At 72.7% G+C, this 57,671-nt stretch carries 34 protein-coding genes and 1 pseudogene (1 of these 35 running past the window's edge); 24 read left to right on the forward strand and 11 right to left on the reverse strand.

Going from position 1 to position 57,671, the window contains the following annotated elements:
• Window positions 1–267 precede the first annotated feature (267 nt).
• From ACF08N_RS21440 to zapE, 3 genes are all read right to left on the reverse strand, one after another.
• Complete coding sequence (locus ACF08N_RS21440) at window positions 268–1,626, reverse strand: alkaline phosphatase PhoX (RefSeq protein ID WP_392326225.1); 1,359 nt, start codon at window positions 1,624–1,626, stop codon at window positions 268–270.
• Between the two features lie 106 nt (window positions 1,627–1,732).
• On the reverse strand, window positions 1,733–2,161 hold the full coding sequence (locus ACF08N_RS21445) for an OsmC family peroxiredoxin (RefSeq protein ID WP_392326226.1): 429 nt from the start codon (window positions 2,159–2,161) through the stop codon (window positions 1,733–1,735).
• Window positions 2,162–2,196: 35 nt separating this feature from the next.
• Entirely contained in the window at window positions 2,197–3,273 is a 1,077-nt protein-coding gene (zapE, locus tag ACF08N_RS21450) for a cell division protein ZapE (RefSeq protein ID WP_392326227.1), read from the reverse strand.
• Window positions 3,274–3,309: 36 nt separating this feature from the next.
• Here zapE and ACF08N_RS21455 point away from each other — a divergent pair, with 36 nt between their 5' ends.
• From ACF08N_RS21455 to msrB, 4 genes are all read left to right on the forward strand, one after another.
• Window positions 3,310–4,092, forward strand: a complete 783-nt coding sequence (locus ACF08N_RS21455) for a pyrimidine reductase family protein (protein WP_392326228.1) — start codon at window positions 3,310–3,312, stop codon at window positions 4,090–4,092.
• 903 nt (window positions 4,093–4,995) lie between these two features.
• A complete protein-coding gene (locus tag ACF08N_RS21460; RefSeq protein ID WP_392326229.1) occupies window positions 4,996–5,466 on the forward strand; it encodes an indole-3-glycerol phosphate synthase in 471 nt (156 codons plus the stop codon).
• 83 nt (window positions 5,467–5,549) lie between these two features.
• A complete protein-coding gene (murC, locus tag ACF08N_RS21465) occupies window positions 5,550–6,959 on the forward strand; it encodes a UDP-N-acetylmuramate--L-alanine ligase (RefSeq protein WP_392326230.1) in 1,410 nt (469 codons plus the stop codon).
• Between the two features lie 11 nt (window positions 6,960–6,970).
• Complete coding sequence (gene msrB / locus ACF08N_RS21470) at window positions 6,971–7,378, forward strand: peptide-methionine (R)-S-oxide reductase MsrB (protein ID WP_392326231.1); 408 nt, start codon at window positions 6,971–6,973, stop codon at window positions 7,376–7,378.
• Between the two features lie 90 nt (window positions 7,379–7,468).
• Here msrB and ACF08N_RS21475 read toward each other — a convergent pair whose 3' ends face one another.
• Window positions 7,469–8,071, reverse strand: a complete 603-nt coding sequence (locus ACF08N_RS21475; protein ID WP_392326232.1) for an LmbU family transcriptional regulator — start codon at window positions 8,069–8,071, stop codon at window positions 7,469–7,471.
• 618 nt (window positions 8,072–8,689) lie between these two features.
• Here ACF08N_RS21475 and ACF08N_RS21480 point away from each other — a divergent pair.
• The 10 genes and pseudogenes from ACF08N_RS21480 to ACF08N_RS21525 all read left to right on the forward strand — a co-directional run bounded on the left by ACF08N_RS21480 (window position 8,690) and on the right by ACF08N_RS21525 (window position 28,292).
• A complete protein-coding gene (locus tag ACF08N_RS21480) occupies window positions 8,690–9,484 on the forward strand; it encodes a response regulator transcription factor (protein ID WP_392326233.1) in 795 nt (264 codons plus the stop codon).
• A 623-nt stretch (window positions 9,485–10,107) separates the two neighbouring features.
• Window positions 10,108–10,869, forward strand: a pseudogene (locus ACF08N_RS21485) (thioesterase II family protein); the annotation flags it as partial.
• A 1-nt stretch (window position 10,870) separates the two neighbouring features.
• The gene (locus tag ACF08N_RS21490; protein WP_392326234.1) at window positions 10,871–11,695 is read left to right on the forward strand and encodes a mycofactocin-coupled SDR family oxidoreductase; all 825 of its coding nucleotides are present in this window, start codon (window positions 10,871–10,873) and stop codon (window positions 11,693–11,695) included.
• Window positions 11,696–11,748: 53 nt separating this feature from the next.
• Complete coding sequence (locus ACF08N_RS21495) at window positions 11,749–14,661, forward strand: amino acid adenylation domain-containing protein (RefSeq protein ID WP_392326235.1); 2,913 nt, start codon at window positions 11,749–11,751, stop codon at window positions 14,659–14,661.
• Window positions 14,658–15,914, forward strand: coding sequence for an ATP-grasp domain-containing protein (locus ACF08N_RS21500; protein ID WP_392326236.1), 1,257 nt, complete (start codon window positions 14,658–14,660; stop codon window positions 15,912–15,914). Before ACF08N_RS21495 ends, ACF08N_RS21500 begins: the two co-directional genes overlap by 4 nt.
• A gap of 31 nt (window positions 15,915–15,945) precedes the next feature.
• Window positions 15,946–19,137: an amino acid adenylation domain-containing protein gene (locus tag ACF08N_RS21505; protein ID WP_392326237.1), complete on the forward strand. Its 3,192-nt coding sequence runs from the start codon at window positions 15,946–15,948 to the stop codon at window positions 19,135–19,137.
• A 25-nt stretch (window positions 19,138–19,162) separates the two neighbouring features.
• The gene (locus tag ACF08N_RS21510) at window positions 19,163–24,382 is read left to right on the forward strand and encodes an amino acid adenylation domain-containing protein (protein WP_392326238.1); all 5,220 of its coding nucleotides are present in this window, start codon (window positions 19,163–19,165) and stop codon (window positions 24,380–24,382) included.
• Window positions 24,372–25,649 carry a cytochrome P450 gene (locus tag ACF08N_RS21515; RefSeq protein WP_392326239.1) on the forward strand — a complete coding sequence of 426 codons (1,278 nt, stop codon included), beginning with the start codon at window positions 24,372–24,374 and terminating at the stop codon, window positions 25,647–25,649. The genes ACF08N_RS21510 and ACF08N_RS21515 overlap by 11 nt, the downstream gene beginning before the upstream one ends.
• A 79-nt stretch (window positions 25,650–25,728) precedes the next feature.
• The gene (locus ACF08N_RS21520) at window positions 25,729–26,988 is read left to right on the forward strand and encodes an ATP-grasp domain-containing protein (RefSeq protein WP_392326240.1); all 1,260 of its coding nucleotides are present in this window, start codon (window positions 25,729–25,731) and stop codon (window positions 26,986–26,988) included.
• A gap of 26 nt (window positions 26,989–27,014) precedes the next feature.
• On the forward strand, window positions 27,015–28,292 hold the full coding sequence (locus tag ACF08N_RS21525) for an MFS transporter (protein WP_392326241.1): 1,278 nt from the start codon (window positions 27,015–27,017) through the stop codon (window positions 28,290–28,292).
• Window positions 28,293–28,360: 68 nt separating this feature from the next.
• On the opposite strand, the gene ACF08N_RS21530 is transcribed toward ACF08N_RS21525, so the two are convergent.
• From ACF08N_RS21530 to ACF08N_RS21555, 6 genes are all read right to left on the reverse strand, one after another.
• A complete protein-coding gene (locus ACF08N_RS21530; protein ID WP_392326242.1) occupies window positions 28,361–29,380 on the reverse strand; it encodes an aspartate-semialdehyde dehydrogenase in 1,020 nt (339 codons plus the stop codon).
• Window positions 29,381–29,477: 97 nt separating this feature from the next.
• Window positions 29,478–30,446: a DMT family transporter gene (locus ACF08N_RS21535; RefSeq protein WP_392326243.1), complete on the reverse strand. Its 969-nt coding sequence runs from the start codon at window positions 30,444–30,446 to the stop codon at window positions 29,478–29,480.
• A 44-nt stretch (window positions 30,447–30,490) separates the two neighbouring features.
• Window positions 30,491–31,960 carry a pyridoxal phosphate-dependent decarboxylase family protein gene (locus ACF08N_RS21540; RefSeq protein WP_392326244.1) on the reverse strand — a complete coding sequence of 490 codons (1,470 nt, stop codon included), beginning with the start codon at window positions 31,958–31,960 and terminating at the stop codon, window positions 30,491–30,493.
• Window positions 31,961–31,993: 33 nt separating this feature from the next.
• Window positions 31,994–33,805, reverse strand: a complete 1,812-nt coding sequence (locus tag ACF08N_RS21545; protein WP_392326245.1) for an NAD(P)/FAD-dependent oxidoreductase — start codon at window positions 33,803–33,805, stop codon at window positions 31,994–31,996.
• Window positions 33,806–33,854: 49 nt separating this feature from the next.
• Window positions 33,855–34,529: a GNAT family N-acetyltransferase gene (locus tag ACF08N_RS21550; protein ID WP_392326246.1), complete on the reverse strand. Its 675-nt coding sequence runs from the start codon at window positions 34,527–34,529 to the stop codon at window positions 33,855–33,857.
• Complete coding sequence (locus ACF08N_RS21555) at window positions 34,529–35,368, reverse strand: gamma-glutamyl-gamma-aminobutyrate hydrolase family protein (protein WP_392326275.1); 840 nt, start codon at window positions 35,366–35,368, stop codon at window positions 34,529–34,531. The genes ACF08N_RS21550 and ACF08N_RS21555 overlap by 1 nt, the downstream gene beginning before the upstream one ends.
• Before the next feature lie 149 nt (window positions 35,369–35,517).
• Between ACF08N_RS21555 and ACF08N_RS21560 the strand changes: the two genes are divergently transcribed.
• From ACF08N_RS21560 to ACF08N_RS21575, 4 genes are all read left to right on the forward strand, one after another.
• Complete coding sequence (locus tag ACF08N_RS21560; RefSeq protein ID WP_392326276.1) at window positions 35,518–38,691, forward strand: amino acid adenylation domain-containing protein; 3,174 nt, start codon at window positions 35,518–35,520, stop codon at window positions 38,689–38,691.
• Entirely contained in the window at window positions 38,688–41,294 is a 2,607-nt protein-coding gene (locus ACF08N_RS21565) for a beta-ketoacyl synthase N-terminal-like domain-containing protein (RefSeq protein ID WP_392326247.1), read from the forward strand. Before ACF08N_RS21560 ends, ACF08N_RS21565 begins: the two co-directional genes overlap by 4 nt.
• Window positions 41,291–44,752 (forward strand): amino acid adenylation domain-containing protein, encoded by a 3,462-nt coding sequence (locus ACF08N_RS21570; protein WP_392326248.1) that lies wholly within the window; start codon window positions 41,291–41,293, stop codon window positions 44,750–44,752. Before ACF08N_RS21565 ends, ACF08N_RS21570 begins: the two co-directional genes overlap by 4 nt.
• A gap of 86 nt (window positions 44,753–44,838) precedes the next feature.
• Entirely contained in the window at window positions 44,839–52,098 is a 7,260-nt protein-coding gene (locus ACF08N_RS21575) for an amino acid adenylation domain-containing protein (RefSeq protein WP_392326249.1), read from the forward strand.
• 89 nt (window positions 52,099–52,187) lie between these two features.
• Here the strand turns inward: ACF08N_RS21575 and fabD are convergent, their stop codons facing one another.
• Complete coding sequence (fabD, locus tag ACF08N_RS21580; protein ID WP_392326250.1) at window positions 52,188–53,141, reverse strand: ACP S-malonyltransferase; 954 nt, start codon at window positions 53,139–53,141, stop codon at window positions 52,188–52,190.
• A gap of 84 nt (window positions 53,142–53,225) precedes the next feature.
• Between fabD and ACF08N_RS21585 the strand changes: the two genes are divergently transcribed.
• The 6 genes in view from ACF08N_RS21585 to ACF08N_RS21610 are tightly spaced (at most 23 nt apart) and all read left to right on the forward strand, a layout consistent with a single transcriptional unit that may run on beyond the window.
• Window positions 53,226–54,029: a thioesterase II family protein gene (locus tag ACF08N_RS21585; RefSeq protein ID WP_392326251.1), complete on the forward strand. Its 804-nt coding sequence runs from the start codon at window positions 53,226–53,228 to the stop codon at window positions 54,027–54,029.
• Entirely contained in the window at window positions 54,020–55,399 is a 1,380-nt protein-coding gene (locus tag ACF08N_RS21590; RefSeq protein ID WP_392326252.1) for an MATE family efflux transporter, read from the forward strand. The genes ACF08N_RS21585 and ACF08N_RS21590 overlap by 10 nt, the downstream gene beginning before the upstream one ends.
• 23 nt (window positions 55,400–55,422) lie before the next feature.
• Window positions 55,423–55,689, forward strand: coding sequence for an acyl carrier protein (locus ACF08N_RS21595; RefSeq protein WP_392326253.1), 267 nt, complete (start codon window positions 55,423–55,425; stop codon window positions 55,687–55,689).
• Window positions 55,686–56,012, forward strand: a complete 327-nt coding sequence (locus ACF08N_RS21600; protein WP_392326254.1) for a phosphopantetheine-binding protein — start codon at window positions 55,686–55,688, stop codon at window positions 56,010–56,012. Before ACF08N_RS21595 ends, ACF08N_RS21600 begins: the two co-directional genes overlap by 4 nt.
• Window positions 56,005–57,663, forward strand: a complete 1,659-nt coding sequence (locus tag ACF08N_RS21605; protein ID WP_392326255.1) for an amino acid adenylation domain-containing protein — start codon at window positions 56,005–56,007, stop codon at window positions 57,661–57,663. Before ACF08N_RS21600 ends, ACF08N_RS21605 begins: the two co-directional genes overlap by 8 nt.
• Window positions 57,660–57,671, forward strand: partial view of an amino acid adenylation domain-containing protein gene (locus ACF08N_RS21610; protein ID WP_392326256.1) — the 5' end (the start) only. Its footprint extends 2,907 nt past the window's final position; 12 of the gene's 2,919 nt are visible here — the first part of the coding sequence; it begins with the start codon at window positions 57,660–57,662; its stop codon lies off the right edge, out of view. The genes ACF08N_RS21605 and ACF08N_RS21610 overlap by 4 nt, the downstream gene beginning before the upstream one ends.

The following is a 57,671-nucleotide window of genomic DNA, read 5'->3' on the forward strand; positions in this document are numbered from 1 at the left end:
GATCGGGACGGCAACGGCGTGGCCGCCCACAACAGGACCGCGGGCGGGGGGGGGCGGGGGGGGGGGGGGGGCCCCCCCGGGGGGGGGGGGGGGGGGGCCGGGGGGGGCCCGGGGGGCGGGGCCCCCCCCGCGGCGGGCTCTTGGCGAGTGGGCGGCCGCGCCCGGGGGGGGGGGCCCCCCCGGGGGGGCCCCCCCCCCCCCCCCCGGGGGGGGGCCCCCGGGGGGGGGGGGCCCCGCGCCCGCGGGCGTCGGTGTCGGGGGGACCGGTCAGCGCCAGGGGCCCGTGACCGCGAACGTCGTGCCGGGTGTGTAGCAGTTCACGTACATCGTGCCGCCGTCCGGCGAGAACGCGACGCCCGCGAACTCGCCCCACTCCGGCGCCTGCGGAGTGCCGATGTTCTGCGCGTTCCGGGCCATCGGATACACCTCACCGTGCTTGGTGAGGCCGTACACGTGCTGCGCGCCGTCACCGTCCTCGCACACCATCAGGCCGCCGCTCGGGGCGAGGCAGATGTTGTCGGGGGACTCGCCCGGCAGCTGGATGTTCGTGTCCGGGCCGAAGACGATCACCAGGGTGAGGCGCCGCCGCCCCGGCTCGTACTTCCACACCTGGCCGAAGTGGTCCGCCGCCGATCCCTCCGCGCTGCGCGCGTAGCTGGACACGAAGTAGACCGACTTGCCGCCCCAGTAGCATCCCTCCAGCTTCTGGGCGTGGGTGATGCCCTTGGGGCCGAAGTCCTGGAGCCTGATGGGCGTCTGCTTCGCCTGGCTGTCCGGTACGGGCACCCACTCGATCCCGTCGAAACGCGCCCCTGTCTCCTGGATCTCCGACAGGTCGGGCACGCCCGGTACCCGCATCGCCTGGAGCTCCCCGCCCGCGCGCAGCGAACCGGTCCCGCCCATCGGCCTGTCGGGCAGGAAGCGGTAGAAGAGCCCGAACGGACGCTGGAAGGCGTCCTCCGTCTCGTACACGATCCCGCTCGACGGGTCGATGGCGATCGCCTCGTGCTGGAAGCGGCCCATCGCGGTGAGCGGCACGGCCCCGGTGCGGTGCGGATCGGCGCCGTCCACCTCGAAGATGAAGCCGTGGTCCTTGGTGTAGCCGTTGGTGCCGGCCTTGTCCTCGGTCTCCTCGCACGTCAGCCACGTGCCCCAAGGCGTGGGACCGCCCGCACAGTTGACCGCGGTACCGGCGATGGCGACCTGCTGCGACAGTACGTTGTTGCGGCTGTCCAGCTCCAGCGCCGTACAGCCTCCCTTGCCCATCGGGTCGTAGGTCAGGCCCTCGACGGTCGGCACGGGGATACGGGCGGTGCGCCGGTTCTCGTGGTTGCGGACGAGGTGGATCCGGCCGCGGCGGCCGGCGAAGGCGGCCATGCCGTCATGGTTGCTCGGCACTCTGCCCTGGTCCCGGCTCAGCTGATCGCCTTCCCGGGACAGGACCTTGTAGCGGAAGCCCTTCGGCAGATCGAGCAGGCCGTCCGGGTCGGGCACGAGCGGGCCGTACCCGCCGTGCCCGCGGGCGGCGGCCGTGCCCGCGAAGAGCTCGGAGAACGCACCGGCGAACGCGATACCCGCGCCCACCGCACCGGCCTGGGCCAGAACTTGACGTCGTGAAGCGGTCATTCGGCAACTCCCTGCTGGCGGACAGGAATGTGACCCGCATGTGTGTATCACGCAGACGGCCGCCGCGTAACCATGCGGGCCACTGATGCCTGTGGTGCCGACCCGCTCAGCCCAGCGTGGCGGTCAGCGTGATCGGCGTGGCCCTCAGCGCCTGGCTCACCGGGCAGTTCACCTTGGCGTCCTCGGCGGCCTTGGCGAAGGCGGCCTCGTCCAGGCCCGGGACCGTGCCCACGACGGTCAGGTGGATGCCGGTGATGCCCTCACCGGGCTGGAAGGTCACCTCGGCCTTGGTCTCCAGACGGGCCGGCGGGGTGCCGGCGCCCGCGAGAGCGTGCGAGAAGGCCATGTTGAAGCAGCTGGAGTGGGCGGCCGCGATCAGCTCCTCCGGGCTCGTCCGGCCGCTGGCGGGCGGCTCGGTCCGCGCAGCCCAGGACACGGGGTACTCGCCGATGCCGGAGGAGTCGAGAGAGACGACGCCCGCGCCTTCGAGCAGGCTGCCTTCCCAGACGTTGTGGGCCTGACGCGTGGTGGCCATGATGGTTCCCTTCAGATCGGGTATACCGCCCCAACCTACTGCGCCACCAAGGCTTTCGCGTCGCGCGCCAGCGCGGTGAGCCGGGAGATCGCCCGGAAGTACTTCTTGCGGTAGCCGCCGTTCAGCATTTCGTCACTGAACAGCCGGTCGAACGGCAGGCCGGAGGCGAGCACCGGCACCTCCCGGTCGTACAGCCGGTCGGCGAGGACCACGAGCCGCAGGGCGGTCGACTGGTCGGGCACCGGCTGCACGTCGGTGAGGCACACCGCCCGCAGCCCGTCGGTCAGCGCGCCGTAACGGCTCGGATGGACCCTGGCCAGGTGCTCCAGCAACTGAGGGAAGTCGTCGAGGGACGCGCCGTCGGTCGCGTACGCGGCCTTGGCGACCTGCTCGTCGGAGTACGGGGGAGGGGCCTCGGGCAGGCCGCGGTGGCGGTAGTCCTCGCCGTCGATACGCAGCGGGCGGAAGTGCGCGGACAGGCCCTGGATCTCGCGCAGGAAGTCGGCCGCGGCGAACCGGCCCTCGCCGAGCTTGCCGGGCAGCGTGTTCGAGGTGGCGGCGAGCGCCACGCCCGCGTCGACCAGCTTGCCGAGCAGGGTGGAGACGAGGACGGTGTCGCCCGGGTCGTCCAGCTCGAATTCGTCGATGCACAGCAGCCGGTGCCCGCTGAGCGTCCGGACGGTCTCCTGGAAACCGAGCGCGCCCACCAGGTTCGTCAGCTCCACGAACGTGCCGAAGGCCTTGAGTGCGGGCTCGGCGGGGGTGGCGTGCCAGAGCGAGGCCAGGAGGTGGGTCTTGCCCACGCCGTAGCCGCCGTCGAGGTAGACCCCGCGGGGCGCGGCCGGCGCCGCCTTCTTGGGCGTCCTCGCGAACCAGCGCCGCCTGCCGCCGCCCGACGCGTGCGCGCCGCCGAGGCCGGACGCGAAGTCGCTGAGCACCTTGACGGCCTCGATCTGGCTCGGCTGCTGGGGATCGGGGACGTACGTGTCGAAGCGCACCGCGTCGAAGCGCGGCGGCGGCACCATCTCGGCGACCAGACGGTCGGCGGGGACGTGCGGCTCGCGGGCGCACAGCGACAGGGGCGCGGCTTCGGTTATCGGGCTGGTCGGCACGGACTCAACTGTAAGGGCCGTGTAAGACTGCACAGCATGCGACGCCTGTTCCCTGTGACCGACCAGACACCGCCCGCCGACGTCCGGGAAGACCGGGAGTGGTCGCTGGACGAGCTGGCCGACGCCTACGCGTACCCCGCCGGAGCCGAGCGGGAGGGCGCCTGGCTGCGCGCCAACATGGTGTCCTCGCTCGACGGCGCGGCCCAGCACGACGGCCGTTCGCAGCCCATCTCCTCCGACGCGGACATGCGGATCTTCGGCACCTTGCGCGGTCTCGCCGACGCCGTGGTGGTCGGCGCCGAGACCGTACGGCTGGAGGGCTACCGGCCCGCCCGGGCCCGCGCGGCCTTCGCCGACCGCAGGGCCGCCGCCGGGCAGGGGCGCGCGCCCGCGATCGCCGTGGTCAGCGCGTCACTCGACCTCGACTTCTCGCTGCCGCTGTTCACCGAGCCGCTGGTGCCCACGCTCGTCCTGACCGGGGCCGCGGCGGCCCCGGACCGCGTCCGGGAGGCGGAGAAGGCGGGCGCCGTGGTGGTCGTCGCCGGTGACGGGCCGGGCGTGGAGCCCGCGCGGGCCGTACGGGCACTGGCCGAGCGCGGCCTCGTGCGGCTGCTGACCGAGGGCGGCCCCCGGATGCTGGGCCAGTTCGCGGCGGCCGGAGTCCTGGACGAGCTGTGCCTGACGGTGTCCCCGACGATGACGGTGGGCGACGCCCAGCGCATCGCGGGCGGCCCGTCCCTGGCGGACCCGGCGCGCTTCGCCCTGGCGTCGGTACTGGAGGAGGCGGGCTTCCTCTTCACCCGCTACCGCAGGGCCTGAGCCGGCGGTATCCGGCCGGGGCGTGTCGCTCGGGCCGCGGTGGAGGCCTGCGCCGGGCAGCGGGGTGTGCGCCGGTCCACCGGAGGCCGGGGCCGTGCCGGTACGGACAGCCCGGCCGTATTCATCGGGCACCGGAGTACAGACGCGCGGTCGGCCGGTCCGGTCCGTGCGACGCCGCGGTGGACAAGGCGGGTGCGCCCGGCACCGGGCACCGGAGGCCGCAGCCGTGGTCACCGGGCACGGGAGGAGTGACGCCGTGTCCGGCTGCCGACCAGACGTGTGTCGCCCCGACCTGACCGGGCGGGGGGTGCGCCGTGCGGACGGCGGGATGCGACGCCGTGGTCGGCCGTTACCTGGGCCGTGCCTGGTAGCCGGAGGCCGGTGGCCGTGCCGGTACGGGCAGCCCGGCCGTGTTCATCGGGCACCGGAGGCCGCAGCCGCAACCGTGGTCACCGGGCACGGGAGGAGTGACGCGGCGCAATGCCGCCTCCGGCGGGTGCCGGTACAGGCAGCGGCAGCCCGGTGGTGGGTTCATCCGGTGTGTGAGCGCGAGGTCGCGCCCGGCTCGGGACGGGGCCGTGCCTGGTGGCCGGAGGCCGGTGGCCGTGCCGGCGTGGGGGCCGCAGCCATGTGGTGTGCCCGGGTGGGATGCGGCGTGGGCGTGGCCCGCGGGGCCGCCCACCGAGCGGCCGGTTGCGACGGATGCGGGTCCGCCGGGTGTGAGCACGCGCCGCCGCGGGCATCCGCAGGGCGCGCGAAGGGCCACGGCCCCGCGCCACCGCGCACGCGCGCCGGTGACATCGCGGAATTTACCGTTCCGCTTAGCTCCGGAGGGGCACACTTGTCTCGCAGACCCCGTGCCGTCACGGGGGAAGGATGGTTTCCGCAGAAGGGCTCCTGAACGTGTTCACAAGCGTATTGATGATCGAGAAGCCCCTGACCTCCGAGGACGTGGAGTTCGTCACCACCCTGCACGGGGACGAGGCCGTCTCTTTCATCGTGCTGATGCAACCGCGCGGTGACCAGGCCGACGTACTGCTGCGCGCCATCGACGACGTCGCGCTCGGAGAGCTGAAGGAGGCCGTCCGGGAGGGCGAGGAGCCCCAGGGGGCGGAGGCCGTGGGCCCCGCCCGGCGCGGACTCGAGCACTCCCTGGCCGACCTGCGTGCCCGGGGCTGCGAAGCCGTGGGCGAGGTCGTCGAGGACCACCCGCTGGACAAGCTGCAGGCCGTCGTCGACGAGGCCGGCGCCGACGAGGTGATCGTGCTGACCGAGCCGCACTACGTGGAGGAGTTCTTCCACCGCGACTGGGCGTCCCGCGCCCGGCACAAGGTCGGCGTACCGGTGCTCAAGCTCTTCGCGCACAGCGAGTAGCCGACCCGGGGGCGCGCCCGCGGGAACGAGCAGGCAATAGGGTGGGCCCCTGCACGTGTACGCACACCCCGGGAGACACACACATGGCACCCGCCGTCCCCAGCGCCATGGAGCGCCCGCACTTCATCGGCATCGGCGGAGCCGGCATGTCGGGGATCGCGAAGATCCTCGCCCAGCGCGGCGCGAAGGTCGCGGGCAGCGACGCCAAGGAGTCCGCGACCGCCGAGTCCCTGCGGGCGCTGGGCGCGACCGTGCACATCGGCCACGCCGCCGAGCACCTGGCCTCCGACGCCAGCTGCGTCGTGGTCTCCAGCGCCATCCGCGCCGACAACCCGGAGCTGGCCCGCGCGGCGGAGCTGTCCGTTCCGGTCGTCCACCGCTCCGACGCGCTCGCCTCGCTGATGACCGGGCTGCGCTCGATCGCCGTCGCGGGCACGCACGGCAAGACCACGACCACCTCCATGCTGGCGGTGGCGCTGACCGAGCTGGGCCTCGACCCCTCGTACGCGATCGGCGGCGACCTCGAGGGCCCGGGCACCAACGCGCGGCACGGCGAGGGCGAGATCTTCGTCGCCGAGGCCGACGAGAGCGACCGCAGCTTCCAGAAGTACGACCCCGAGGTCGCGATCGTCCTCAACGTCGAGCTCGACCACCACGCCAACTACGCGTCGATGGACGAGATCTACGAGTCCTTCGAGACGTTCGTCGGCAAGGTCGTCCCGGGCGGCACCCTGGTCGTCGCGGCCGACCAGGCCGGCGCGGTCGAGCTGACCTCCCGCGTCCGCGAGCGGTCGTCCCTGAAGGTCGTCACCTACGGGGAGTCCGAGGGCGCGGACGTCCGCATCCACAAGGTCACCCCGCGCGGTCTGACCAGCGAGGTCACGGTCCTGCTCGACAGCCGCCTCCTCACCTTCACCGTCTCCGTCCCCGGACGCCACTACGCCCACAACGCGGTCGCCGCGCTCGCCGCCGGCGTCGCCCTCGGCATCCCGGCGCACAACCTGGCCTCCGCCCTCGGCGCCTACACCGGCGTCAAGCGCCGCCTCCAGCTCAAGGGCGAGGCCGCGGGCGTCCAGGTCATCGACTCCTACGCCCACCACCCGACCGAGATGACCGCCGACCTGGAGGCCATGCGGGGCGCGGCCGCCGACGCGCGGCTGCTCGTCGTCTTCCAGCCGCACCTCTTCTCCCGCACCCAGGAACTCGGCACGGAGATGGGCCAGGCTCTCGCGCTGGCCGACGCCTCGGTGGTCCTCGACATCTACCCGGCCCGTGAGGACCCGATCCCCGGCATCACCAGCGAGCTGATCATCGACGCGGCGCGCACCGCCGGTGCCGAGGTCACGGCCGTCCACGACAAGGCGTCCGTCCCGGACGTGATCGCGGGAATGGCCAGGCCCGGCGATCTCGTTCTCACGATGGGCGCGGGCGATGTGACGGACCTCGGTCCGCACATCTTGAAAAAGCTCAGCCCGGCCCGCCTGCCGAACTGAGGGAGCGGTTGATGTCGTACGAGATCGAGAAGCCGGACGAGCAGTGGCGGGCGGAGCTGAGCCCGGCGGAGTACGCGGTCCTGCGCCAGGCCGGGACCGAGCCCGCGTTCGTCGGTGAGTACACGGACACGAAGACGGCCGGCACCTACTCCTGCCGAGCGTGCGGGGCGGAGCTGTTCCGCTCGGACACGAAGTTCGAGTCCCACTGCGGCTGGCCCTCCTTCTACGACCCGAAGGACACGGACGCGGTCGAGCTGATCGAGGACCGCTCCCACGGCATGGTCCGCACCGAGGTCCGCTGCGCACGCTGCGGCTCGCACCTGGGCCACGTCTTCGAGGGCGAGGGCTACCCGACGCCGACGGACCAGCGGTACTGCATCAACTCGATCTCGCTGCGCCTGGAGCCGGAAGCGCCCTGAGACGCCGGGTGCCCGACGCAGCCCCCGCCGTGCCGGAGGGCAGCGGACGGCCTTCCCGCGGCGACGGCAGGTGCGCCCCGCCGCCGCGGGTCACCGTTGCCTCTGTGCGGCCCGGTCGAGCGTGATGATGATCCACTCGGCGAGATCCCGGCCGTCGCGTTCGGCCGCGTCCGCCCACACGCTCTCCCGCTCGGGAGTGGTGCGCAGCTGGAGGCGGACCTCGTCGCGCTTCGGCTCGTCGGCGGTGCCGGAGACCGCTTGCCGCAGGTGCTGGCGGAGGGCGTTCCTGGACCAGCCCTCCTGCGCGGCGCGTTCCAGCCACACCCTGCGCTCCGCGGGATCCAGCGACGCGACCTCGGCGTGGTGCTGGAAGCTGAGCTGCGGGTGCCGTTCGGGCGCGGGGAACCGCCGGGCGATCCAGGCGTAGTTCCGCAGGGTCTTGTAGTCGAGGCCGGTCTCCTCCATGGCCTGGCGGTACCGTCCGGGGTATTTGTCCTGGCCGAAGACGAGCCAGTCGCCGTGCCACCAGGACGAGGAGTCGGATATCAGGAAGAGCTTCCTGCCGAACCGTTTCCATTCCGTCAGGGAGAAGTTCGACGGCAGAGAGAGGCCCGTGCGCCGTGTGAGGGCCGCTCTGTCCAGGGAACGCGCGGACCCGTCGCGAACGGAGGGCGTGCTGAGGGAGTTCTCCATGCTGGTCACTTCTCGTCAAGGGGTGGGGGGTGGTGAAACACGACGTCGACGAAGGCGCGCTGCGCCGGTCCGCGGGCACACGACGGTCCGACGCCGGCGCTGTCCGCCGCGCCCCGGGGAGGAGGTGAGGTGTGGCCTCCGCCCCCCAGTGGCGCGAACGAGTCACCGACTCGATCGAGGACGGCCGATGGTCATGCCCTGTTCTGCGCCACAACCGGCCGACGTGCGAAGGCTCATGAAGCTGCCCCGTTCCCCTGGGCGGGAGCAAATGCTCTGGTCATGAGGGAGTTTGGCATCGGGTTCAGGGTGTGGTCCAGAACCTTCAACTGGCATAAATCAGCCTGGCAGCAGGGTGCCAGCTCCGGGGCGGCGAGCAGGCGGGCGGCATGGAGCGGTCGCAGTTCTTACGGTCGGACGGCGGCCCCGCGAGGGAACTTGCCGTGACCGCGGCGGCAATCTTGATAAGCTGCGCCAGCTTGTTCGGGGGCGATGATGGTGCGAGGCAAGGCGAATGACGTACGGCAGGCCGGAGGCGGCGCTTCGCAACTCGGGCGCCGACCGCGGGAGTCGGGCCCTGATGCGGGGGCCGAGGCGTCACCGGCCGGTCTGAGTGTGCCCATGGCGCTGGGTCACGAGGCCGCGATGCGCCGGATGATCGAGCAGACCGCCATGGTGCTGCGTGACATGGCCGAGGGGTTCGACAACCTCGGCGACTCCGTCGGCCGCCACTCGGCCCTGCCCGAGGCGGGGCATTCGCCCCGGATGTCCGCGTACACCGTGGAGTTCCTGACCGATCCGGTGGAGATCGCGGCGGCGCTGCTGGACGCTGCGGCCGTCGCCACGAACCTGATCATCAGCATGCACCCGGGCCCGGTCGCGAAGCGCGCTGAGCTCGACGAGGAACTGGAACGCACACGCCATGCACTCTCGCGGGGCGTGGCCGTGCGGAGCATCTACGCGGAATCCTTTCTCAAGTCCCCTATCGGCGCCAAGCACTTGCGCGCCCTGGCGGAGTCCGGCGTGAACATCCGGCTCCTCGGGTCGGTGCCCTTCCAGCTGATCGTGAGCGACACCCTGACCATGTTCTCGGGGGCGGGGCATGAGGACGCCCGCTCGCTGGCGGTCCTGCGTCCCGCGTTCGTGGCCAGAGCGGCGCAGCAGGCCCTGGAGCACTGGTGGACCACCGCCACTCCACTGGACGATCTCGCCCAGCATGTGAACGACAGCCCCACTCCTCAGGAGCAGGCGATTCTGCGGCTGATGTCGGCCGGTGTACGCGACGAGGCAATCGCGAGGGAAATCGGCGTCTCCATCCGCACGTTCCGCCGGAATCTCGCGAACCTTTTGAACAGGCTCGGGGCCGAGAACCGGTTCCAGGCGGGCGTCAAGGCGTCCGCAAAAGGCTGGTTGTAGCGCCGACGGGGCATGGGTGCCCGGTGCTCGGAACGCTTTCACGACGTGCCGTCTGGTGGACGGCCGGCATGTCCGTTCCCTGTGTCGGATGGCGGCAAGCCTGCGGACGGGAAAGTCCTTTGTCAAGGCTGTCTACGGAACGGTCGGGGAAGTCGCCGGAATTCCGTACGGGAAATGCGCATCGCGCCTGGACGGCGGGCCGTGGTGTCCCGCCAGCGGGACACCACGGCCCGCCGGCACGGGCCCGTCGGCAGCCTTCGGCGGCGGGTGTCGCGGGCCCTCGGGGGCATGCGGCGGCGAAGCGTTGGCCTGCGGAAGGCTTTCCTCCCGTGCGTCATTGAGATATAGGGCCAGCATTTCCTCGTGTACCAGAATCGCACTCGACAACCGTTGCGCCCTGTTGCATGATCCTTCCGTCGAGCGGCACGGGGGGCTGGCGCGATATCGCCGCTGTCTTCCTCTGTGTGAACGCATGAACGCGGGAACGCGTAAACGCGTGAAGTGAAGCGGAATTTGACACTCTGTTGAATTCTGTCCTGTGCGGTTCGGCTGCCTGCCTTGCCACGTCTTCAGCGCCGCCGGCGATTCTCGTCGGCAGGCCGGCGCACGATTCCTCGTGACGGGCCGACCCGTCCTCGTCGAACTTCCTTCACGGAGCCATGAGCCCCATGTCCCATGCCCTGCCCCTCTTGTGCCTGCCCTTTGCCGGAGCCGGTGCCAGCTTCTACATGCCCTGGCGGTCCCTCGGCGTCGAGGGCCTCGACGTCCGGCCCGTCCAACTGCCCGGCCGGGAGCGCCTGGTCGACCAGGCGCCGTACACCGACGTGCAGGCCGCGGCGGACGGACTGCTGCACTCCGCCCTCGAGGCCGCAGGGGAGGGACCGGTGCTCGTGTTCGGTCACAGCCTCGGCGCGATCCTCGCGTACGAGCTGGCGCACCGGATCGCCGACCACGGCGCGAACGAGGTGGTCCACCTGTTCGTGAGCGGTTCACAGGGGCCGTGGAACGGTCGGACGGAGCGGGCGACCGGACTGGACGACGACGCGTTCCTCGCACGGGTCCAGGAGTTCGCGGGCTACCGTCACCCGGCCTTCGACATCCCGGAGATGCGCGAACTGCTGCTCCCCACGCTCAGGGCGGACGTGGAGATGCACGAGGCCTACGTCCCCACCTCCGACCGCAGGCTCGCCGCCCCCATCACCTCGGTCCGCGGCGTCGACGACCACCTGGTCTCGGCCGAGGCGGCCGACCGCTGGCGCGACGCCACCAGCGAGACGTTCACCGCCGTGGACGTCCCGGGCGGCCACATGTACCTCGACACGGATGCCGTGTCCCTGCTCGAGCTGATCGCCTCGCGGGTCCGGTCCGGACGGACGGGGAACTGACGTGAGACTTTCCCGCAAGACCGTCCTCGTGACCGGCGCGGCCCGCGGTCTCGGCCGTGCCTGCGCCCTGCGGTTCGCCGAGGAAGGCGCCGACCTGGCGCTGCTCGACGTGGCCGCCGACATCGCCGACGTGCCGTACCCGCTCGGCACGGCCGACCAACTGGAGGCCACCGCACGGCTGTGCCGTGAACGCGGCGCCTCCGTGCTCGCCGCCCGGGCCGACGTGCGCGACCAGAAGGACATCGACACCGCCGTGGCCGCCGCCCTCGACCGGTTCGGCCGCATCGACGTCCTGGTCAACAACGCCGGAATCGCGGCGCCTTCCGGCAAGGCCAGCCACGAGATCACCGAGGACGAGTGGCGCGTCATGCTGGACGTCGACCTGTCCGGCGCCTGGCGCATGATCAAGGCCGTGGCGCCCTCCATGGCCCGGCAGCGCTCCGGCAGCATCGTGAACATCTCGTCCACGGCCGGGCTCGTGGGGTACCGCTACTTCGCCGGCTACGTGGCCGCCAAGCACGGCCTGATCGGACTGACCAAGGCGGCGGCGCTCGACTACGCGGCGCTGCAGATCCGCGTCAACGCCCTGTGCCCGGGACAGGTGCGCGAGGAGCCCGTACTCGAAGGGCGGATGCTCTCGGAGGTCGCCCGCTCCCTCGGTGTGGCGCCGGAGGACCAGGAGACCGCGTTCCTCGAGTCCCAGCCGATGAACGCCCTGGTCGACCCCGAGGACGTCTCCTCGGCCGCCCTGTGGCTCGCCAGTGACGACGCCCGCCAGGTGACCGGCAGCGTCGTCACCGTCGACGGCGGATTCAGTACGCGATGAGGGCCCCGCACCGCACGGCCGTGCCCTCGGCCGGCACCAGCCAGGAGAACAGCATGTCAACCCGGATCAGCCCGCCCACCCCGTCCGCACCCATGGGAAGCGCTGCCGGCTTCTTCGCCGGCGCGCTCTTCGACTCCCGGCCGGCGCGCGCGTGTCACAGCCTTGTGCGCCGACTGCCCGAGGGGCTCACGGCCGAGCGGGTCGCCGAGCGGCTGGCCGCCGCGCAGGCGTCGGGCGCCCTGCCCACGGACCTCCGGCTGTGGGTCGAGGACGTGATCACCGCGGCCGACGCCCCTGCCTCTCAGGCGCTGCTCGCCCGCGAACGCTCCCGCGCGCTCGGCCACGGCACGTGGCTGCGTACGGTCCTGCTGGCCTACGCCGAGGGCGGGGCGGACCTGGTCCTCGTGGCCCACCGCCGCGCCGTGGACAGCGCCGGGCTCGACCTCGTCGGCGACATCCTGTCCGGCACCGACGACGGCACGGCCCGGCTCGCCGGCCCCGGCGACCTGCCCCGGCACACCGCCGCGGACGCGGAGCCGCCGGCCTGGGGCCTCGGGAACGCCCGCCGCGCCGGGGCGACGGGCGTGGTGCCGATCGGCCCCGTGGAGATCGCTCCGGAACCCGCGACCCCCGTTCTGCTCGCCGCCACCGCCGTGGTCCTGTCCCGCTACGGGGACCAGGGGCAGCCGATCGGTCTGCTCACCGCCGACCGCACGGGCGGTGACCGGTTCGGCACGGTGACGGTGCCCGTCGACGACGGCACACCGGTCGCCGACCTGGTCCTCCACGCCGAGCGCGCCATGGCCTCGGCCGCGCCCGCCGGCGCCGACCGTCCGGTCCCGGCGGTGGGCGTCCTGGAGCGCCCTCGCCAGGACGACGCGTACCTGCCCTTCCTGGAGCTGCCGTTCCCGGTGACGTTCGTCTGGGAGCCGCGCCAGGACGGGACCTTCGCCGGCAGCCTCCACTACGACGAGTCGGCGGTGGACCCGGCGGTGGCCGCGCAACTGGCCCGGCACGTCGGCCGGCTGGTGGCACTGACCGGCTCCAAGCCGTCGGCCCAGAACCTGCCGAGCGCGGACATAGAGCTGACCGACGCGGAGGAGAACGCGCGTCTGCTGGCACTCGGACGCCCGCACCCCTCGCCCGCGCACACGCCGACCACCGTGCACGCCGCCTTCGCGCGGATCGCCGCGGCCCGGCCCGACGCGACGGCGCTCTCGGACGCCGAACGGGAGCTGACATACGCGCAGCTCGACGACGCGGCCACGCGGATGTCCGCCGGACTGAGCGAACGGGGCGTCGGCCCGGGATCCTTCGTGGGCGTCTGCCTCGACCGTGAGACCGACCTGGTGGTGACCCTCCTGGCGGTGCTCAAGACGGGGGCGGCGTATGTCCCGATGGACCCCCGCTACCCCGTCGAGCGACTGCGGTACACGACCGAGGACGCGGGACTCGCCCTCGTGGTCACCACCCTCGGCGACTTCCCCGTCGTGCAGGGCACCACCGTGCTCCACCCGCGCACGCTGGCCGGATCCTCCGCCGAGGCGCCCCGGCCGGCGGCCGACCCCGACGCGCCGGCCTACGTCATCTACACGTCCGGATCGACCGGCAGGCCCAAGGGCGTGGTCGTACCGCACCGCAACGTCGGTGCGCTGATCGCGGCGACGGCCGAGGACATGCGGCTGGGGCCGGACGACGTGTGGACGCTGTTCCACTCCAGCGCCTTCGACTTCTCGGTGTGGGAGATCTGGGGATGCCTGCTCACCGGCGGCCACCTCGTCGTGGTCCCGTACTGGGTGTCCCGTTCCCCCGAGGAGTTCCACGCGCTGCTCGTCCGGCGCGGCGTCACCGTGCTCAGCCAGACGCCCTCCGCCTTCGCCTCGCTGCGGGACGTGCATCTGGACCAGCAGCAGTCGCTCGCTCTGCGGCTGGTGGTCTTCGGCGGCGAGCCGCTGGACGTGCGGGCCCTGGAGCTGTGGTTCCGGCGCGTACCGCACGACCGGTGCCGGCTGGTGAACATGTTCGGCATCACCGAGACCACCGTGCACGTCACCACCCAGACGGTGACGCCGGTCGAGGTGGCCGCCGGCTCGTGCTCGGTGGGAACGGCGCTGCCCGGCTGGTCCCTCTCCGTGCGCGACACGCGGGGCCGTATCCAGCCCATCGGTGTCCCCGGCGAGATCTACGTGGGCGGCGCCGGTGTCGCCGACCGGTACCTGAACCGTCCGGAGCTCACCGCCGAGCGCTTCGTCGACGATCCGCCGACCGGTGAACGGGTCTACCGGAGCGGCGACCTGGGCCGCCTGCGTCCTGACGGGCGGCTCGACCACCTGGGCCGGATCGACGACCAGGTGAAGGTGCGGGGCTACCGCATCGAGCTCGGCGAGATCAGGTCCGTCCTGCTCGACGATCCCGCGGTCTCCGCGGTGGCCGTCGTGCTGAACAAGGGCGACGGCGACGCGGCCGACGTACGCCTGGACGCCTACGTGGTGCTGCGGCCCTCCGGCTCGGTGACCGAGGTCCGGCGCAGGCTGCGCGGTGTCCTCCCGGAGCACATGGTCCCGGCCACCCTCACCGCGGTGCCCGAGATCCCGCTCACCGTGAACGGCAAGACGGACACGGACAGGCTGCCGAAGCCGGAGCTGCCGTCCGCCGCGGACACCGACACCGACGCCGGCACCGCGCCCGCGGCCGACGTGGCCGTGGCCGAGGAGCAGGAGAGCCTCACCGACCTGATCCTCCGCGCCTGGCGGGCGACGCTCGGCCCCGAGGTCGGGCCGGACGACGACTTCTTCGAGCTGGGCGGCAACTCGCTGCTCGCGGTGCGTCTCTCCGCGGCGCTGCGCCGGGAGGGCCTGCCGCCCGTGCCTTTGCGCGATCTGTATCTGCATCCGACGGCGGCGCGTCTCGTGGAGCACCTGACGGCGCAGCAGCCGGCCGCCGGCACACGGGCGGAGGGCTCGTGACCGGCCACGCACGGCGTACGCCCCGCGTCGCGGTCCTCTACGACCTCGGCTCCGCCACACCGAACGACATCCTGGCCGGCGCCCACCGGCTCTGCGAGATCGTCTTCGTCGCGGACTTCGACCGGCCAGGGGCGGCCGCCGCCCGTGCGGCGATGCTCGACCTCGCAGAGGTCGTCGACGTGACCGGGCTGGACGCGCAGGAGCGGCTGAGGCTCCTCGTGGCCGCCGCGGTCGACGGCATCGTCACCTTCAGCGAGTACCGGCTCGCGGAGACCGCGTGGCTTGCGCAGGGTCTCGGACTGCCGTACCACGACGTCGAACTGGTCCCGGCGCTGGTGGACAAGCTGGTGCAGCGCCGGATCCTGGCCGAGGCCGGGGTCCAGGCCACGCGCTGCGCGGTGATCGGTGACGATCCGGCCGAGGCGCTCGACCGGGTCGGCGTTCCGGCGGTGATCAAGCCGCGGATCGGAGCCGGGAGCCTGCACACCACCCGGGTGGACTCCGCCGAGGAGTTCCTCGCCACGGCGGCCGCCCGCCCGGCCGGCATGGAGTTCGTCGCCGAGGAACTGCTGGAGGGCGATCCCCAGGTAGCCGGCGAGTTCTGGGGCGACTACGTCTCGGTGGAGTCCGTCCACACGCCGGCCGCTTCCCGGCAGGTCTGCGTGACCGGGAAGTTCGCCCTCGCGGAGCCCTTCCGGGAGACGGGGATGCTGCTGCCGGCCACGCTGCCGCCGGAGGCGACCGCCGAGGTGCTGACCCTGGAGGCCGCCGCCGTGCGGGCCCTGGACATCGCCCACGGCGTCACCCACACCGAGATCAAGCTGACCTCCGACGGCCCCCGCATCATCGAGGTCAACGGCCGCCTGGGCGGATACGTCCCGGAGATCCTCCGGCGGGCCACCGGGATCAACCTGGTGCGCGTGGCGCTGGAGGTCGCCCTCGGCCGGGAGCCCCGCATCCCGGCCCCGCGCCACCGGGGCGTCACCTACCAGTACTTCCTCACGCCGCCGGCCGTGGCGGGCACGCTCACCTCGGTCAGCGGGGTGCCCGAGCTCGCCGCGCTGCCCGGTGTGCGGAACGTCGAGACACACGCCGAACCGGGGCGGCTCGTGGACTGGCGCGAGGGCACCCAGAGCCACCTGGGCGTGGTCTACGGCTCCGCCCCGGACCACGACACCTTGCGGACGGTCGCGGAGTCGATCACCGCCACGTTCCGCCCTGCCTTCGCGTCGCCGGCCGGTGCGGGCGCATGAGGCACGAGCGCACGAAGAGATGGAACCGACGATGAAACCTGAGCTGTCCCGCCCGGACGAGCCCGGCGCCGAGCCCGCGCGCACCGCCACCGGAGCGTCACCGGGCTACCGGCGCGACGCCACGATCCACGACCTGTTCCTCCGGCGCGCCGCCGCGACGCCCGACGCGCCAGCCGTGGTCAGCGCCCGGGGCACCCTGACCTACCGCCGGCTGGCCGAGCGCTCGGCCCGGCTCGCCGCCCGCATCACCGCGTACGGAGTGCGCCCCGGCGAACTCGTGGCGGTGCGTGCCGAGCGGAGCCCCGAGTGGGTGATCGCCAACCTGGCCGTGCTGCGCGCCGGGGCCGGGTACCTGCCGATCAGCCCCTCCGAGCCGGAGCGGCGGGTCGCGTACCTGCTCGCCGACGGCGGGGTGCGGCTGCTGCTCGGCGACCGTGAGGGCGAACTGCCCGACGGCCGCGGGGCGCAGATGGCGATCGGCGAGGAACCCGCCGTCTGCGCCGGGGAGTTGGCGGCCGATGCGTCGGCCGATGTGGGAGCCGACGGCCTCGCCTACGTGATGTACACCTCGGGCAGCACCGGACGGCCCAAGGGTGTCATGGTGTGCCACCGCAATGTGGTGCGCCTGGTCACCGGTACGGACTTCGTCACGTTCTCCGACGGGATGCGGGTTCTGCAGACGGGTGCCGTCTCCTTCGACGCGAGCACGTTCGAGCTGTGGGGCCCGCTGCTGAACGGCGGCGCACTCGTCCTGCCCGAGGAGGACACCATCCTGGACGCGGGCCGGCTCGGCGCCGCGCTGCGCGAGCACGCCGTCACCACGCTGTGGCTCACCTCGCCCCTCTTCAGCCGGATCGCCCGGCAGGACCCGTCGGTCTTCGCCCCGCTGACCGATCTCGTCGTCGGCGGGGACGTGGTCGCCGGTGAGCACGTGGCCGCCGTCCTGGCCGCCTCCCCCGGGGTACGCGTGGTCAACGGCTACGGCCCCACGGAGAACACGACCTTCTCCACCACCCACGCCGTCGGCCCGGAGGAGACCGGCGGGCCGCTGCCCATCGGACGCCCCATCGCCCACTCCACCGCCTACGTGTTGGACACGACGGGCGTTCCCGTCCCCCCGGGCACCGAGGGCGAGCTGTACGTCGGCGGCGACGGGGTGGCGCTCGGCTACCTCAACCGCCCGGACATCACCGAGCAGGTCTTCCTGCCCGATCCCTTCCTGCCCGGCGGCCGCATGTACCGCACGGGCGACCGGGCACGGCAGCGCCCGGACGGCGTCATCGAGTTCCTCGGCCGGGCGGACGGTCAGGTGAAGATCCGGGGCTACCGCATCGAGCCGGGCGAGATCGAGGCGGCGCTGCGCGGCCACCCGTCCGTCGGCGAGGCCGTCGTCGTACCGCGGGTCCGCGACGGCGGGGACGCGACCGACCGCTACCTCGCCGCCTACATCACGGAGAGCGAACCGGTCGACGTGCGCGAGGTGCGGGAGCATCTGGCGGAGCGGCTGCCGCGTCATCTGATCCCCGGCCACCTCGTCGTGCTCGACTCCCTGCCGCTGACGGCCCACGGCAAGGTCGACCGGTCGGCGCTGCCCGATCCGGCCGGTCTGCACGACCTGCCGGTGGAGCACGTGCCGCCGCGCGACGGCGTCGAGGAGCGGCTGGTCGCGATCTGGGAGAGCGCCCTGCCGGGCGCCACCGTAGGCGTCCTCGACTCCGCCTTCGACCACGGTGTCGACTCGCTGATGGCCGCCGGCCTCGCGGCCGCCATCGGCGAGGAGTTCGGCCTGCCGGTGACCGTCGCGGACATCTTCCGCAACCCCACCGTCGAGGAGCTCGCCGCGCTGCTCGGCAGCCGGGCGCCCGAGCCGGAGCAGCCCGTCGCGCTGCCCGCCGCACCGCCGGCCGAGCACTACCCGCTCGCACCGCAGCAGTACCCGCTGTTCGTGGCACAGCGCAAGGACGAGACCTCGGTGCAGTACAACGTGCCGGTGCTGCTGGAGCTCCCGGCCGGGACCGACGAGGAACGGCTCGCGGCGGCCTGGCGGGGACTGATCCGCCGGCACGAGGTCCTGCGCACCTCCTTCGTGCTGAAGGACGAACCGGTGCAGGTGGTGCACGCCGACGCCGACGCGGACCTGCGTTTCGTCGACGGGGAGCCCCGTCTCGACGCACTGGTCCGGCCGTTCGACCTGGGGACTCCGCCGCTGGCGCGGGCCGTCCTCCACCGAACCGGCGACCGGTCCGTGCTGTTCGTGGACCTGCACCACCTGGTGGTCGACGGGCTGTCCCTCACGCACCTGTTCGGCGACCTCGACGCGCTGTACCACGGCAGGGAGCTGCCGCCGGTCGCGCACCCCTACCGCGACTACGCCCACTGGGCGGCGTCCGGGGACGGGAAGGGCATCACCGAGGAGCAGCGGGCGTACTGGACCTCCGTGTTCCGCGGCCGGCCCGCTCCGGCCGAGCTGCCCACCGACCGGCCCCGGCCCGCCGTCCGGAGCAACGCCGGTGATCTGCTGCCCTTCGGGCTCGGTACGCAGCGCACGGCCGCGCTGCGCACCTTCGCCGCGCAGCACTCCGTCACGCTCTTCGCACCGCTGGCGGCCGCGTACGCGGTCTTCCTGTCCGCGGTCACCGGGCAGGACGACGTCACCGTCGGGGTGCCGGCGTCCGGCCGGACCGCTCCGGGCCTCGACACGGCCGTGGGCATGTTCGTCAACACCGTGTGCCTGCGCCTGCGGCCCGCGGGGGACAAGGAGTTCGGCGCACTCGTCGACGAGGTCGCCGTCACCGCGCGCGAGGCGTTCGAGCACCAGGACTTCCCGTTCGGCGAACTCGTCCGCGAGGCCGCCGGGGATCCCGTGCCCGGCCGGAACCCGATCTTCGACACCATGCTCGCGCTGCAGGCGGCCGCACTGCAGTCCGTCGACTTCCTGGGGGAGCGGGTCCTGCTGCGGCCCCGCCACACCGGCCAGGGCATGTTCGACCTGAACATGCAGGTCTACGAGGAGCAGGACGACCTGCACATCGAGTGGGAGTACTCGACGGAGCTCTTCGACCGCGCCACGGTCGCCGCGTTCCGCGACACCCTCCTCGGCATCCTCGACCGGGCGCTCGCCCACCCCGGCACGACGGTCGCCGCCCTTGCAGGGCCGGCCGGCCCCGGCGGCACCGAGACCACGGCCGCGCCGGACCTTCCCGGCATCGCATTCGACTTCTGATCCACAGCCGAGGAGCACCTCCTTCATGAGTTCTCACCTGACCGTCGGGCAGCGGAAGATCGCTGCCGCACAGCGGCCCGCCTCGGCTGCGTTCTGGGCCGGCTTCCTGCAGGGCGCCCGCGCCACCGGGTTCCCCGCCGACCGCCCCGCCGCCGCCCGTACCGGACGCACCCGCCCGGCCGCGGTGCTCGACCTCGACACCGCGCTGGCCGAGCGGCTGGCAGCCGTCAGCCGCGACGACGACACCACCCTCCACACGCTGCTCACCGCGGCCGCTTTCGCCCTGCTGAACACGTACAGCGGCGTGAGCGACCTGGTCGTCGGGCAGCCTCCGACCGCGGCCGAGCCGCTGGCCGCTGTCCTTCCGACCCGTCTCGAACTGCGGGCGGACGACACCCTCAAGACCCTCCTGAGCCGGCTGCGCGAGGCCACCCTGGAGGTGCTCGCCCACCAGGACTACCCCGTCGAACTGACCGGCGCCGAGGTCGAGGTGGCCGTCGCGCTGGAGGGCCTGCACAGCGCCGAGGCGGTGGACGCGGTCGCCACCGACGTGCTGTTCCACGTCCGGCGCACCGGGACCGGGCTGGCCGTCGGCGTACGCGTCGAGGCGGAACGATTCTCCCCGGAGAGCGCCACCCGCCTCGCCACGCACTACGCGCGCCTGCTCGCAGCCGCCGTGGCGGCACCGGACGCCCCGCTCTCGGGCCTGGACCTCAGCGACGAGACGGACGCGGCCGTCGTCGCGGCGGCCAACGACACCGCCGTGCCGTTCCCCGACGACGTGACGCTCCCGGAGCTCTTCGCCCGCACGGTGGCGGCGACGCCCGACGCCGTCGCCGTCGTCTCCGGCGACGTCTCCCTCACCTTCGCCGAACTGGACCGCGCCACCACCCGGCTGGCCCGGACCCTGCGGGAGCAGGGGGTGGGCCGCGAGATCATCGTCGGTGTCCTGGCAGAGCGGTCGGTCGAGATGCTGGTCGGCATCCTCGCCGTCCTGAAGGCCGGCGGGGCCTACCTGCCGCTCGACGTCTCGCTGCCGACCGCCCGCATGTCCTACATGCTCGAGGACAGCAAGGCGGCGGTCGTCCTGGCCCAGCCCTCGCGCGCCGGGCAGTTGCCGCCGTCCGTCACCGTGCTGGAGCTGTCCCCGGACGCCGCCGGGGACACCGGCCCGTTCGAGCCCCTGGAACCGGGCTCCGCGACCGACGCCGCCTACGTCATCTACACGTCGGGTTCCACGGGCGCGCCCAAGGGCGTGGTGGTGGAGCACCGCAGCGTCGTCAACCGGCTCAACTGGATGCAGCGCGCCTACCCGATCGACGGCGCGGACACGATCCTGCAGAAGACGCCGGTCTCCTTCGACGTGTCGGTGTGGGAGCTGTTCTGGTGGCACATCGACGGTGCGCGCGTCGCCCTGCTGGAGCCGGGCGGCGAGCGTGAGCCGGAGGCCATCGTGGCCGCCGTCGAGCGCCACCGCGTCACCACCCTGCACTTCGTGCCCACCATGCTGGGCGCGTTCCTCGACTACGTGGCGGCCACCGGCGCCGCGGAGCGGCTCTCCTCGCTGCGTCAGGTCTTCGCCAGCGGCGAGGCGCTCGGTGTCCACCACGTCCGCCGCTTCGCCGACGTGCTGGGCCACGCCGAGCTGATCAACCTCTACGGGCCCACCGAGGCGACCGTGGACGTCAGCCACCACCGCACCGCCGCCGACGCCACCGTGGTGCCGATCGGCCTGCCCATCGACAACACCCGGCTCCACGTGCTCGACGAGCAGCGCCGCGAGCGGCCGGTGGGCCTGCCCGGCGAGCTGTACATCGCCGGTGACGGTCTCGCCCGCGGCTACCTCCACCGCGCGGAACTCACCGCGGAGCGGTTCGTGGCGGACCCCTTCGAGGGCGAGTCCCGCGCCTACCGCACCGGAGACCTGGTCCGGCGTCTGCCGGACGGCTCGCTGGAGTACCTGGGCCGCAACGACTCCCAGGTCAAGCTCCGCGGCTACCGCATCGAGCTCGGCGAGATCGAGCGGCAGCTCCTCGACCACCCGCGGGTCAACGACGCCGCGGTCGTGGTGCGCACCGGCGCGGACGGCCGGCAGCAGCTGCTCGGCTACGCCGTGGCCGCCGAAACGGCCGGGGAGCGGCCGACGGAGCGGCAACTGCGCGATCACCTCGCCGGGATGCTGCCCGAGTACATGGTGCCGGTCCGCGTCGTGGTGATGGACGCCTTCCCCCTCTCACCCAACGGAAAGCTCGACCGGGCCGCCCTGCCGGAGCCCGTCACCGAGGCCGCGGGCTATGTGGCGCCCCGCACCGAGAGCGAGAAGGCGCTGGCCGGCCTGATCTCCGAGGTGCTCGGCCGCGACCGGATCGGCGTGCACGACAGCTTCTTCGCGCTCGGCGGCACGTCGATCCACTTCGTCACCGTGCTCGCCAAGGCCCGCAAGCTGGGCCTGGCCTTCACCTTCCAGCAGCTCTTCGCCAACCCCACCGTCGCGGCCCTGGCGGCGCTGCTGGACGACGGCGGCACCGAGGAGGGGCTGCGTCACGAGTTCGCCCCGTTCGAGCTCATCAGCGAGGAGGACCGCAGCCGTCTGCCGGAGGACGTCGAGGACGCGTACCCGATGTCGATGCTGTCGGCGGGCACCATCTTCCAGAGCGAGATGACCCGGGGCAGCTCCCAGTACCACGACATCATCGGGTACCTCATCAACAGCAGCTTCGACGCCGAGGCCTTCACCGAGGCCGTACGCATCCTCGTCGACCAGAACCCCATCTTCCGCACCAGCTACCGGCTGACCGGCTTCAGCGACTACCTGCAGCTCGTCCACAAGTCCGTGGACCCGCCGCCGGTGTTCGTCGCCGACATCCGCCACCTCGACGAGGCGGCCCAGGAGAGCTGGTACGAGGAGTGGGAGCGACAGGAGAAGGCCCACGCCTTCGACTGGGAGTACCCCGGCCTCATCCGGCTCCACGTGCACATCCTGCGCGACGACCTTTACCGGTACAGCATCAGCCAGCACAACTCGGCGCTGGACGGCTGGAGCATCAACCTGGTGCACACCAAGCTGTTCGAGATCTACCACGCCCTGTGCACCGACGGCGTCTTCACCGGCGAGCCCGTCCCCAACCACCTGCGCAACTTCATCGGCCTGGAACAGCAGTCGATCAATTCGGAGACCGACCGGGCGTACTGGCTCGACCTCCTGGAGGACCGGCCGCAGACCGTCGTCCCCCGGCTGCGTCCGAGGGACGAGGAGGCCGCGTTCCACGTCGTTCTCCAGGACGTACCGCTCCCGCGCGGGCTGTCCGACCGGATCGTGGCACTGGCGGGGCGCCTCGGCGTGCCGGTGAAGTCCGCGCTGCTCGCCGCCCACATGAAGGTGCACGCCGTGGTGACCGGCGAGCGGGACGTGATGACGGGCTACGAGCACAGCGGCCGCCCGGAAGCCGCCGACGCCGAGAAGGCGTGCGGTCTCTTCCTCAACTCGGTGCCGCTGCGGGTGGAACTGGCCGACGGCAGCTGGGAAGGCCTGATCCGGCAGATCTACGACGCCGAGACCTCGTTCCTGCCCCACCGCCGCTACCCGATGGCCAAGATGAAGCAGGACCTGCAGACCCAGGCCCCGCTGTTCGAGACCGTCTTCAACTTCACGCACTTCTACTCCTTGAAGAAGCTGCGCGAGCTGCCCGAGTTCTCGCTGCTCGACGTGCGTGCCGTGGCCATCACGGAGTTCCCGCTCCGCTCGGAGTTCTCCCGGCACTTCTACACCGACGAGGTGCAGCTGAGCCTCCACTACCACGCGGACGCGTTCGACAACAGCCACATCGTCCGCATCGGCGGCTACTTCGTCGCCGCACTCGACCGGATGACAGCCGACCCGTCGGAACCCCACACGGCCCGGCCGCTGCTGGACGACGAAGAGCTGGCCGAGCTCGCGGAGTTCGGCTCCCGCCCGCAGCCTGCCGTCCCCGGCACGGAGGGCGCCGCCACCGTGGAGGTCCTCGACCCGGCGGGTCTGCCCGCGCCGATCGGCGCCCCGGGCGACGTCGTCCTGGTCCGCCCGGACGGCACCCGCTCCCCGGCCGGCCGGGGCCGCTGGCTGCCCACCGGCGTACTGGAGCCGGCCGGTGCCGGCGCCGACGCGCCGCAGGTGCCCGCGGCGGCCGGCGACGCCGAGGCGCCGGACGCCGCGGCGACCGACGGCGAGCTGTCCTCGGCCGCTCTGCGCGTGGCGGCCGTCTGGGGCGAGGTCCTCGGCATCGACCCGGCGTCGATCAAGCTCACCGACGACTTCTTCGAGCTCGGCGGCAACTCACTGGCGGCGATGCGCGCCGTCATGATGCTGAACGGCCTGGTGACGATCAAGGACGTGATGCGCAACTCCCGCCTGGGCGAGCAGGCCCGCCTCGCGGAGAAGCTCACGCAGGACGAGGGATCCGGCGTCCTGGTGCGACTCACACCCCCCGACGACCGGCCGACTGCGACCCTCGTCTGCTTCCCCTACGGTGCCGGTCACGCGGTGCACTTCCGCCCCGTCGCCGACGCGATGCGGCGCAAGGACCCCTCCTTCGCCGTGCTGGGCGTCGAACTGCCCGGCCACGACCCCAAGTCCGGTGCCGACGAGCTGATGCCGGTCACCGAAACCGCGGCCCTCGTGGTCGAGGAGCTGCTCCGCCAGGAGCGCGGCAGGATCGTCCTGTGGGGCCACTGCGTCGGCTCCGCGCTGGCCATCGAGGTGGCGCGACTGCTGCGGGCGCGGGACGTCGAGGTGGCGCACCTGTTCATCGGGGCCAAGCTGCTGTACGACGCCGACGCCCTGCACGAGTCCATCGACTACGTCTCCTCGATGACGTACGAGGACATCAGGCACTGGCTCACCGTGGAGACCGGCTTCACCGGCTTCGACGAGCTGGGAGCCTCCTACGCCGACCTGCTGGTGCGCACCTTCCGCCACGACTCGACCAGCGCCAACGCCTACTACCTGAACGCGGGCCGGGACGGCGGGACGGCGGCCGGGCCGGTGACCGTGCCGACGACGGCCGTGTACGCCGCCGACGATCCGGTCACCGACGGCTTCGTGGAGCGCTACCGGGACTGGGAGCCGCTCACCGGCGTCCCGAGGCTGCTGGAGATCCCCGGCGGCGGCCACTACTTCACGCGCACCCGGCCCGCCAAGGTCGTCGAGATCGTCCTCGAACTGCTGGAGTCCGCCACCGAGCCGGAGGACGAGACCGATGACCACTGACGCACCGGTCGGCACCGGCCTCAGCGACGCCGCGGAGGCCCCCGTGGACCTCGCCTCCGTCGACCTGTCCTCCCCGGCGCAGTTCGTCCCCGATCCGCCCTACCGGGCCTGGGCGGCGATGCGGGACCTGCCGGAGCTCTTCTGGCAGGACCGGCCCGACGCGCCCGGCTTCTACTCCGTGACCCGGCACGACCACACCCGGACCGTCCTGCGCGACGTCGCCACGTACAGCTCCGAGTGGGGCATGACGCTGGACAGCACGCTCGGTGTCCGCGACCCCGCGGCCGGGCTGATGATCGAGCTGACCGACAAGCCGCGCCACGCCCGTCTGCGCAAGCTGGTCACCGGGGCCATCACACCGCAGTTCGTCCACTCGCTCACCCCGGTCATCGAGGGGCACGCCCGGCGGCTGGCCGAAGCGGCCGTACGGGAGGGCACGGTGGACGCGGTCGCCGCGCTGACCGCCCCGATGCCGCGGCTGACCATCGGCTCCATCCTCGGCATCCCCGAGGAGGACCAGGAGAACGTCGCCTCCATGGCCAGCCGCGCCATCACCGGCACCGAGGCGGCCGGCGCGGCGGCGCCCACCCTGGCCGAGCGCCGCCGGTGCAGCGAGACCGGCAACAACGACCTGCTCATGTACTTCGTGGAGATCATCGAGGGCGAGCCGCACCGGCTCGATCCCAACGGCATGGTCCGCCGCCTGATGGACATCGAGCTGGAGGGTGCGCGCCTGACCTCAGACGAGGTGCTGCTCAACTGCCTGAACCTCGCCATCGGCGGCTACGAGACCACCAAGAACGCCGTGGCGGCGGGCCTGTTCCGGCTCGCCACCCGGCCGGGTGCCTGGCAGTGGCTGCGCGAGGACCACGAGCGCATCCCGGCGATGATCGAGGAGATGCTCCGCTTCGACACGCCCGCCATGCACCTCATCCGCACGGTCACCCGGCCGGCCGTGCTCGGCGGTACGGAGCTGAAGGAGGGGGACACGGTCTGCGTCTGGCTCTCGGCGGCCAACCGCGACCCGGAGGTGTTCGAGGCGCCGGACGAGTTCCGTATCGACCGGACGCCCAACAACCACCTGTCCTTCACCATCGGACCGCACTTCTGCCTGGGTGCCGTACTGGCCCGTCTGGAGATGCGCTCGCTCTTCACCGAGCTGCTCACGCGCGTGGAGTCGGTGGAGGCCCTGTCCGGTCTGATCCGCAGGCCGTCGAACTTCATCGCCGGAATCGACCGGTTCGACATCGCGCTGCGTCCGGCCTGAGCACCACGCCCCGGAGCGATCGCTCCGGGGCGTCGGGCCCGTCCCCCCCCGCCACCAACAGAGAGAAGAATCAATGGAAATGGAACTGCCCGCCGGCCGGGTGGTCATGGTCGGCTTCGGCAAGCTGCTGCTCCACCAGATGGACCGGTTCCTGCCGCAGGACAGCGTCGTGGTGGTGGAGGACCCGGACATCGTCCGCAAGCGCGCGGTCCACGATGCCGCGGCCGGTCTGCGCTGTGTCGGGTCCGTCGTCGCCGCCCCGTACCACCAGGACCTCGCGTTCGTGGCGGCCGTCGAGGAGCACCTGGCGGGCGAGCCCGTCGCGCTGGTCGTCGCCGGTCTGGAGTACGGCGTCCACGGCGCGGCCGTCCTGGCCGAGCGGTGGGGAAGGCCCGGTGCGGGCGCGGACGCCGCGGCCGCGCTGACGGACAAGCTCAGGCTGCGCGCCGCCGCGCGGGCGGCCGGGCTGCGCAATCCCGAGTGGACCGAGGTGCACGGGCCCAGGGACGTCGAGAAGTTCGCCGCCGGCGGGCCGGTCGTGCTCAAGCCCGCCAACCGGCACGCCTCCTTGGGGGTCCAGCTGCTGGAACCGGGCGACGACATCGACGCCGCGTGGGAGCTCACCGTCTCCGCCCGCGACGACCTGATGCTGCCCGACAGGGAACTCACCTGGCGCTACATGGCCGAACGGCGGCTGCACGGTCACGAGTACAGCGTCGAGGCCCTGGTGCGCGGCGGACGGATCGTGTTCCTGAACGTGACCGACAAGCTCACCGCCGGCGGCCGGTACCCGGTGGAGCTCGGCCACGTCGTGCCGGCCGCCCTGCCGGACGCGGTCCGGGAGGGCTTCGGCGAGGCGATGGCACGGCTGGTGGAGGCCACCGGGTACGACACCGGCATCCTGCACGCCGAGTGGATGCTCGGCGAGGACGGCCCGGTGCTCATCGAGTGCGCGGGACGGGTGCCCGGCGACTCGATCACCTTCCTCCTCGACGCGGCGTACGGCGGCAACGTGATCCGCACCCTGGTGGAGCTGCTGGCCGGCGGCGATCCGCGCCTGCCGGGCGACGCACCGATGGCCGCGGCGATCCGGTTCCTCACCGCGCCCGCGGGCACCGTCACCGAGGTGACGGGCGTCGATGAGGTGGCGCAGCGGCCCGGTGTGCTGCGTGCCTCCGTCACCGTGGCCCCGGGGGACCGCGTGGCCGAACTCCGCTCCTCGTGGGACCGGGTCGGCGAGGTCATGCTGCTCGCCGCCGATCCGGCGGCGGCCCGTGCCGCCGCCGAGGAAGCGGCCGCCGCCGTCCGGATCACTGCCGACCGCGAGGCCGCGCTGTGACGGCCGAGGGGACACAGGCGCGCGGGATGCGCCGCCTGCGGGAGTCACTGCTCGGCCCGGCGGCCGTGAAGGGCGGCGTCGCCTTCCTCGCGATCGGGCTGATCGACGCCGTGGGAACGGGCCTGTATCTGGCGGGCTCGGCGCTGTTCTTCACCACCGTCGTGGGACTGACCGCGGCCCAGGTGGGCATCGGCCTGTCGGTCGCCGGAGTCCTGGGGCTCGCCGCCCAGCCGGTGATCGGATGGCTGGCGGACCGCTGGACACCGCGCCGGCTTCTGGTGATCCTCAACCTCTACCGGGCCGTCGGCTTCACCGCGTACGTCTTCGCCGACGACTTCCTCGGCTTCCTGCTGATCGCTGCCTTCCTCGGCGTCGGCGAGCAGGCGGTCTTCCCGATCTACCAGGCCCTCGCCGAGCAGATGGCGGGTGCGGACGGGCGCGTCGCGATGATGGCGCGCATGCGCGTCGTCTTCAACGTGGGATTCACCCTCGGCGGCCTGCTCGCCAGTGTCGCCATCGCGGTGGGCACCCGCGCCGCGTTCAGCGTGATCGTGCTGGGCAACGCGGCGTCGTTCGTCGTCGCGGCACTGCTCCTGAGCAGGCTCCGGCTGCGCCACCCGGCAGCCCCCGCCGAGCAGAAGGCCAAGACCTCGCCGCTGCGGCTGGTCGCCCTGCGCGATCTGCGGTACGTCGCCGTGGCCGCGGTCAACGGCGTACTGGTCCTCCACATGGCGCTGCTCGGCATCGGCGTACCGCTGTGGGTGAGCGAGCACACCAGTGCGCCGAAGGCACTGGTCGGGCTGCTGCTGGTCGTCAACACCGTGCTCGCCGTCGTCTTCCAGGTGCGCGCCTCGGCCGGTACGGAGAACGTCACGGGCAGCGTCCGGGCGATGCGCAAGGCGGCGGTCGCCCTCGTGGGCGCCTGCGCGTTGTTCGCCGTGGCGGGCTTCGGGATGTCCGTCGTCCTCGTCGTCGCCTCGCTGGTCCTCGGGCTGGTGCTGCTGACCGCAGGTGAGCTGTACCAGTCCGCGGGTGGCTGGGGCCTGTCGTACGCGCTGGCACCGGACCTCTCGCGGGCCGAGTACCTGGCGACGTTCAATCTGGGAACGAGCGCCCAGTTCGTGCTCGGGCCCACCCTGGTCACGGTCGGTGTGATCGGCAACGGCACCGCGGGATGGGCGGTGCTCGGCGGCGTCTTCCTCGTCGCCGGCGCGGCGGTGGGCCCGCTGGCCAGGACGGCCGAGAAGCGGGCCGCGCTGCGCCCCGACGCGCAGGCGGCCCCGGTCGCGGCGAGCGGGGCCTGACCGCTCACGAGACGGCCAGGGGCGGAAGGCAAACCCCCGACCTTCCGCCCCTGGCGCACCCCGGCCTGTCACTCGGCGGCGACGAGCTCCGCCAGCTGGACCGCGTTGAGAGCGGCGCCCTTGCGCAGGTTGTCCGACGAGCAGAAGAACGCGATGCCGTGGTCGGCGGTCTCGTCACGGCGCAGCCTGCCGACGAAGGTCACGTCGTCGCCCGCGGCCTGCCGCGAGGTCGGCAGGTCGGTCAGCTCGACGCCGGGGGCGGCGGCGAGCAGCTCCCGTACCCGGCCGGGCTCCAGCGGCCGCCGGAACCGGGCGTTGACCTGAATCGAGTGTCCGGTGAAGACCGGCACCCGGACACATGTCCCGGAGACCTTCAGGTCCGGGATCCCCAGGATCTTGCGGCTCTCGTTGCGGAGCTTGTGTTCCTCCTCGGTCTCGCCGAGGCCGTCGTCGACCAGGGCACCGGCGAGCGGCAGGACGTTGAAGGCCATGGGACGCGGGAAGACGCCGGCGCCTGCGCGGGCGGTACCGCCCCCGGAACGGACCAGCGCGGGCACGTCGCCGAGGGCCTCGCGTGCCTGGTCCTCCAGCTCCGTGATGGCCGCGATCCCCGCACCGGACACGGCCTGATAGGTGGCGGCCACGAAGGAGACCAGCTCGGCCTCCTCGTGCAGCGGCCGCAGGACCGGCATGAGCGCCATGGTCGTGCAGTTGGGGTTGGCGATGATGCCCTTGGGCCGGTGGGCCAGTGCCCCCGGGTTGACCTCCGACACCACGAGCGGCACGTCCGGGTCGTGCCGCCAGGCGGAGGAGTTGTCGATGACCACGGCGCCCTGCGCGGCGACCTTCTCGGCGAGCGCCCGCGAGGTGGCACCTCCCGCGGAGAAGATCACTGTGTCGAGGCCCGTGAAGTCCGCGCTCCCCGCGTCCTCCACGACCACGTCACGGTCCTTCCAGCGCAGCGTACGGCCGGCCGAGCGGGCGGAGGCGAACAGCCTGATGTCATCGACGGCGACATCACGCTCGGCCAGGATGTCGAGCAGCACCGTGCCGACGTTGCCGGTGGCACCGACGATTCCCATTCTCATTGCGGTGATCTCCGATCCGGCGCGCCCGGCGCCGTGGCGTGCGGGCGCGCGCAGTGGTTGACGGCCCATCGGTGATGGGCGGGAAAGTGGTGCGGGCCTACTTCGCGGGGGCCGGCCGCGCCCTGTCGAAGACGACGACGCAGAGGAAGACGCCGCCGATCACCAGCAGTCCGCCCCAGAACTCCTGCGGAAGGGGCATGCGCCCCTCCCACAGCAGGTAGAACAGCGCCCCGAACACCGCTTCCATCCCGATGATCGGTCCCATGACCGTCGACGGCAGACGCTTCGACGCGATGTTCCAGAACCAGGTGGCGCACCAGGACCCCAGGACGGCCAGCGCCACGCACCAGGCCAGGAACGGCCACAGGGTGCCGGCATCGGCGAACGGGGACGTGCCCCCGGCGGACGTGGCCGCCGGAAGCAGGACCAGCGAGCCGCAGAACGCCCCGAACCCGATGCAGGCCGTCCATGTCGTGTTGTCGACGACAGAGCCGGCCCGCTTCATGACGATACGGTTGGCGATGACGAAGTAGGACCACACCAGGCTCGCTGCGAAGCCCAGCAGGGCCCCGGCGAGCCGGTCCCCTCCGCCGCCGTCCGAGGTGAAGGCGGCGACGCCGCCGTTCACCAGGAACAGTCCGACGGAGATGACCGCGATGGGCAGCAGGCTGCTGCGCCACCGGAGCACCTTCTCGATGACGTTGGACGCCAGCGCGACCATGACCGGGATGAGCCCCGTCATGGTCGAGGCGAGGACGCCGCCGCCTGCGGACGCCGACATCGACAGCAGCAGGTAGAAGCCGATGTACCCGACGACGCCCAGGTGCAGCGCCTTGAGGACGTTGCGCGTCCCCAGGGCACGCAGCCGGTCCGTACGGGAGGCCAGCACGGCGACGGACATCAGCCCGAAGACCGCGTACCGGCCGAGTACGAGGTAGTAGATGTTCACGGGGGCGACGGCTGCCGGGCCCAGAAACGTGAATCCCCACAGAGCCGTCGCCGCCAGCGCGGCCGACAGCCCGACGAGGACCGGTGCGGAACGCCGCAGCCGACCCGGTTGCTCCATGTGCCTCTCCCGTCCTCGGTGGTCCGTGCCGCGGATGTGGCCCGTCACCGTGACGACGCGATCAGGTCGTCGCCGATCGACAGGACCTGCTCGACGAGGAAGTCGAAGTCGAAAGCGGCCGTCCGGTGATTGTTGTTGGCCACGCGCAGGACGAACTTGCGGTCGATCACCGTATGGGACGGCATGGCCAGCCCCTCCATCTGGAGCCGGGACAGGATGTCCTGGTTGACACGGTCGAGTTCGCCGGGCGTGGCACCCGGCCAGACGTAGCGGAAGCACGCGATGTTGAGGTCGCTCCGGGAGACCAGCTCCAGCCGGTCGCAGCCGTCGACCAGGTGCGCCAGGTGCGCGATCTGGCCGATGTTGCCCGCGATCGAGTCGGCGAACGCCCCGATGCCGTGCGTCTTGAGGGCGAACCACACCTTGAGCGCCCGGAACCGCCGGGACTGCTCGACACCGCGGTCGGAGAACGCGAGGGAGTACGCGGCCGGACCCTGCGCCGTGCTGCTGATGTAGTCGGCGCTGGAACGGAACGCGTTCTCCAGCGCGCCGGATTGCCGGGCGAGCACACAGCTGACGTCGAAGGGCATGTACAGCCACTTGTGCAGGTCGAAGACGAGGGAGTCGGCCTCGCCGAGCCCGGCCAGGAGCGGCCGGTGGCTGGGGAGGAGCCGGGCGAAGGCGCCGAAGGCACCGTCGACGTGGAACCAGAGGTCCTCCTCCCGCGCCGTGCGGAGCAGCTCCTCCAGGGGATCGACGGCGCCGGTGTTGACCGTGCCGGCGTTCCCCACCAGACACAGCGGTGTGAGTCCGGCGTCGCGGTCCCGCCGGATGGCGGTCCGCAGGGCGTCGACGTCGATCCGGAACTCCCGGTCGACCGGGATCTGCCGGAAGAACCGCCCCCCGATCCCGAGCAGTTCCACCGCCTTCTCGACCGAGTGGTGTGTCTCCGTCGATCCGTAGACGGTGAACCGGGGCGTTCCGTCGCCGGCGCCCAGGCCGCGGATGTCCGCCGTCCCGCTCTTCGCCTCGCGCGCGGCGGCCAGGGCGATGATCTGCCCCATCGACGCGCCGCTCGTCAGGATTCCCGAACCGGTGGCGGGCCAGAGCATGGCCTCCTTCATCCACTCGATCACCTGCTGCTCGACCATCATGGCCGCGTTCTCGCCGGAGCCGAGGGTGCAGTTGACGACAGAGGCGAGGAGGTCGGCGTAGGCCGCGACGGGGACGCCGGAGCCGTTCGCCCACCCCCAGAAGCGCGGATGGATGTTGCCGCGCGGGTACGGCAGGACCGAGGCGCGGAACTCCTCGTACACCTCCTCCATCGGTGTGGCGGTCCGGGGGAGAGGGGTGCTCAGCGACTCCCGGACGGCATCGGGAACCGGTTGCCACACCGGCCTGTCACGGATGCCGGCCAGGTAGTCGGCCATGTCGTCGATGATGCGCTTGCCCAGAGCCCTGAACTCGTCCCAGTCCGCGGGCTCGAGGGGGGTGGTTGCTTCGTGCGGGGACACGGTGCGGTGCCTCCATGCTCGTGTCGGCGGCGGTCAGATGAGGGGAGCGGGAGTGTCCGCCGTGACGGGGGCGGCCTGCGCCTCGTCCGTCATGAAGGCGCTCAGGCGCTCGGGGTGGTACAGCGCGTGCATCGCGTGCGCCTGGCCGCCGAGAGAGGCGAGCACGGCTCGTGCGATCGCGGGGGACTGCGCGAAGCCGCCGGTGTTGTGGCCGCCGTTGATGACGAAGAGGCGGTCGTGCGCGGTCCGTTCGGCGTGGTAGAGACCGAGCGACGTCGCGGTCCACGGCCTGACGCAGTACCGGAAGTCGTCGGCGCCGCCGTGCCCCTGCGGGTCCGGCAGAACGGTCCGGCCGGGGAAGAGCCGCTCGACGGTGTCGAGGATGCCGCGTCTCATGGCGGCGAGCTGCTCCCCGTCGGCGTGGACACCGGCTCCCGTGTAGCCGTAGCCGGAACCGACGATCAGGCTCTGCCGGCCCGCGTCGTCCACGGCGACCGTCACATTGGCGTCCTCGGTCACATGCCCCCTGCGGCCGACCTTGAGCGAGTGGGGGAGCCGATCCGTCTCGTTGCCGACCCGCATCCAGCCGCCCAGCACACCGTGGATCCTGCCCGCGCACGGGGAGCCTTCGAGCAGCGCACTGCCGTCGACACCGGGGGACGCGACGACGTGGGCTGTGTCCGGGATCGGTGTGGCGCAGTCGAAACCGGTGACGGCTCCGGAACCGTCCCGCACGACCCCGAGCACCGGGGTGTCCCAGTGGAACACCACACCCCTGGCCTGAAGGAAGGAGACGATCCGGCGCGAGAACGCGTGGACCGCCAGCGTGAAGCCGGGCACCAGGAATCCGCCGGCCGGCGTCCCCGTCGCGAGGGGGCGGGCCAGCGCCGGGAACTCCTCGGCCAGCTCCGCCGGGGTCGGCTCGCGGGAGACCGCGCCGAGGGCGCGGTGCCGGGCCAGCGCGGCCCGGAGGTGATCGGGATCGCCGTACAGCCGCAGGATGCCCTCGGTGAGGACGACGTTCTCGAAGAGCCCGGGGTACTGCCGGCGCAGGGAGTTCCACTCGTCGAAGGCCTCGGCGGTGAACGCGAAGATGTCCTCGTTGTAGGTCCGGGCGAGCCAGGACGGGACCCGTTCGAAGTCCTCGATCCACGCGCACTCCTCCTCGGACAGCTGCCGGTCCCCGGTGGCGAGCCAGCCCATCTTCTCGACCGGAAGCCGGAAGTACTCCGGTGCGCTGCCGTGGAAGTCCCGGTTGTTGTAGCTGTCCATCTCGGTGAAGGTGAACATGCGCGCGTCGTCGCCGGCATGGGTGCAGCCGTACCTGCGCCAGTCGTCGCCGCCCGGCGCGGGGGACCGGTCGAGGACCGTCACCCGGAAGTCGGCCTCCGACAGGTACAGCGCCGTCACGAGGTTGACGATGCCGGCGCCGACCAGGACGACCTCGCGGCTGTCCGCCGCGGGCGGCGCGGGCCGTGGGGACACGGCCCGGTCCAGGGCGAACCGGCGCTCGCAGTGGCCCAGGGCTGCCGCGATCTCCTCGATGCCGCCGTCGGCCAGCCGGTGCTCGACGGGGCCGGGGTAGCCGGGGTCCGCCGACGGGCCGGGCACCCCGGTCACGTACGCGACGAAGAGCGGGCCGGACACGCTTTTCGGCCATCGTCGCAGCAGCGACTCAGGAGGCCGTCTCGACGCGATCAGACCCTGCGCGCGATGGGCGAGGAGGGCTTCCAGGACCTCTTCGGCCGGTGCGGTATTCAGCCAGGGTGCGTGGACCACGTTTCCGGAGCGCAGGAAGTCCGAACTCCCCAGATCGGGGTTCGGTATGGTGATCAGTATTTTCAACGCCGTGTGCTTTCTGTACGGACGGTCGGGAGGCTGCCGGAACTACCCGTCACACAAAGGGAAGTGCCTGGCGGCGCATCACCAGCTGTGCGCCCTCGCGCTCGTCCCGGATGACGCGGATTCCGGTCCATCCGTCGTGGAATGCGTCTTCCAGCGCGGTGATGTCGGACAGGTCGACGACCCGGTCCGTCCCGCCGGCGGGCGCCGTGGTCCATCCCGTAAGGGCGGGGCGGTAGAAAAGGAACCGGAGTTTTCCGCCGAATTTGCGGACGAGTTCGACGGGCCGGAATCCCGCCTCCAGCAGCGACCTGACGCCATGGGGATTCTTCGGTGAACTGGTCGCGAACAGGTGCCGGATGTCCGAGTCCGCCAGATCGGCCAGCGCTCTGGTGTTCATCAGCCGCGCCAGCCCGTGGCCCCGCCACTCGGGCAGGACGGCGATGGTGTCCCAGTGCCCGACACGGGTGTGCTCGGAGGGCGGGAGCGAGGTGTCCTTCGCGAGGTTGAAATCACGCTCGCGAGGAAAGTAGACCATCCGGTAGGCGACCGTACGGGAGCCGTGGGTCACGCCGTAGCAGTTCCCGCCGTCGGTGAGACAGTACGCGATGAATTCGGGCGTACTCGGCTGGAAGATGTCCTGGTCCGCGAGGGACGACCGGATGCGCTCCTGCAGATCCAGCACGAGGTCGAGGTCCCCCGGGCCGAGCGGGCGGATGTCGAACATCAGCGTCCTCCCGCCGCTGCCGACACGAACGCGGAGATCAGCGGGTCCGCGAGCCCTTCGGCGGGATCCACGGGCAGTTCCGGATGCCACAGGACACCCACCGCCCATGCGTCGCCCACGTGCTCGATCGCCTCGGCGAGCGTGTCGTCGGAACGGGCCGTCACCTGCCACCGGTAGGCGCCGCCCCCCTGATCGCCGAGGCCCTGATGGTGGTACGAGGTGACCTCGACGGAACGCTCCCCGTACGCGCGGGCGACCTTGCTGCCCTCGGCGAGGGTGACGCGGTGCCGGGAGGTCTCGGAGATCGACGTCCGGTGGGCGACGAGGCCCGCGTTCACGTCCGGAATATGGGATATGAGCGGGTTGCCCGTGGCGGTGTAGAGGATCTGGCAGCCGCGGCAGATGCCGAGGGTGGGCAGTCCCGCCGCGAGCGCCGCCTCGGCGAGCGTCAGCTCGAACGCATCGCGGGTGGGGTGGTACTGGTATCCGCTCTGCCGGGTGGTGCCCGTGCAGTGGGCGGGATCGATGTCCTCGCCTCCCGTGAGCAAGAGCCCTTCGAGAGACGACAGAAGAGGTGCGCAGAGCGACTCGTCGACGCAGGGAATGACGACCGGTATACCGCCTGCACGGATGACGTGATCGACGTAACCCCGATGCAGACTGTGGCTTTGAATTGCTGTGCGGAATCGCGCGGTGATTCCGATCCGCGGTTTCATGGCTGGTCCTTGTCGGATGCCCGGTATGGCAAGTGCCGGGCACGCTAACCGAGGCGCTCGAAGTGGCGCAAGATCGTCATCGGTGACGGGTGCTGTCCCGCCGGCGGGACACTTTGACGCCATGTCAGGTGCGTTCGTGCCGGTGGGCGCCCTTTCGGTCGGCGGGCAGATTTCTGTTGACAGCCGCAAGGGTCGTGCACAAGACCGATTCGGTGTCGGGCGGCCGTTTGCCGTCGACAGACCGAGGCGGACACAAAGACAGGGGGATGCGAATGCCGGTGCCCGAGCACGGCCGTGTCGCGCCGACGACGCAACAACAGCGAGCGGTATGGGCGGCGCAGAAAATCAACCCCGCCGGCGACGCTTACCACGTTCCTGTGGCCTATCGGCTTTCGGGGAATACCGACGTCGCCGCTCTGCGTTCGTCGCTTCGGCTTCTGCTGCACCGTCATCCCGTTCTCCGGACCTCCTTCGACGACGAGGACGGCGCGCTCGTCCAGCGGGTTCACGACGTTCCCGAGGACGTGCTCGCCGTGCACGACGTGAGCGACGGGGACTGGGCGGAGCACGTGGAACGGGCCGCCCGCGCGCCGTTCGCGACCGACTCCGGACTCCGGGTGCAGGCCCACCTCTTCCGCCGCGGACCGCAGGACTCGGTGCTCCTGCTCAGCCTCGATCACACCGCTGTGGACGCCCCGTCGATCTCCCTGCTCCTGGCCGACCTGTCGGAGTTCTACGCCGCCGCCCGGGACGGTGGCGCGGCGCTCACGCCGGGTCCCGTGGAATCCGGGTACTTCGACTACGCCCGTCGGCAGGGTGAGTTCGTGTCGTCGCCCGAGGGCGGCGAACACGCCGACTTCTGGGCCGGATACGTGCGCGGTCTCGACGGCATGCCCGGCGGATGGACGGCAGCCACCCCCTCCGGTGCTCCCGGCAGGACCGCGTCGGTTCCGGTGGAGGTGCCGGACAGCTTCGCGGGCGGCTGCGACAGCCTGGGCGTCACACCGTTCTGCGCCCTGCTGGCCGCCTGGTCCCTCACGCTCCAGCACTACTTCCGGTCGGACGACCTCCTGATCGGCTATCCGGCCGTCGACTGGCGCAGAAGCCGGTACCCGCGCGTGGTGGGCCTCTACTCGGAGATGCTGCCCTTCCGCCCGCCGCACAGAACGGGCCTCAGCGCCGGCGACTACGCCGGACAGGTCCAGGACGCGGTCCTGGACTGCCTCGCCCGTCAAGGCGCTTCCCTCTCCTCCATGTGGGCCGGCCTGCGGGCCTCTCAGCCGCCGGGCGCGGCGGCCGGTTTCCCGGCACTCGTGTCGTTCAACGACACGCCGGACGAGGGCCTTCGCCTGCCGGGCGTCGTGGCCGAACGGATCCCGCTGCTGCCCAGGGACGGCAAGGCCGGGCTGCTGCTGTCCGTCAACGCGCGCGGCGGCGGTTTCACCGGCCGGCTGGACTTCGTCGCCGCACAGCACCCGCCGTACGTCGCCGAGCGCCTCGCCCGCGCCTTCGAGCGGGTACTCGGCCAGCTGCTGTCCGAGCCCGCGCGTGCGGTCCTGGAGCTGGAACTGGCCTGCCCGAGCGACCGGGACAAGGCGCTGGCGGGGGCGGTCGCGGACACCGGCGCGCACCCCGCACCGCTGGTCACGGAGGCGTTCCTCGCCCGGGCCGCGGCCCGGCCCCATGCCGTCGCCCTCGTCGAGGACGGACGGGAGACCACCTACGGCGAGCTGGAGGAGACGAGCCGCCGGCTCGCCGCGCGGATCGGTGCCCTGGGCCTTCCGGCGCGGAGCACCGTGGCGCTGTGCCTGCCGCGCTCCGCCTCCTTCGTGACGGCCGCGCTCGCGGTGCTCCGCAGCGGCATGGCGTATCTGCCGATCGACATGGAGCAGCCCGCGCGCCGCCGTTCCTTCGTGATGTCGGACGCGGGCGCGGCGGCGGCACTCGTCGTGGACGACGAGGCGCGCGCCCAACTGCCCGCGGACCTGCCGGTCGTCGACGTCCGTACGGCAGACGACCCGGACGGTACGGCCGGCGACCGGGACGCGGCACCGCGGTTCGCGGAGTCCGTGCCCGACGGCGACGCACCGGCGTACCTCATCACCACGTCCGGCAGCACCGGTCTGCCCAAGGCCGTCGTCGTCCCGCACCGCGCCATCGCCAACAACCTGGCGTGGAAGAGACGGCAGTTCGCGTTCGGGCCGGAGGACCGCTTCTACTTCAAGACCCCGCCGGTCTTCGACGCCTCCCTGTGGGAGTACCTCGCGCCCCTCACCTGCGGCGCCTCGGTCGTCGTCGCGCACCGCACCGCGCACCGGGACCCGTCACGTCTGCTGCACGACATGCGCCACCACTCGGTGACCGTGGCGCAGTTCGTACCGACCCTGCTCAAGGCGCTTCTGGCCGAGGGCACTCTCGGTGAATGCACGGCACTGCGCTGGATCTTCGCGGGCGGGGAACAGCTCGACCGGGCCGTGGTGGAGGCCCTCGGCCGGGTGAGCACGGCCCGGGTGGTCAATCTCTACGGCCCCACCGAGGCCACCATCGACGCCACCTTCCACATCTGCGCGCCCGACGACGCGTCAGGTCCCGCGATGCCGATCGGCCGCCCCGTCGACGGCGCACGGGCCCATGTCCTCGGCGCCGGCGGCCAGATACTGCCGCCCGGGTTCGTCGGCGAACTCCACCTGGGCGGAATCGTCCTCGCGGACGGCTACGTCAACCGCGACCAGCTCACCGCGGAGCGGTTCGTCCCCAGCCCGATCCGCGAGGACCGGCCCACCGAGGGCGAGCCGCCGCGGCTGTACCGCACCGGTGACCTCGCCCGCCTCCGCGAGGACGGCCTGCTGGAATTCCTGGGACGCGAGGACGGCCAGGTCAAGGTCCGCGGACTGCGGGTCGACCTCGACGGCATCCGGAGCCTGCTGCTGGAGCACCCGCGGGTGTCCGACGCCGCGGTGACGGTGCACCCCGAACAGCGCGACACCCTCGTGGGATATGTCGTGGCCCCGTCGAGCACGGGAACCGGGGACATCCGCGCGCATCTCACCGAACGGCTGCCCGCCGAACAGCTTCCGGCGCATCTGGTGCGCCTCGACAGGCTGCCGGTCACCGCCACGGGCAAGGCCGACATCCGTGCCCTGCCCGTGCCGCAGGCGGGACAGCAGGCCGCGGCGGACGCGCGGCCGCGCACGGCGCTGGAGCACCTGCTCACCCGGCTGTGGGCCGAGGCCCTCGGCGTACCGGAAGGACGCGTGCCGAGATCGGTGAGCCTGTTCGAGCTGGGCGGCAGCTCGCTGACGCTGATCCGCCTGCACAGCAGCATCAGGAGAGAGGTGTCGGCGGACGTCCCGATCACCGACCTCTTCAAGTACCCGACCGTATCGACCCTGGCCGGTGCGCTGAGCCGCAGCGGCCGGACACAGCACGAAGGGGGACGCACGTGAGCGCGCAGCGCGACCGGCGGTCCGTCGCGGTGATCGGCATGGCCTGCCGTTTCCCGGGAGCCCGCGACATCGACGCGTACTGGAGGAACCTGCTCGACGGCGCCTCCTTCCTGGCCCCGCTCGACGAGGACGACCTCCGGGCCCGGGGCGTCCCGGACGACGTGCGCACGCGCGAGGGCTACGTGCCCGTCTCCGGCGAACTCGACGGCGTGGACGAGTTCGACGCCTCCTGGTTCGGCATAGCGCCGGCCGAGGCCGCCGCCATGGACCCGCAGCACCGGCTCTTCCTCCAGGAGGCGGTCCACGCCCTGGAGCACGCCGGCTGGGCGGGCGGCGCGGCCGGGAGCCGGGTCGGCGTGTTCTGCGGGAGCGGCGAGAACCGCTACGCCCGTCTCCTGCCGGAGCCGGGCAGCGGCGCCGGGAGCCACCGCAGCATGTCGGACGCCCCGGCCATGCTGCCGCTGCGCGTCTCGTACCACCTCGACCTGCGCGGTCCCAGCGTCTTCGTGAGCAGCCTCTGCTCCACCTCCCTCACCGCGGTCCACCTGGCCCGGCAGTCCCTGCTGGCCGGCGACTGCGACATCGCCCTGGCCGGTGCCGTGTCGGTGCAGCTTCCCCAGGACCACGGGTACGTCGCCCAGGACGGCGGCGTCATGTCGCCCGACGGCGGACTGCGGCCCTTCGACGCGTCGGCGCGGGGCACGGTCCCCGGCAGCGGCGTGGGCGTCGTCGTGCTGCGGCGGCTCGACGAGGCCCTCGGCGACGGCGACCACATCCACGCGGTGCTGCACGGCACCGCGCTCAACAACGACGGCGCGGACCGGCAGAGCTTCGCGGCGCCCAGCGTCGGCGGACAGCGCGAGGTCGTCATGGCCGCGCTCGCCGAGGCCGGGGTCGACCCCGGCACGATCGGCCTCGTGGAGGCGCACGGCACCGGTACCCCGCTGGGTGACCCCGTCGAACTGGCCGCCCTGCGCGAGGCACGCGAACGGCTCGGCGTGACCACTCCCTGCGCGATCGGCACGGTCAAGTCCTCGATCGGCCACCTGGACAGCGCGGCCGGGATGGCCGGGCTGATCAAGGCGGTGCTCGCCGTCCGTGAGGGCGTCGTACCGGCCACGGTCGGGCACCGCGAGCTCAACCCGGCCGCCGACCTGACCGGCAGCGGCCTGTACGTCGCCACGGAGCGGCGGCCCTGGCCCGACGACGCGCACCCGCGGCGTGCCGCGGTGTCCGCGCTCGGCGTGGGCGGCACCAACGCCCATGTGGTCGTGGGCCAGTTCCGCCCCGGCCCCGAGCAGAGCGGAGGCGCGGAGGCCGACCTGCCGGGCCCGGAAGTCTTTCCCCTCTCGGCCCGCACTTCCGCCGCCTTCCACCGGCTGCGCGAGCGGCTCGCCGAGGCGCTCGGCGAGCGGCACGAGGTGTCGGGCGCGGACGTGGCCCGCACACTCCAGGACGGCCGTCGGCCCCGCGAGCTGAGGCGCGCCTGGGTCGCCGCCTCGCCGGACGAGCTCGGCACCGCGCTGAAGGAGGACGCCGATCCCACCCCCACGGGCCCCGTGGAACTGGTCGTCGACCTCGCGAAGCCCGTCGACCCCGCACCGTCCGTCACGGAGCGGCTCCCCCTGCTCGGCAAGGCCCTCGGTCATCCGGAGGGGGCGGAGCGCGCGTTCCTGCTCGGGCATGCGGCCCTCGAGTCACTGGCCGCGCTGGGCGTGGCACCCGATGTCCTCCACGCCGCCGGCGCGGGGGAGTACCTGGCGGCGGCGTTCGCCGGAGCGCTGGACCACGACGTGGCCCTGCGGTGCGCGGTCCGTCACGAGCGCATCCGCGAACTCGTCACGAGCAGCGGTGACCTGAGCGCTTGCGAGGCGGAACTCGCCGCCATCGAGCGCGAACTCGACACCAGCCCGCCCGCTCCCGCGGCTGTCGCCCTGCGGTCGGCGGCCCTGGGCATCACGGTCCCCGCCGGATCGGCACTCTCCGCCTCGCACTTCCTGGAGGTGTCGCAGGCGGCCGCGATGGGCGACGACGTCACCGCCGGCGGGCCCGGCCTGCCGGACGTGCTCGACGCCCTCTCCTCCTGGCGGAGCTGGCTGACCCTGGCCGCGTACTGCTGGGAGCGCGGAGCCGACGTCGAATGGGCCGCGCTGCGGGGCCCCGCGGGGCGCAGGGTGCCCCTGCCGCTCTACCCGTTCGAACCCGTACGCCACTGGGCGGCGGCCGAGCCGGCGTGGCCCGCACCGCACGCCGCGCTTGCGGACGAGGCACCCCGCACGGGCACGGGCACAGCCGTCGACGTGGACGCGGACACGGACGTCCTGGCCGAGGTCGTCGCCATCTGGGAAGCGGTGCTCGGTGTGGCGGACGTCGACCGGGAGGCCAGCTTCTTCGTTCTCGGCGGGCACTCCCTGGTGGCCGCGCAGATCGTCGCGCGCCTGCGGGAACGGTTCGGGGTCCGTGTCCCCGTCGGCGACCTCCTCGACGCCGAGACGCCCGCCGGCATGGCCGAACTCGTCGCGGAACGCGTGGCCTCGGCGCGTCTGTACGAGGAACTGACCACCACCGGGGACGACGACACCACGGGGACGTTCGAGCTGTGACCACCACCACCTTCGGACTCCTCCAGCGGCTGGCCGACTCGGGGATCCGGCTCGCCCTGCGGGACGGCCGGCTGTCGGTCACCGGTCCGCGGCACGCCCTCACCGACGAGCTCCGCCGCACACTCGGCGAGCACCGCGACGACATCGTGCGCTTCCTGAGGGAGCAGGACGGCGAGGCCGACGGCTCCCTGGAGGTCCGCCGCGCCGACCGCTCCGGCCGCATCCCCGCCTCTCGCGCCCAGCAGCAGCTCTGGCTGAGCGAACAGCTCGCGAACGGCCTGCCCGTCTACAACATGTACTTCGCGGTGGAGCTGCGCGGCGACCTCGACGTCCCCGCACTGCGCGGCGCCGCCGGTGATCTGATGGCGCGCCACGAGATCCTGCGCACCGCCCTCACCGAGGACCACGCCGGGCTCGTCCAGACGATCGCGGCACGGTGCGAGGTGCCCTTCCGGGAGCACGAGGCGGAGCCCGACGGTGTCGCGGACCTGGTGCGCTCGATTGTGTCGACGCGGTTCGACCTGTCCCGGGCCCCGCTGACCCGGTTCGACCTGATCCGCGTCGGCCCGCGACGCTGGACCTTCGTCGTCACGCAGCACCATGTGGTCTCCGACGGCTGGTCGACCGGCATCCTCAAGCAGGAACTCTCCGAGCTGTACCGCGCCAGGACCGAGAACCGCCCGCCCCGCCTCGCCGAACCAACCCTCCACTACGCCGACTTCGCGTGCTGGGAGGAGCAGTGGCTGGCCGGCGAGGCCGCCGAGCGGCAGCGCGCGTACTGGCGCGGCGCGCTCGCCGACCTCCCCCCGGCCCTCGACCTCGCCCAGCGGACGGCCCGCGAGGCGGCGCCGAGCCACCGGGGAGCGGGGCTGGAATTCCGCTACGACGCGGACCTGCTCGACAAGGTGCGCGCCCTGTGCGCCGAGACCGGATCGACCCTCTACGGGGTCCTGGTCTCCGCGTACGCCCTGCTGCTGGCGCGGACGGCGCGGGAGAAGGACGTCCTGGTGGGCAGCCCGCTGGCGCATCGCCCACACCCCGACCTGGAGCGCTCCCTCGGGCTCTTCTTCCATTCGATCGCCCTGCGCACGCGCGTCGACGAGCAGCAGACCGTACGGGAATTCCTCGCCGCGAACCGGCGCACGGCGCACGACGCCTTCGCCCACCGCGACCTGCCCTTCGACCAGGTGGTGCAGGCGGCGGCGCCCCGGCGCAGCGGCGCCCACGCACCGGTGTTCCAGACCGTCTTCCTGTTCCAGACCTTCCCGGACACCGAGCTGGAGCTGCCGGGAGTCGACGTGTCGACGGTTCCCGTACCGACGTACTCCGCCCAGTACGACCTCATGTTCCGGCTCCGGGAGACCGACGGTGAGCTGCACGGCCTGCTGACCTACAGCGAGCACGGGTTCGACGAGGACGACGCCCGCCGGCTGGTCACCGCCTACCGCAGCCTCGTGGAGAGCATGTGCGAGGCGCCGGACCGCCCGCTGGCCCGGCTCCGGCTCATCGACGCCGACAGCAGCCGACAGATCGAGGAGTGGAACTCAGCGACGGCCCGTCAGGTCCCGGCACGCCCGGTGCACGAGGACATCCTCGCCCGCATGGCGCAGGATCCCGGGCGCCCGGCGCTCACCTTCCGCGGCAGGCAGGTGACGCGCGGGGAGGTGGCACGCGGCGCCGCCGCCGTCGCCGGCGGGCTGCGTGCGGCCGGTCTGCGCACCGGTCAGCGCGTCGGAGTGCTCATGCCCCGGTCGCCCGAGCTGGTGGTCGTCCTGCTCGGCATCATGGCGGCGGGACTGGTCTACGTGCCGCTCGACGGCGCCGCCCCGCAGAGCCGCCTGGAGACCATGACCGGTACGGCGGAGTGCGCGGCGCTCGTCCTCGACGACGCCTACGAGGACCGGTGCCCCGGCTTCACGGGACAGCGGCTGCGGGCGAGCGGACTGCTCGGCGCACCCGACCGCGCCCCGGCCGGGGACACGGCCGAGTCCGCGTACGTCATCTTCACCTCCGGCTCGACCGGAGTGCCGAAGGGCGTCGAGGTCACCCACGCCAACCTGGCCAACCTCTTCGTCGCCCTGGACGAGACCGCACGGCCCGACGACGGCACGGTATGGCTCTCGGTGACCGCCGCCACCTTCGACATCGCCGTCGTCGAGCTGCTGTGGACCCTGGCCCGGGGCATACCCGTGGTCCTGGCGGAGAACATGGAGACCCTGCGGCACGGCGCGGCGGACCCGGACGCGCCCGAACCGGTCACCATCCCCCAGCTCCTCCTCGACGCAGGCGCCACCGCGATGCAGGCCACCCCCACACTGCTGCGCAGCGTCCTGAGCCTGCCCCGCGCCGAGGAGGCCCTGAGCAGGCTGCGTCTGCTGATGGTGGGCGGGGAGGCCCTCGACCTCACCCTGGCGCGCAGGCTCAAGGGACTGGGCGTCCCCCGCGTCCTCAACATGTACGGCCCCACGGAGACCACCGTGTGGTCCACCGCGTGGGAGGTCCCCGAGGACCCCGACCGGGTACTCGTCGGCCGCCCGCTCGCCAACACCTCGGTGCACGTCGTCGACGAACAGCTCGCCCCTCTCCCCGTCGGTATGCGGGGCGAACTCCTCATCGCGGGCGCCGGAGTGGCCCGCGGTTACGTGGGCAGACCGGACCTCACCGCTGAGCGCTTCCCCGAACTCCCGGAGCTGCACGCGCACGGCCCCGTCTACCGGACCGGTGACATGGCGCGCCTTCTGGCCGACGGCACGCTGGAGCTCTCCGGCCGCCTCGACAACCAGATCAAGCTCCGCGGGCACCGGATCGAGCTGGAGGACGTCGAGCAGGCCGTCAACGCCGTCCCCGGCGTGGCCCAGTGCGTCGTCGTCCTGCAGGACGACGACGGCCACCAGGTACTGGTGGCCCACTACGTGCCCCGCCCCGGGGCGACGCCCGACGACGAAACGCTGCGCACCGCGCTCGCGGGCCGGCTGCCCGCGGTCATGGTGCCCTCCGTCTTCGTGGCGACCGCGAGCCTGCCCACGACCAGCAGCGGCAAGGCGGACCGCAAGGCGCTGCCCGCGGTGGCGGCCGGCCGGCCCGCCGCCGCCTCGGCCCGGCCCGCACACGCCCTCGAGGGGCGGCTGCTGGAGGTGTGGCGCCGGGTCCTCGGCAACGACGGCGTGGGTGTCACGGACGACTTCTTCGAGGCCGGCGGTACGTCCGTCCTCGTCGCCCGGCTGCTGTCGGAGGTGCGCGAGCACGTCCACCCCACGGCGCGGATCGTCGACTTCTTCAGCTTCCCCAGCGTCCGCGCCTACGCCGCCCACATCGGCGGCCCGGCCGAGGCCGGGCGCACCGCACCGGACGCTCCCGCCCCCACCGCCGGCGCCGCCGGCCGGCGGGCGCGGATGCAGCAGGTCGCGCAGCGCCGCAGAGCGCACGCGAACGGCGGACGCGGAGGCGGCGCGGCCTGACCCGCCCCCCGGCACCACCACCGCCCCGTGCCACCACCCCACCACCCCCCATCTGTTCACCGGACACACCGGACGGAGTTCGCAGGATGAGCGACGCCGCAGAGCGGTACGACGACGACATGCCCACCATCGCCGTGACCGGACTGGCGTGCCGCTTCCCGGGCGCCGACTCGGCCGAGGAGTTCTGGGAGCTGCTCCGCGAGGGCGTCGATCCGCGCGAGGACGTACCGCACGAGGACCTGCGCCGTGCGGGCCGCCTGGAACGGGCCCTGTCCGACCCCTCCTACGTCGCCGTGCGGAAGCGCTTCGCGGATCCGTCGCTCTTCGACGCCGCGTACTTCGGGTTGACACCGGCCGAGGCGCTGGTCACCGACCCCCAGCAGCGGTTCCTCCTGGAGACGGCCGTGCACGCGCTGGAGGACGCCGGAATCGACCCCGCCTCGCCGCCCGGCCGGACAGGCGTCTACCTCGGCGTCAACATCTCCGACTACCTGCTCCAGAATGTGCTGCCTCACCCGGAGGCGATCGAGCCGCTCGGCTTCCACCGCGTCCTGATGGGCAACGACCGCGGATACACGGCGACCCAGCTGTCCTACCGGCTCGGCCTCACCGGGCCGAGCCTCGCCGTGGACTGCGCCTGCTCCTCCAGCCTGGCCGCCGTGCACCACGCGTGCCGCGCCCTGATGGAGTACGAGGCGGACGCCGTGCTCGCGGGCGGCGCCGCCATCAATCCGACGGACGTCGGCTACGCGCACGTCGAGGGCGGAATCTCCTCACCCGACGGGCACTGCCGTCCCTTCTCCGCGGACGCGAAGGGCACTGTGTTCTCCAGCGGAGTGGGGCTCGTGGTGCTCCGCAGGCTCGACGAGGCCCTGGCCGACGGCGACCGCGTCCTCGCCGTCATCCGGGCCGGCGGGCTCAACAACGACGGCGGACGCAAGAGCGGCTACACGGCGCCCAGTGCGCGGGGCCAGGCCGAACTCATCTCGGAGGTCCATCAGTTGGCGGGTATCACCGCCGACCGCGTCTCCTATGTGGAGGCCCACGCGACCGGCACCCCGCTCGGCGACCCGATCGAGGTGAGCGCCCTGACCCAGGCGTTCCGGGAGACGACGGACGCCGTCGGCCACTGCGCCATCGGCTCGGTGAAGTCCAACATCGGCCACCTGGACTCCGCCTCCGGCATCGCCGGCCTGATCAAGGTCGTCCTCGCGCTCCGGCACCGCGAGATCCCGCCGTCGCTCGGATGCGAACGCACCAACCCGCACATCGACTTCGCCTCCTCACCCTTCCGGGTCGCCACCGGGCTGAGCGCCTGGACCGGCCCGCGGCCGCTCCTCGCCGGGGTCAGCTCGCTCGGCGTCGGGGGCACCAATGTGCACCTGCTCGTCGAGGAGCCCCCGGCCGAGGCTGCTCCGAACGCCGGCGTCGCCGAGGCTTCTCCCGTGTCCGGCACTGCCGATGCCGCTCCGGTCGCCGGCACAGCCGGGGCGAGCCGCTCCACCGCGTACCTGCTTCCCTTCTCCGCCCGGTCCGCCGCGTCCCTCGACGTCCTGGAGGAACGGCTGCGGGCCCGGGTCGCCGGGAGCGCCGCGGACGACGCCCGGGACGTCGCCTTCACGCTGGCGACGCGCCGCACGCCGCACCCCCTGAGGCGCGGGCTGCTCTGGCGGGCCGACGGCGAGCCGATGACGCTGAACGCGCAGGCCCCCGAGCCGGAACTCGCCGAGCGCGCGCCCGCCTTCGTCCTCACCCACGACGCTCTGCCCACCGACGCGGTCCGCTCACTGCTGGAGCACCAGCCGGCGTTCCGGGAAGCGGTGGAACGGCTCACCGGGCGCATTCGGGCCGTGCGCCCCGCGCCGTCCGCCCACGAGACGCTCGCCCGGCTGGAGACCGTGGCACCGGCCGCGGCCGCCTCCGTCACGATGCTGGCCTGCGCGGCGGTGTGGGAGGGCCACGGGGTGCGCCCCGGCGCCGTCGTGGCCACGGCCGGAAGCCGGCTCGCCGCCGCCGTGCTCGCCGGGGTCGTGGCGGACGCCGACGTCCCGGCCGTCGTGTCCGCGGTGGCGGACGGGACGGACCTGGGCCGGGCGCTCGCGGGCGTGGCGCTGCGTCCCGCCGTGATCCCCTGGTACGACGCCGACGGGGCCGAACTCTGCCCGCCCGGCACACTGCCCGATCCCGCGGTGGCCTTCGGCGGGGGACCGGCCGTGCCGGGACGGCGCACGCTCCCCCCGCGGCTGTCGGCGCTCGTGCGCCTCGCCCCGGTGCCCGGGCTGCCCGACGCGCTTCCCGACGTCTTCCCCGAGGCCGTGCCCCTGGCCGTCCCGAAGGACGCCCGGCCGGGCCAGGAGGCCCTGCTCGCCTCGCTGGGACAGGCATGGGTGACAGGTCTGTCGGCGGACGCGGCGGGCCTCGCGCCCGCGGACGACCGGGCGGCGTTCACCGACGTCCCGCGCTACCCCTTCGACCACCGGCGGTACTGGCTGGAGCCGGCCGCCGCCCAGGACACGCGGGACGCGCAGGTACGGCCCACCGGACCCGAACGGACCACGGGTGCCGGCCCGGAGAACGCCGACAGGGCTGCCCCCGACGCATCGCACGGCGACTTCGCGCGGACCGCCCTGCGCATCTTCACCGACGCGCTCGGCACCGACGACGTGCGCCCGGACCAGGACCTGTTCTCGCTGGGCGGTGACTCGCTTCTGGCCACCCGCATCGTGGCGCTGGCCCGGGCACGGTGGCAGCGCAGCATTCCGCTCGGCTCCTTCTTGCAGAGCCCGACGCCGGCCCGGCTGGCGGAGCTCGCCGCGCAGGCCCGGCCGGGCGATGCGGACGGCGCCGGACGCCCGGCCGGCGCACACCTGACGCCGCACTCCGCCGCACCGGTAGCGGACGACGCCGACGGGCCGGTCCCCGTCACCGCGATCCAGGAGGGCTTCCTCTTCCTCAGCGAGATCGAGGGTGCCGCCGAGGCGTACAACGTGCCTGTCCTCGCGGACCTGCGGGGCCCGCTCGACACCGGGGCACTGGAGGGCGCCCTCGCCGACCTCGTGGCCCGGCACGAAACGCTGCGCACGGTGTTCCGTACAGGGTCCGGCCGCCCGGTCCAGACGGTGACGGCGCACGCCCCGGCCGACCTGCCGGTCGTGGACGTCGCCGATGAGAGCGCCCTGACGGCCGCGATCGCCTCCCTGCTGGCCACCACCGTCCCCACCGACCGGGCCCCGCTCTTCACCGCCCGGCTGTTCCGCACCGGCCCGCAGCGGCACGTCCTCGCACTCGCGCTGCACCACCTCGTCGCGGATGCCACGTCCAGCGGTCTCCTGCTCCGCGACCTCTACGCCTTCTACAACCATCGCCACCGCGGCGACGCGCCCGCGCTGCCCGCCGTCGAGGGACTGGCGGCACGGCACGCCCGGCACGAGGCGCGCTGGCTGTCGTCCGCCGAGGCCGACCGGCAGCGTGCGTACTGGCACCGGGAGCTGGCGGACCTGCCGGCGCCCCTCGAACTGCCGGGTGACCGGCCGCGGGGAGCACGGCGCGGCTACCGGGGCGACAAGCTGACGTTCACGCTGCCGTCCGGCACCGCGGACCGGGTCCGCGCGCTCGCCGCGGCCGAGTCGACGACTCCCTTCGTCGTCGTCCTCACCGCGTTCTCCGTGCTGCTGTCCACCCTGTCCGACCAGGACGACATCGTGGTGGGCTGCCCCGTCTCCGGTCGTCACCGGCCCGAACTCCGCGATCTCATCGGCAACTTCGTCAACACCCTGCCGATCCGCTCCCGGATCGCGCCGGACCACACCTTCCGGTCCCTGCTGCGCGACACGGCGCGCCGGGTGACCGGCGCCATGGACCACCAGGACCTGCCGTTCGAGGTCGTCGCCCGGGAGCTCGCGCGCGGCGGAGACGGGGAGAACAACGGATCCGCCGTCTTCCGCGTGCTGTTCAACATGCTCGATCCGGGCGGCCTGGCCCCGGTACCGCCCGCCGGACTGGAACAGCGCCCCTTGCCGTTCGAACGCTTCACGAGCCCGTACGAGCTCCAGCTGGACTGGTGGACCGACGCCGAGGGCCGCATCGGCGGCCGGTTCGTCCATGACACCGAGCGCTTCGCACGGGAGACGGTCGCCGACTGGCAGGAGTCGTTCGCGTTCCTGCTCGACGCCCTGACCCGGACGCCCGACACCACGGTGGACACCGTCCCCGCCGAACCCGACGCCACCGCCCGCCGCACGGCCGAGGTCCTGACCGGCCCGTCCGTCGACGTACCGGACCTCCCGGTGCACGCGGTGTTCCTGGAGCAGGCCGCGCGCCACCCGGACCGGGAGGCGGTGGCAGACGACCGGGAGTCCCTGACGTACCGGCAGCTCGCCCGGCTCTCCGCGGGCACGGCCGATCTCCTGGCCTCCCGCGGTGTGCGGCCCGGCGACCCGGTGGGCATCGCCATGCCGCGCGGTGTGCCCCTGGTCGTCGCCCTGCTCGGTGTGCTGCGGGCGGGCGCCACTCCGGTCGTCCTCGACCTGACCTACCCCCGGCAGCGGCTCGTCTCGATCGCCGCCCACTGCCGGGCGGCGGTGACGCTCTGCGTCAGTGCCGAGGACGCGGACTTCCTGCCGGCGGACCGGGTCGTCGTCGTGCCCGGCCCTGCCGAGGCACCCGCACGGGACGGTGCGGCCGCGGGCGACCGTGTCGACCCGGCCGTGGGCGCGTACCTGACGTACACCAGTGGGACGACCGGCAGGCCCAAGGGCATCCACTTCCCGCACCGGGCGCTGGCCAACCTGATCCACTGGGAGACGGACGGACACGCGACGGCCCGCCGCTGGCTCCAGCTCGCGTCGTTCGGCTTCGACGCGGCCTTCCACGAGACGTTCGCGGCGCTGTGCTCCGGCGGTTCCCTCCGCATCGCCGACGAGGAGACCAAGCACGACCACGACGCTCTCGCCGCGTTCGTCCGGCGCCACGGGGTGGAGAAGGCGATCCTGCCGGTGTCACTGATGCACGCCCTCGCCGCGCGCTTCGAGAAGGACCCCTCCGCCTTCTCCTCCCTGCGGGAGATCGCGACCACGGGCGAACAGCTCCGGCTCAGCGAACCGATGCGGACGTTCTTCGAGCGGCTCGACGGCTGCCGGCTGATCAACAACTACGGTCCGGCCGAGACCCATGTCGTCACCTCCTACACCTTCACCGGGCCCCCGCGTGACTGGCCGAGGTACGCGCCCATCGGCAGGCCCCTCCAGAACGTGACGCTCCGTGTGGCCGGCTCGCGCGGCCGACGGGCCATGCCCCGCGGCGCCGTCGGCGAGCTGGTCATCGGTGGCTGCTGCGTCGCCACCGGCTACCTGGACGAACCCGCCCTCACCGGCGAGCGGTTCGTCACGTCCGAGGACGGGCTCCGCGAGTACCTCAGCGGCGACCGGACACGGCTGCTGCCGTCGGGCGACCTCGCGTTCCTCGGCCGCCGTGACCAGCAGGTCAAGATCCGCGGACACCGTGTCGAACTCGGCGAGATCGAGGTCGCCGTCCGCAGGAGCCCCGACATCGCCGACGTGGCGCTGGTGGTGCGCGGCGCGGAGGGGGAGCGGCGCATCGACGCGTACCTGGTGCCCTCGCCGGGAGCCGGACCGCTGGTCCGGCCGACCCGCGAACGGCTGTCCGAGGAGCTGCCCGCGGCGCTCGTACCGGCCACGTTCACCGTCGTCGAGCGGCTGCCCGTGAACGCCAACGGCAAGGTCGACCACGCGCGGCTGCCCGCCCCGGACACCCGCGACCGCGAGGCCGGCGCGCCCGAGGAGCCGCGGGAGTACGGCGACGAGATCCTGAGCGGAGTCCTCGACGCCTTCCGGCGCGTCCTCGACCAGCCCGGACTCGGGCCGGCTGACGACTTCTTCCACGCCGGCGGACACTCGCTGCTGGCCACGCGCCTCATCCACACCGTGCGGGAGGAGTTCGGCGTCCGGCTGTCCGTCGCCGACTTCTACGAGTGCGGCACGGCCCACCGCGTCGCCGGCCTCGTCGCGGACCGGCAGGCGCTCGGCACCGCCTACCCCGACGAGGAACTCCCCGCGGCCGATCCCGCTCCGGCCCTGCCGCCGGGACTCGCCGGGTACGCGGACCGCCCCGGCGCGGACCGTCAGAAGACCGCCGTCTACGACACCGGGCAGCGGCTGGACCCGACGCGGCTGCGTGCCGCCGTCACGGAACTTCTGGAACGTCAGCCGGCGTTGCGGACACGCGTCGTCGGCACGGACGGCACCCGGCAGGCGGGGGCGGAGGAGGCCGCGGACGCCGCGGTGACCGCGTACCGGCTGCCCGCCGGCGTCGCCCCGGACGACGCGGTGGCCTGGCTGTACGAGCGGGGCCAGGAAAGCCTGATCGACCCGCGCACGCAGCACCTGGTGCGGGTGGCCGCCCTCGACCTGCCGGACGGGCACACCCTCCTCGCCGTCAGCGTCCACCTGCTGGCCCTCGACGGACGCGGACTCGACAACCTGTGCCGGACTCTCGGCGAGGCGTACGCCCGCCCGGCGGCGCACACCGCACCGGATGACGGCTTCCTGCGCTATCTGGCGTGGCGGGGCGCACTTGCGGCCGACGAGCGCTCCACCGAGGCGTCCGCGCTCTGGCACGACCTGCTCGCCGCTGTGCCGCACGCCGGAAGCGCGGCGGCCCCCGTCCCCGCGGCGGAACAGGCCCGGCGGTACTGGACACCCGACGCGGGTCTCCAGGCGGCGCTCCGGGCGCGCTGCGCCCAGCAGCGCACGACCCCGTTCACGCTGCACATGGCCGCGTTCGGCCTGGCGCTGTCGTGGCTGCGGGGCGAGGAGACGGCCTGTCCGGCGGTACCGCTCGACGGACGCTTCCAGCAGCGGTTCGACACGACGGTCGGCGCCTTCGCCAACATCGTGCCGGTGCCGCTGCGGATGCCCTTGGACCAGCCCCTCGAACGTCTCCTGGACGGTGCCCGGCAGGTCGTCGACCAGGTCCTCTCCGTCAGCGCCGTGCCGTACGGGGACCTTGCCGCGGCGCACCCCCGCCTCGCGGACTTCCTCCAGTCACCTGTGGTGTTCAACTACGTCCGCGACGACGACGATCCGCTGCGGTTCGGGACGGGGGCGCTGCGCGACGTCGGCCTGGACCCGCTCGCCCCCGGACGCCGGCTGCACCTGACGGTCGTCGACACCAAGGAGTCGTTCCGCGCGCTGCTCCGCCACGCGGACGACGGCGCGGGCAGGGGCGAGGCCCGCCTGCTGGACCTGTACCGGCAGGCCCTGTACGCGATGGTCTTCGAGCCCGCGGCGACCGCGGCGTCGCTCCAGCCGTACGGACCGCACGCGTGACCGGCCGCCCGTGCCCCGTCGCCGGGGCCGTGTGCCCCGCGCGGCCGGCGCGGTGGGCGCCGCTGTCCGCGGCGCCCACCGGGCGTCCGTCACACGAGGGCTGCGTTCAGCTTCTCCACCGCCTGGCCGATCTGCCGTTCGGTGCCCGCCGTCATGGCGGCCACCGCCGGGTGCTCGGCGCGGGCGAGGTTGGTGAGCACCCGTCCGGGACCGGCCTCGACGAACGCCGACACCTCCTCCGCGGCGAGCAGGGCGAGCGTCTCCTGCCAGCGCACGGGGGAGGAGAGCTGACGGCGCAGCAGTTCCCGGGCCTCCTCCCCGGAGTGCACATATCCGGCGGTCGCGTTGGCCACGACCGGGAGGCCGGGCGCCGTGAACGTCACGGCGTCCAGGTGCTCACCGAACTCCGCCGCGATGTCCGCCATGAGGGAGCAGTGGAAGGGGGCGCCGACCTTGAGCGCGGCCACATGGCTCGCACCCTCCTCGCCGGCCCTGCGGGAGACCTCGTCGACCCCGTCGGCGACGCCGGAGACGACGGTCTGCCGCGCCGAGTTGTAGTTGGCGACCTCGACGACCAGCTGCCGCGTGCGGGACACCTCGTCGCACAACTCCCGGACCCGGTCCGCGGGAAGCCCGATGACCGCAGCCATCCGGCCGGGGGTGCGGCGGTTCACCTCGGACATCAGCAGCCCGCGGGCGCGCACCAGTCGGAGGGCGTCCACCCAGTGGAGCACCCCGGCGCACACCAGCGCGGTGTACTCGCCGAGGCTGTGCCCGGCCACCACGGCCGGCCGGACGCCCCTGTCGCGGAGTACGGTCGCGGCGGCCAGGCTCGCCAGGTACACGGCCGGCTGGGTGACCGACGTGTCCCTCAGCTCCTCGGGATCACCCTCGAAGCACAGCCTGCTCAACTCGATCCCGAGGGCCTCGTCCGCCTTCTCGAAATAGGGGCGCAAGAGGCCGGGGTATCGGTCCATCAGATCCGAAGCCATTCCGGGTACCTGAGACCCCTGGCCCGGAAAAAGAAACGCAATTCTGCTCACGGCAGCCTCCCGGTCAAGGAAAGTTCAATGCACGCAGGGCAAAGACACGGTCAGTCACCCTACTCACGGCCCGCGTCGGAGGCAATGTTCTCCGTGCCGAGGCTGAGGGATATCAGAAATGGTTCCGAACGGCGCGTCAGGGCGGCGGACGGCGAGGAATTCACTCTCTTCCTCGTGCACCATGCCGGGGGGTCCGCGGTCAGTTTTCTCCCGCTGCGCTCAGTCTTTCCGGACCACTGGCGGGTGCTCGCGACGGAACTCCCGGGCCGGGGCGCATCGATCGGCGAGCCGGCGTGCTCCGGCATGGCGGAGGCCGTCTCCTGGCTGCTTCCCGCCGTGCGCGCCGAGATCACCGGTCCGTACGCGGTGGTCGGGCACAGCATGGGTGCGCTGGTCGCCCGTGAACTCGTGCGGGAACTGGAGGCGGCCGGCACACCGCCGGTGCTGCTCGGCGTCTCCGCCAGCCCGGCACCTCACCTGTCGGGCCAGGACGGCAGATACCGCAACCTCCGTACCCGCGAACAGCTCGTCCGTTTTCTGAAGGACCTGGGAGGAACCCCGGACGAGGTTTTCGAGCAGCCCGACCTCATGGACTACCTGATCGAAATACTCCGCTCCGATCTGGCGGTCCTGGAGTCCTACGAAAGAAGTGCAGGGCCGGTCTCCGTACCCATAGCCGTCTATTACGGAGAAAGGGACGCCGCGGCGCACCGGGAAATCGTCGAGCCGTGGTCGGAATACTCCACGGCGTACACGACCGTCACTTCCTGGCCGGGCGGGCATTTCTATCTCTTCGACCATGCCGAGACGTTCGGTGCCCGGCTGGCCCACGATGTCCGGGAAGCCGCCGCGGCCCGGGTCCCGCACCGGGAGTCCGTATGGGAATGACGCGGAACCCCCGACAGGCGGACGCCGCGGCCGCGGAGCGGGACACCCGCGATCCTGTCCGGCGCATCGTCACGGCGGCGCTCCCGCTGTACCTGACGATGATCGCGTCATCGGCCGGGACCCTGGTGGACACCGCCGTGCTGGGCAGACACGCCACGGTCTCCCTGGCCGCCTTCGCCCTCACCATGGCCGTCTACGTGCCGGCCACCGCCACCGTCGCCGGCGCCATGCGGGGCGTGATGCCCTTCGTGGCGGCCAAGGACGACGATCCCGACGCCCTGCTTCCCGTGGTCCGCGACGGCATGTGGCTCGGCGTCGTCACCGGATGCGCGGGTGCCGCGGCGGTCGCCGCGGTGCCGGTCATCGGCAGGCTCTCCGGCGTGCCGGAGAGCACCCTGTCGGAGCTGGACGGGTTTCCCGTGCTGCTCGCCGCCAGCGTGCTCGTCGCCGCCGTGGGCAACAGCGCGACGTCCACCCTCGTGGGGCTCGGCCGGTCGAGGCTGGTCATGCGCGCCGGAACGGCAGGCACCGCCGCCGCCGTCGTGCTCTCCCTCGTCCTGGTCAACGGCGTGGGCTCCTTCGCCGGTCTCGGGCTGCCGGGCGCCGGTGCCGCGATGCTGGCGGCGAGCGTGATCAGCGCCGTGGTCGCGCACGTCGGACTGCGCCGTTCCACCGTCCTGGCGGGGAGGCGGCTGGGCATCGGGCGGCCGCAGGCGCGGGCCGTGCTGCGGCTCGCACGGGTCGGCGTGCCGCTCGCCGCGACCGTGCTCGTCAAGTTCGCCGTCCTCGGTGTACTGTCCCTGGCTGTCGCGCGGGTGGGGACCGGCAGCGCCGCCGCGCACAGCGTCGCCGTCTCGCTGGTCAACCTGATGTTCACCGCGGCCGTGGCCATCGGCCAGGCGACCATTCCGCTGATGGCCCCGCACATCAAGGCCCATGACGTCCCGGGTCTGCGCCGGGGCGTGCGGGCCGGGGCGAAGGTGGCCCTGGGAGCCGTGTTCCTGCTGGGCGGCGTCCTGGTGCTGCTGCGTGACCCGGTGGTGTCCCTCTTCACCCGTGACCGGGCGCTGCACGACCAGGTGACCGGTCTGCTGCTGCTGATCCTGCTGGTGGTCGTCACCGACGCCCTGCAGGCGGTCTTCGGATTCGGGCTGATCGCCCTCAAGGACACCGTCCCCAGCCTCGTCGTCTTCACCGCCTGCTACGGAGCGCTGGCCCTCGCGGCCGTCCCGGTCGCCGTCGCCGGCGGCCTGTCCGCCCTGTGGGCCTCGCTGGCCCTCGCCAACACCCTGCTCGTCGTCGGACAGGCGGCCGTCTTCCACCGGCGCAGCGGTCGGCTTGCGGCCACCGCCCCGGCAGGACAGGCATGAGAACCCAAGGAGAGAACGCACACATGACGCAGACCCAGAGCATCCCGCCGCGCACCGCCGACGAGCTCCGGCCGCTGATCCGCGCCGTCTGGGAACGGACGCTGGGACACGCCGAGTTCACCGACGACGACCCCTTCATGTCCGTCCACGGCGGGCACTCCCTGACCGCCGTGCAGGTCATGGTCGAGCTCAGCCAGGAGCTCGGCACCCGGCTCCCGGTCCGCCTGATCATGCGCCACCGCACCGTCACGGCACTCGCCGCCGCCGTCTCCGAGCAGGGTGCCGCATGACCACCGCACCCGAAGCCCTGACCGGCGGGGCGACGCCACGGCAGTCGCGGGACGACCTGTGCGACGTCCCCTACCGTGCGCCCAGCGGCGAACTCGCCACCAGGGTCGCCGCGTTGATGGCCGACGTCCTCGGAGTGGACCGGGTCGGACTCGACGACAGCTTCTACGACTTCGGCGGGACGTCCCTCCAGGCCATGCGGCTGTGCGTCCGCCTCCAGAAGGAGACGGGCCACGCCCCCACCCCGGTCGACATCCTCGAACACGACGTCCTGGCCGATCTCGTCGAACTGCTCACCGCACACGGGGACGGCGGCCGTGACTGAGCCGTCCCGACACCTCTCTCCCGCGACCGGCTCCCCGACCGGCTCCCCTCTGGTGCACGAGGCGGTGTCCCGGCACGCGACCGCCACCCCGGCCGCGACCGCGCTGGTGCACCGGGGCCGGCGAATCGACTTCCGCACCCTGGACGCCGCCGCCGAGTCGTACGCCGCCGCCCTCGACGCCCATGGCGTGCGCCGCGGGCACATCGTGCCGCTGCTCCTGCCCCGCTCGCCCGAACTCGTCGCGGTCCAGCTGGCGGTGCTCAAGCGCGGTGCCGCCTACGCGAGCCTCGACCCCCGGTGGCCGGCATCCCGGCTGCGTGACGTCCTCGGCATGCTCGGCGGCCCTCCGGTCCTCGTCACGGAGGGCGCCGCATCCTCCGACGGCACGACCCCCGTCCTGAGGACGCCGCCCGGCGACCTCCTGCGGGCGGCCGCCCTCCGCGAGCGGGCCGCACCACCCGAACGGCCGGTCCCCTCGGACCCGGCCGCCGTGATCTTCACATCCGGCACCACGGGCAGACCGAAGGGCGTCGTCCTGCCGCACCGGGCCGTCACGCGCATGTTCCGCGCGGTCCCGCCCGCCGGCTTCGGCAGGGGACACGTCATGCCCCAGGCCGCGCCGCCGTGGTGGGATATGTACGCCTACGAGCTCTTCGGACAGCTCATGACGGGCGGCACCTCCGTACTCACCGACGGCGACCACCTGCTCCCGCAGACCGTGCGCGGGCTGATCGAGGACGAGGGCCTGACGACCCTGCGCCTCACGACCACCCTGTTCCACCTCTTCATCGACGAGGATCCCGGCAGTTTCACCGGCCTCGGGCACGTGTACGTCGGCGGTGAGCGGATGTCGCCGCGCCACGCCCGCGCGTTCCTCACCCGGCACCCCGGGGTGACGCTCGTCAACGGCTACGGGCCCGCGGAGAGTTGCATGCACGCGGCGTCGCACCGGGTGCTGACCGAGGACTGCGACCGCGAGGACGGCATCCCGCTGGGCACCGCGGTGCCGTTCACCTCGGTGGCGGTCCTCGATCCGGAGGGCCGCCCATGCGCCCCGGGCGACCCTGGCGAGATCCACATCTCCGGAGAAGGGCTCGCTCTGGGCTACCTCGGCGAGCCCGAACTCACCGCCCGCGCCTTCGTCACCGTCGAGATCGACGGCGAGCCGGTACGGGCCTACCGCACCGGCGACTTCGGGTACCGGGACGAGACCGGCACCCTGCACTTCCGGGGCCGGACGGACCGCCAGCTGAAGATCCGCGGACACCGGGTGGAGGCCGCCGAGATCGAGACGGCCGCCGCGTCGGTGGCCGGAGTCGGCAGGAGCGTCGTCGTGCCGATGAGCGCCTCCGACGGCTCCGTGACCGGAACCGCGCTGTTCTACACCCTGGCCGGCGCCGATGCCCGTGGCGGGGACGCGGAAAGCAGCGAGACGGATCCGCTGGCGCTCCACGACCAGCTGACCGCCCTGCTCCCCGAGTTCCTCGTCCCGGCCGTCACCTGCGCCGTCGAGGACTTCCCCCTCACGCCCAACGGAAAGCTGGACCGTGCGGCCCTGGGCGGGCTGGCGATCCGGCAGAGGCGCCGCCGGCGCCCCCGCGCCGCCGCATCCGCGGACCGGCGACCCGCACCCGAACGGAGTGAACCGTGACCCGTCAG

The organism is Streptomyces sp. NPDC015127 (assembly GCF_043080095.1).
In the GTDB taxonomy this organism is placed as follows: Bacteria; Actinomycetota; Actinomycetes; order Streptomycetales; family Streptomycetaceae; genus Streptomyces.

What these genes read in the sequence shown, in the direction of transcription:
- ACF08N_RS21440 (WP_392326225.1), bottom strand. Translation starts at nt 1,626, where the DNA reads ATGACCGCTTCACGACGTCAAGTTCTGGCCCAGGCCGGTGCGGTGGGC.
- ACF08N_RS21445 (WP_392326226.1), bottom strand. Translation starts at nt 2,161, where the DNA reads ATGGCCACCACGCGTCAGGCCCACAACGTCTGGGAAGGCAGCCTGCTC.
- ACF08N_RS21455 (WP_392326228.1), top strand. Translation starts at nt 3,310, where the DNA reads ATGCGACGCCTGTTCCCTGTGACCGACCAGACACCGCCCGCCGACGTC.
- murC (WP_392326230.1), top strand. Translation starts at nt 5,550, where the DNA reads ATGGCACCCGCCGTCCCCAGCGCCATGGAGCGCCCGCACTTCATCGGC.
- msrB (WP_392326231.1), top strand. Translation starts at nt 6,971, where the DNA reads ATGTCGTACGAGATCGAGAAGCCGGACGAGCAGTGGCGGGCGGAGCTG.
- ACF08N_RS21475 (WP_392326232.1), bottom strand. Translation starts at nt 8,071, where the DNA reads ATGGAGAACTCCCTCAGCACGCCCTCCGTTCGCGACGGGTCCGCGCGT.
- ACF08N_RS21480 (WP_392326233.1), top strand. Translation starts at nt 8,690, where the DNA reads ATGGCGCTGGGTCACGAGGCCGCGATGCGCCGGATGATCGAGCAGACC.
- ACF08N_RS21495 (WP_392326235.1), top strand. Translation starts at nt 11,749, where the DNA reads ATGTCAACCCGGATCAGCCCGCCCACCCCGTCCGCACCCATGGGAAGC.
- ACF08N_RS21505 (WP_392326237.1), top strand. Translation starts at nt 15,946, where the DNA reads ATGAAACCTGAGCTGTCCCGCCCGGACGAGCCCGGCGCCGAGCCCGCG.
- ACF08N_RS21510 (WP_392326238.1), top strand. Translation starts at nt 19,163, where the DNA reads ATGAGTTCTCACCTGACCGTCGGGCAGCGGAAGATCGCTGCCGCACAG.
- ACF08N_RS21515 (WP_392326239.1), top strand. Translation starts at nt 24,372, where the DNA reads ATGACCACTGACGCACCGGTCGGCACCGGCCTCAGCGACGCCGCGGAG.
- ACF08N_RS21520 (WP_392326240.1), top strand. Translation starts at nt 25,729, where the DNA reads ATGGAACTGCCCGCCGGCCGGGTGGTCATGGTCGGCTTCGGCAAGCTG.
- ACF08N_RS21525 (WP_392326241.1), top strand. Translation starts at nt 27,015, where the DNA reads ATGCGCCGCCTGCGGGAGTCACTGCTCGGCCCGGCGGCCGTGAAGGGC.
- ACF08N_RS21530 (WP_392326242.1), bottom strand. Translation starts at nt 29,380, where the DNA reads ATGAGAATGGGAATCGTCGGTGCCACCGGCAACGTCGGCACGGTGCTG.
- ACF08N_RS21535 (WP_392326243.1), bottom strand. Translation starts at nt 30,446, where the DNA reads ATGGAGCAACCGGGTCGGCTGCGGCGTTCCGCACCGGTCCTCGTCGGG.
- ACF08N_RS21550 (WP_392326246.1), bottom strand. Translation starts at nt 34,529, where the DNA reads ATGTTCGACATCCGCCCGCTCGGCCCGGGGGACCTCGACCTCGTGCTG.
- ACF08N_RS21555 (WP_392326275.1), bottom strand. Translation starts at nt 35,368, where the DNA reads ATGGCGTCAAAGTGTCCCGCCGGCGGGACAGCACCCGTCACCGATGAC.
- ACF08N_RS21560 (WP_392326276.1), top strand. Translation starts at nt 35,518, where the DNA reads ATGCCGGTGCCCGAGCACGGCCGTGTCGCGCCGACGACGCAACAACAG.
- ACF08N_RS21575 (WP_392326249.1), top strand. Translation starts at nt 44,839, where the DNA reads ATGAGCGACGCCGCAGAGCGGTACGACGACGACATGCCCACCATCGCC.
- ACF08N_RS21585 (WP_392326251.1), top strand. Translation starts at nt 53,226, where the DNA reads ATGTTCTCCGTGCCGAGGCTGAGGGATATCAGAAATGGTTCCGAACGG.
- ACF08N_RS21590 (WP_392326252.1), top strand. Translation starts at nt 54,020, where the DNA reads ATGGGAATGACGCGGAACCCCCGACAGGCGGACGCCGCGGCCGCGGAG.
- ACF08N_RS21595 (WP_392326253.1), top strand. Translation starts at nt 55,423, where the DNA reads ATGACGCAGACCCAGAGCATCCCGCCGCGCACCGCCGACGAGCTCCGG.
- ACF08N_RS21600 (WP_392326254.1), top strand. Translation starts at nt 55,686, where the DNA reads ATGACCACCGCACCCGAAGCCCTGACCGGCGGGGCGACGCCACGGCAG.